This is a genomic window from Clostridium sp. (genome assembly GCF_029258205.1).
Classification (GTDB): domain Bacteria; phylum Bacillota; class Clostridia; order Clostridiales; family Clostridiaceae; genus Sarcina.
The window spans coordinates 1-56,034 of sequence record NZ_JARHZJ010000100.1 but is presented as its reverse complement, the minus strand read 5'-3'; the positions used below and the strand labels follow the sequence as shown (position 1 = coordinate 56,034).

At 28.1% G+C, this 56,034-nt stretch carries 46 protein-coding genes, 3 tRNA genes and 2 riboswitches; of the genes, 43 read left to right on the top strand and 6 right to left on the bottom strand.

Going from position 1 to position 56,034, the window contains the following annotated elements; translation table 11 throughout:
- The first annotated feature begins 40 nt into the window (after positions 1-40).
- Both Q1J60_RS12380 and metK read left to right on the top strand, forming a co-directional pair.
- Positions 41-126: transfer RNA gene (locus tag Q1J60_RS12380), tRNA-Tyr, on the top strand.
- A gap of 75 nt (positions 127-201) precedes the next feature.
- Positions 202-307: riboswitch (SAM riboswitch) on the top strand.
- A 251-nt stretch (positions 308-558) separates the two neighbouring features.
- The gene (metK, locus tag Q1J60_RS12375) at positions 559-1,734 is read left to right on the top strand and encodes a methionine adenosyltransferase (RefSeq protein ID WP_300262818.1); all 1,176 of its coding nucleotides are present in this window, start codon (positions 559-561) and stop codon (positions 1,732-1,734) included.
- 352 nt (positions 1,735-2,086) lie between these two features.
- Here the strand turns inward: metK and nagA are convergent, their stop codons facing one another.
- Positions 2,087-3,223, bottom strand: a complete 1,137-nt coding sequence (gene nagA, locus Q1J60_RS12370) for an N-acetylglucosamine-6-phosphate deacetylase (protein WP_300262816.1) — start codon at positions 3,221-3,223, stop codon at positions 2,087-2,089.
- Between the two features lie 136 nt (positions 3,224-3,359).
- Between nagA and recD2 the strand changes: the two genes are divergently transcribed.
- The 6 genes from recD2 to prfB all read left to right on the top strand — a co-directional run bounded on the left by recD2 (position 3,360) and on the right by prfB (position 12,235).
- Positions 3,360-5,594 carry an SF1B family DNA helicase RecD2 gene (gene recD2, locus Q1J60_RS12365; RefSeq protein WP_300262813.1) on the top strand — a complete coding sequence of 745 codons (2,235 nt, stop codon included), beginning with the start codon at positions 3,360-3,362 and terminating at the stop codon, positions 5,592-5,594.
- A 17-nt stretch (positions 5,595-5,611) separates the two neighbouring features.
- The gene (locus Q1J60_RS12360; protein ID WP_300262810.1) at positions 5,612-6,574 is read left to right on the top strand and encodes a hypothetical protein; all 963 of its coding nucleotides are present in this window, start codon (positions 5,612-5,614) and stop codon (positions 6,572-6,574) included.
- A complete protein-coding gene (locus tag Q1J60_RS12355; protein ID WP_300262808.1) occupies positions 6,550-7,209 on the top strand; it encodes a ComF family protein in 660 nt (219 codons plus the stop codon). The genes Q1J60_RS12360 and Q1J60_RS12355 overlap by 25 nt, the downstream gene beginning before the upstream one ends.
- A gap of 450 nt (positions 7,210-7,659) precedes the next feature.
- Complete coding sequence (hpf, locus tag Q1J60_RS12350; RefSeq protein WP_300262806.1) at positions 7,660-8,199, top strand: ribosome hibernation-promoting factor, HPF/YfiA family; 540 nt, start codon at positions 7,660-7,662, stop codon at positions 8,197-8,199.
- Positions 8,200-8,431: 232 nt separating this feature from the next.
- Positions 8,432-10,954, top strand: a complete 2,523-nt coding sequence (gene secA, locus Q1J60_RS12345) for a preprotein translocase subunit SecA (protein ID WP_300262803.1) — start codon at positions 8,432-8,434, stop codon at positions 10,952-10,954.
- Positions 10,955-11,139: 185 nt separating this feature from the next.
- A protein-coding gene (prfB, locus tag Q1J60_RS12340) for a peptide chain release factor 2 (RefSeq protein WP_300262800.1) occupies positions 11,140-12,235 on the top strand; the annotation gives its coding sequence in 2 pieces (ribosomal slippage) (positions 11,140-11,217 and positions 11,219-12,235; 1,095 coding nt in all).
- A 117-nt stretch (positions 12,236-12,352) separates the two neighbouring features.
- Here prfB and Q1J60_RS12335 read toward each other — a convergent pair.
- Positions 12,353-13,696, bottom strand: a complete 1,344-nt coding sequence (locus Q1J60_RS12335) for a M28 family metallopeptidase (RefSeq protein WP_300262797.1) — start codon at positions 13,694-13,696, stop codon at positions 12,353-12,355.
- A 110-nt stretch (positions 13,697-13,806) separates the two neighbouring features.
- Between Q1J60_RS12335 and tex the strand changes: the two genes are divergently transcribed.
- Positions 13,807-15,969 (top strand): RNA-binding transcriptional accessory protein Tex, encoded by a 2,163-nt coding sequence (tex, locus tag Q1J60_RS12330; protein ID WP_300262795.1) that lies wholly within the window; start codon positions 13,807-13,809, stop codon positions 15,967-15,969.
- A gap of 102 nt (positions 15,970-16,071) precedes the next feature.
- Positions 16,072-16,188, top strand: a riboswitch (FMN riboswitch).
- Positions 16,189-16,312: 124 nt separating this feature from the next.
- Positions 16,313-16,909, top strand: a complete 597-nt coding sequence (locus tag Q1J60_RS12325; protein ID WP_300262792.1) for an ECF transporter S component — start codon at positions 16,313-16,315, stop codon at positions 16,907-16,909.
- A 127-nt stretch (positions 16,910-17,036) separates the two neighbouring features.
- On the opposite strand, the gene rimI is transcribed toward Q1J60_RS12325, so the two are convergent.
- The 3 genes from rimI to tsaE are packed head-to-tail and all read right to left on the bottom strand — an operon-like array spanning position 17,037 to position 18,645.
- Positions 17,037-17,483: a ribosomal protein S18-alanine N-acetyltransferase gene (gene rimI, locus Q1J60_RS12320; RefSeq protein ID WP_300262789.1), complete on the bottom strand. Its 447-nt coding sequence runs from the start codon at positions 17,481-17,483 to the stop codon at positions 17,037-17,039.
- Entirely contained in the window at positions 17,483-18,187 is a 705-nt protein-coding gene (tsaB, locus tag Q1J60_RS12315; RefSeq protein ID WP_300262786.1) for a tRNA (adenosine(37)-N6)-threonylcarbamoyltransferase complex dimerization subunit type 1 TsaB, read from the bottom strand. Before tsaB ends, rimI begins: the two co-directional genes overlap by 1 nt.
- Positions 18,181-18,645 (bottom strand): tRNA (adenosine(37)-N6)-threonylcarbamoyltransferase complex ATPase subunit type 1 TsaE, encoded by a 465-nt coding sequence (gene tsaE / locus Q1J60_RS12310; protein WP_300262783.1) that lies wholly within the window; start codon positions 18,643-18,645, stop codon positions 18,181-18,183. The genes tsaB and tsaE overlap by 7 nt, the downstream gene beginning before the upstream one ends.
- Positions 18,646-18,944: 299 nt before the next feature.
- Between tsaE and Q1J60_RS12305 the strand changes: the two genes are divergently transcribed.
- The 15 genes from Q1J60_RS12305 to rpsA all read left to right on the top strand — a co-directional run bounded on the left by Q1J60_RS12305 (position 18,945) and on the right by rpsA (position 35,402).
- The gene (locus tag Q1J60_RS12305) at positions 18,945-19,565 is read left to right on the top strand and encodes a CBS domain-containing protein (RefSeq protein WP_300262780.1); all 621 of its coding nucleotides are present in this window, start codon (positions 18,945-18,947) and stop codon (positions 19,563-19,565) included.
- A gap of 236 nt (positions 19,566-19,801) precedes the next feature.
- Positions 19,802-19,877: transfer RNA gene (locus tag Q1J60_RS12300), tRNA-Trp, on the top strand.
- A 28-nt stretch (positions 19,878-19,905) separates the two neighbouring features.
- Positions 19,906-19,981 (top strand) — tRNA-Trp (locus tag Q1J60_RS12295).
- A gap of 239 nt (positions 19,982-20,220) precedes the next feature.
- Positions 20,221-20,403: an alpha/beta-type small acid-soluble spore protein gene (locus Q1J60_RS12290; RefSeq protein ID WP_300262777.1), complete on the top strand. Its 183-nt coding sequence runs from the start codon at positions 20,221-20,223 to the stop codon at positions 20,401-20,403.
- Positions 20,404-20,578: 175 nt separating this feature from the next.
- On the top strand, positions 20,579-21,718 hold the full coding sequence (locus tag Q1J60_RS12285) for a metallophosphoesterase family protein (RefSeq protein WP_300262774.1): 1,140 nt from the start codon (positions 20,579-20,581) through the stop codon (positions 21,716-21,718).
- Complete coding sequence (locus tag Q1J60_RS12280) at positions 21,708-24,476, top strand: AAA family ATPase (protein WP_300262771.1); 2,769 nt, start codon at positions 21,708-21,710, stop codon at positions 24,474-24,476. Before Q1J60_RS12285 ends, Q1J60_RS12280 begins: the two co-directional genes overlap by 11 nt.
- Positions 24,477-24,625: 149 nt before the next feature.
- A complete protein-coding gene (locus tag Q1J60_RS12275) occupies positions 24,626-25,522 on the top strand; it encodes a metal ABC transporter substrate-binding protein (RefSeq protein WP_300262768.1) in 897 nt (298 codons plus the stop codon).
- A 167-nt stretch (positions 25,523-25,689) separates the two neighbouring features.
- The gene (ptsG, locus tag Q1J60_RS12270) at positions 25,690-27,219 is read left to right on the top strand and encodes a glucose-specific PTS transporter subunit IIBC (RefSeq protein ID WP_300262764.1); all 1,530 of its coding nucleotides are present in this window, start codon (positions 25,690-25,692) and stop codon (positions 27,217-27,219) included.
- 297 nt (positions 27,220-27,516) lie between these two features.
- Positions 27,517-29,304 carry a MutS family DNA mismatch repair protein gene (locus Q1J60_RS12265; protein WP_300262761.1) on the top strand — a complete coding sequence of 596 codons (1,788 nt, stop codon included), beginning with the start codon at positions 27,517-27,519 and terminating at the stop codon, positions 29,302-29,304.
- Positions 29,305-29,485: 181 nt separating this feature from the next.
- Positions 29,486-31,231: a DUF262 domain-containing protein gene (locus Q1J60_RS12260; protein ID WP_423249132.1), complete on the top strand. Its 1,746-nt coding sequence runs from the start codon at positions 29,486-29,488 to the stop codon at positions 31,229-31,231.
- Between the two features lie 253 nt (positions 31,232-31,484).
- Positions 31,485-32,387 carry a 3'-5' exonuclease gene (locus tag Q1J60_RS12255; RefSeq protein ID WP_300262756.1) on the top strand — a complete coding sequence of 301 codons (903 nt, stop codon included), beginning with the start codon at positions 31,485-31,487 and terminating at the stop codon, positions 32,385-32,387.
- An 85-nt stretch (positions 32,388-32,472) separates the two neighbouring features.
- The gene (locus tag Q1J60_RS12250; protein ID WP_003452437.1) at positions 32,473-32,883 is read left to right on the top strand and encodes a CBS domain-containing protein; all 411 of its coding nucleotides are present in this window, start codon (positions 32,473-32,475) and stop codon (positions 32,881-32,883) included.
- Positions 32,884-33,047: 164 nt separating this feature from the next.
- Entirely contained in the window at positions 33,048-33,812 is a 765-nt protein-coding gene (gene yaaA / locus Q1J60_RS12245) for a peroxide stress protein YaaA (RefSeq protein WP_300262753.1), read from the top strand.
- A 104-nt stretch (positions 33,813-33,916) separates the two neighbouring features.
- A complete protein-coding gene (locus Q1J60_RS12240) occupies positions 33,917-34,120 on the top strand; it encodes a heavy-metal-associated domain-containing protein (RefSeq protein WP_003452305.1) in 204 nt (67 codons plus the stop codon).
- 145 nt (positions 34,121-34,265) lie between these two features.
- Entirely contained in the window at positions 34,266-35,402 is a 1,137-nt protein-coding gene (gene rpsA, locus Q1J60_RS12235; protein WP_300262751.1) for a 30S ribosomal protein S1, read from the top strand.
- Between the two features lie 117 nt (positions 35,403-35,519).
- Here the strand turns inward: rpsA and pyk are convergent, their stop codons facing one another.
- The gene (gene pyk / locus Q1J60_RS12230) at positions 35,520-36,944 is read right to left on the bottom strand and encodes a pyruvate kinase (RefSeq protein WP_300262748.1); all 1,425 of its coding nucleotides are present in this window, start codon (positions 36,942-36,944) and stop codon (positions 35,520-35,522) included.
- A 130-nt stretch (positions 36,945-37,074) separates the two neighbouring features.
- Between pyk and Q1J60_RS12225 the strand changes: the two genes are divergently transcribed.
- From Q1J60_RS12225 to Q1J60_RS12140, 18 genes are all read left to right on the top strand, one after another.
- On the top strand, positions 37,075-38,526 hold the full coding sequence (locus Q1J60_RS12225) for an aminoacyl-histidine dipeptidase (protein ID WP_300262747.1): 1,452 nt from the start codon (positions 37,075-37,077) through the stop codon (positions 38,524-38,526).
- 255 nt (positions 38,527-38,781) lie between these two features.
- Positions 38,782-39,582: an SPOR domain-containing protein gene (locus Q1J60_RS12220; protein ID WP_300262744.1), complete on the top strand. Its 801-nt coding sequence runs from the start codon at positions 38,782-38,784 to the stop codon at positions 39,580-39,582.
- A gap of 224 nt (positions 39,583-39,806) precedes the next feature.
- Positions 39,807-40,385, top strand: a complete 579-nt coding sequence (locus tag Q1J60_RS12215; RefSeq protein ID WP_300262741.1) for a Maf-like protein — start codon at positions 39,807-39,809, stop codon at positions 40,383-40,385.
- A gap of 46 nt (positions 40,386-40,431) precedes the next feature.
- Positions 40,432-41,115, top strand: coding sequence for a RadC family protein (gene radC / locus Q1J60_RS12210; RefSeq protein ID WP_300262738.1), 684 nt, complete (start codon positions 40,432-40,434; stop codon positions 41,113-41,115).
- Between the two features lie 19 nt (positions 41,116-41,134).
- Positions 41,135-42,163 (top strand): rod shape-determining protein, encoded by a 1,029-nt coding sequence (locus tag Q1J60_RS12205; RefSeq protein WP_300262735.1) that lies wholly within the window; start codon positions 41,135-41,137, stop codon positions 42,161-42,163.
- 3 nt (positions 42,164-42,166) lie between these two features.
- Positions 42,167-43,018: a rod shape-determining protein MreC gene (mreC, locus tag Q1J60_RS12200; protein WP_300262732.1), complete on the top strand. Its 852-nt coding sequence runs from the start codon at positions 42,167-42,169 to the stop codon at positions 43,016-43,018.
- 15 nt (positions 43,019-43,033) lie between these two features.
- On the top strand, positions 43,034-43,531 hold the full coding sequence (mreD, locus tag Q1J60_RS12195; RefSeq protein WP_300262729.1) for a rod shape-determining protein MreD: 498 nt from the start codon (positions 43,034-43,036) through the stop codon (positions 43,529-43,531).
- 8 nt (positions 43,532-43,539) lie between these two features.
- The gene (locus tag Q1J60_RS12190; protein WP_300262726.1) at positions 43,540-46,554 is read left to right on the top strand and encodes a penicillin-binding transpeptidase domain-containing protein; all 3,015 of its coding nucleotides are present in this window, start codon (positions 43,540-43,542) and stop codon (positions 46,552-46,554) included.
- A gap of 279 nt (positions 46,555-46,833) precedes the next feature.
- Positions 46,834-47,469, top strand: coding sequence for a septum site-determining protein MinC (minC, locus tag Q1J60_RS12185; protein WP_300262724.1), 636 nt, complete (start codon positions 46,834-46,836; stop codon positions 47,467-47,469).
- Positions 47,470-47,497: 28 nt separating this feature from the next.
- The gene (minD, locus tag Q1J60_RS12180) at positions 47,498-48,295 is read left to right on the top strand and encodes a septum site-determining protein MinD (protein WP_300262722.1); all 798 of its coding nucleotides are present in this window, start codon (positions 47,498-47,500) and stop codon (positions 48,293-48,295) included.
- Positions 48,296-48,305: 10 nt separating this feature from the next.
- Positions 48,306-48,578: a cell division topological specificity factor MinE gene (minE, locus tag Q1J60_RS12175; RefSeq protein WP_300262719.1), complete on the top strand. Its 273-nt coding sequence runs from the start codon at positions 48,306-48,308 to the stop codon at positions 48,576-48,578.
- Between the two features lie 147 nt (positions 48,579-48,725).
- Complete coding sequence (gene rodA / locus Q1J60_RS12170; protein ID WP_300262716.1) at positions 48,726-49,850, top strand: rod shape-determining protein RodA; 1,125 nt, start codon at positions 48,726-48,728, stop codon at positions 49,848-49,850.
- A 147-nt stretch (positions 49,851-49,997) separates the two neighbouring features.
- Positions 49,998-50,840, top strand: coding sequence for a M23 family metallopeptidase (locus Q1J60_RS12165; RefSeq protein ID WP_300262713.1), 843 nt, complete (start codon positions 49,998-50,000; stop codon positions 50,838-50,840).
- Positions 50,837-51,691, top strand: a complete 855-nt coding sequence (locus tag Q1J60_RS12160) for a site-2 protease family protein (RefSeq protein ID WP_300262710.1) — start codon at positions 50,837-50,839, stop codon at positions 51,689-51,691. Before Q1J60_RS12165 ends, Q1J60_RS12160 begins: the two co-directional genes overlap by 4 nt.
- 131 nt (positions 51,692-51,822) lie before the next feature.
- On the top strand, positions 51,823-53,676 hold the full coding sequence (locus Q1J60_RS12155; protein WP_300262708.1) for a TIGR03960 family B12-binding radical SAM protein: 1,854 nt from the start codon (positions 51,823-51,825) through the stop codon (positions 53,674-53,676).
- Entirely contained in the window at positions 53,660-54,361 is a 702-nt protein-coding gene (locus Q1J60_RS12150; protein ID WP_300262705.1) for a TIGR03936 family radical SAM-associated protein, read from the top strand. The genes Q1J60_RS12155 and Q1J60_RS12150 overlap by 17 nt, the downstream gene beginning before the upstream one ends.
- A gap of 16 nt (positions 54,362-54,377) precedes the next feature.
- Positions 54,378-55,820, top strand: a complete 1,443-nt coding sequence (locus tag Q1J60_RS12145) for an Rne/Rng family ribonuclease (protein WP_300262702.1) — start codon at positions 54,378-54,380, stop codon at positions 55,818-55,820.
- A gap of 125 nt (positions 55,821-55,945) precedes the next feature.
- On the top strand, positions 55,946-56,034 hold an 89-nt coding region (locus Q1J60_RS12140; RefSeq protein ID WP_300262819.1), incomplete at its 3' end, for a bL21 family ribosomal protein.

Genomic DNA, 56,034 nt, shown 5'->3' with positions numbered 1-56,034 from the left:
GCAGGTTATCGGTTCAAGTCCGATCATCAGCTCCATAAGTGGTGGAATTCCCGAGTGGCCAAAGGGGGCAGACTGTAAATCTGTTGTCGGACGACTTCGAAGGTTCGAATCCTTCTTCCACCACCAGAAAGAGACACTTTTAATGAGTGTCTCTTTATTAAAATGATATCTTAATAAAATAGAATAATTAGTATTTATATGCTCTTATCCAGAGAGGTGGAGGGAAAAAGGCCCTATGAAACCCGGCAACCAGTGAGAAGTCACTACGGTGCCAATTCCGGTAAAGAAATTCTTTACAAGATGAGAGAAGGTAAATTTAGTGTATAACTAAAATCTCTTCTTAAATCTTTAAAGGTTTGAGAAGAGATTTTTTAATTAACAAAAATATTTTAAAGGCGCGCATTAAAATAAAGTTTTGTTAATTAAAGTTTAAAGATATTATTTTGAATCGTTGGGAAGAGTGATTTAATTATTTATTAAAATAAACATGTTGGAATAAATAAAAATGAAAGGGGTGAATTGGCTATCTTATTAAGATAGTAAGATGGCATTATATACATGAAAAGATTATTTACATCAGAATCAGTTACTGAAGGGCATCCAGATAAAATATGCGACCAAATTTCAGATGCAGTTTTAGATGCTATATTTGAAAAAGATCCAAATGCAAGAGTTGCTTGTGAAACAGCTGTTACTACAGGATTAGTAATGGTAATGGGAGAAATAACAACTAATTGTTATGTTGATATTCCTAAAATAGCTAGAGAAACTATAAAGAATATAGGATATGATAGAGCTAAATATGGTTTCGACTGTGAAACTTGTTCAGTTATGACTACAATAGATGAGCAATCATCAGATATAGCTATGGGGGTTGATGAAGCTTTAGAATCAAGAGCTGGAGAAAAAATTGATATAGATGCAGTTGGAGCTGGAGACCAAGGAATGATGTTTGGTTTTGCTACTAATGAAACTGAAGAATTTATGCCAGCACCAATAGCTATGGCTCATAGATTATCAAGAAGATTAACAGAAGTAAGAAAGAACGGAACTTTATCTTACTTAAGACCAGACGGAAAAACACAAGTTACTGTTGAGTATGAAAATGATAAACCAGTTAGAATAGATGCAATAGTAATTTCAACACAACATGGTCCAGAAGTATCTCAAGAACAAATACAAGCAGATTTAATGGAACATGTTATAAAAGCTGTTATGCCAGCAGAGTTATTAGATGAAAATACTAAGTATTATATAAATCCAACAGGAAGATTTGTTATAGGTGGACCTCAAGGAGATGCTGGATTAACAGGAAGAAAGATAATAGTTGATACTTACGGTGGATATGGAAGACATGGTGGTGGTGCTTTCTCAGGAAAAGACCCAACTAAGGTTGATAGATCAGCTGCATACGCTGCTAGATGGGTAGCTAAAAACTTAGTTGCTGCAGGAGTTGCAGATAAATTAGAAGTTCAAGTTGCATATGCTATAGGTGTTGCTAAACCAGTATCAATTATAGTAGATACTTTTGGAACTGGAAAAATATCAGATGAAGATATAGTTGATATAATAAATAAGGTATTTGATTTAAGACCAGGAGCTATAATAAGAGATTTAGATTTAAGAAGACCTATATATAGACAAACAGCAGCTTACGGACATTTTGGAAGAACAGATTTAGATCTTCCATGGGAAAATTTAAATAAAGTTGAAGAAATAAAGAAGTATCTTTAATATAGAGAAAATTGGCTGTATCAAAATGATGTGGACCAAATAAAGTAGACATAGCTAAAAAATTAAGTCTTTCTAAGCCGCACTTAGGTATTTAACCGGAGTGTGGTTTTTTTAGTTTTGATTAAAATATCTGGGTATTATACCAAGCTATAAATTTTTCTATATCATTAAACAATTCTTCTTTGCAATAATATTTATTATAATAAATAAGCTCTGTTTTAAGTATTTCAAAAAACTTTAGTTATTTGTTTTCTCTCCATAAAAAATCACTCCGTTAAGTAGAATTTACACAGTTTTTTATGCCGTGGTTACTTAACAGAGTGTACTAATTTTGATACAGTAACTTTTTATATTAAGCTTTATGAACTAATTTTCCATTAACTATTACATATTTTATATCTATATTTTCATCAAAAAGAATTAAGTCTGCATCATAACCTTCTTTAATTAAGCCTTTTTTATCATCAACTTTGCAGTGTTTAGCTCCATTATAAGTAGCCATTTTTATAACTTCATTAAGTGGGTAATTAGTGTTATTAAATATATTTTTAACTGCCACATCCAAAGTTAAAATTGATCCTGCTAAAGAACCGGTTAATAATCTTGCAGCTCCATTTTTAACTTCAACTTCTTGTCCTCCTAATGAATACATTCCATCAGGCATACAACAAGCCATCATAGCATCAGTTATTAATAAAACTTTGTCTGTTCCTTTTTGTTTATAGGCAACTCTTAAACTTGGATATGATATGTGAATACCATCTGATATTGTTTCAGTAGTTATTTCACTATCAAAAACAGCACCTACAACCCCGGGTTCTCTATGAGTGAATGGAGTCATTGCATTGAATAAATGAGTGGCGTGAGAACATCCGCATTTTATTCCTTCAATAGCTTCTTCATAAGTAGCTTTAGTATGTCCTATTGAAACAACTATACCTTTTTCACTTAAGAATTTAGTAAGTTCTTTAGCACCATCTACTTCTGGAGCAAGAGTTATTGAAACAACATCATTTTCATTTTCCCCAACTAATTTATAGAAATTTTCTTTTGTTGGAGGTATTAAAAAATCAGGATTTTGGGCTCCTATTGCACTTGGACTTATAAATGGCCCTTCTAAGTGAGCACCTAAAACATTAGCTCCATCTGTTCCTTCAGTTTTTGCTTTATGGATAGCTTCCATTGATTTGCATACGTCTTCAGCAGCTACTGTCATTGTTGTTGGTAAGAATGAAGTAGTACCATGTTTAACTATAACTTTTGATATTTCATTTATAGCTTCATAAGTACCATCCATAGTATCGTAGCCACCAGCGCCGTGTATATGAACATCTATGAATCCTGGAGATAGGAATAATCCTTGTCCATCTATTATTTCACAATCATATTCTTCTTTAGGATTTATAGCCTTTATCTTTCCGTTTTCTATAAGTATATTTCCATTTTCAATCTTGTCTAAATATACTATATTACAGTTTTTTATTAACATACAAATCACCTTCCTTATAATAATCTTAAAATTTTAATTTGCGTAAGTCAACAAAATAAGCACTATGATTTAAATTAAATAATTGTGATATAATTAATAGTAATAACAATTCAAGAGAAACCTTTTAGGAGGTAATATGGAAGCATTAAATGGAATAGTTGAGAGTATAGTATTTAAAAGTTCAGATACAGGGTATACAGTTATAAAGTTTAGAGAAAATAATATTATTCATACAGCAGTGGGAGTTTTACCCCATGTAAAAGAAGGACAAAATTTAAAGATTACAGGAAGTTGGGTTAACCATTCCCAGTTTGGAAAACAATTTAAAGTAGAAGAATGTGAAGAAATATTACCTAATTCAAAGGATGGAATAGAAAGATATTTATCTTCTGGGATAATACAGGGTATAGGTCCTGTTACAGCAAAAAAAATTGTAAATAAATTTGGAGAAGATACCCTTGATATTTTAGATAATAATATTGAAAGATTAAAAGAAATAGAAGGAATTGGTAAAAGGAAGTTAGAGACCATAATTGAGTCTTATAGAGAACAAAGAGAATTAAAAAATATAACTATATTTTTGCAAACTCATGGATTAAGTGTGAATCAGTGTTTGAAAATTTATAAAAAATATGGAGCTAATTCAGTTGATACAGTTAAAAATAATCCATATATACTTTGTGATGAAATTTCAGGAATAGGATTTAAGACTTCTGATAAGATTGCTAAAAGTTTAGGGATAGAAATTGATTCGCCTTTTAGAATTCAAAGTGGAATAAGATACGTAATAAATCAATTTTGTGCTAATGGGCATACTTTTATGCCAAAGGATGAACTTATAAAGGAAGCAAGTAATGTATTAACTGTAGGTGAAGATATAATAGAGGAAAATATTAAAAATGCAGCTTTAGATAGAAAATTAAAGTTAGAGAATGTTAATGACAAAGAAGGAGTTTTCACAATACCTAATTATTATTGTGAGCTTGGAATAACTAATAGGATTTTAACTTTAGCTATAAGTAATTTTCAAGATATAAATGTAGATGTTGATCACCTAATACTTCAATTTGAAAAGAAAAATAATATAAATTTTGCAGAATCACAAAAAGATGCTATAACAAGTGCTTTTCAAAATGGAATAGAGATAATAACTGGAGGTCCAGGAACAGGAAAGACCACCATAATAAAGTGTATAATCGATATTTTTGAAACTTGTGGATTGAAGGTTCTTTTGGGAGCACCTACAGGAAGAGCGGCTAAAAGAATGAGTGAATCTACAGGAAAAGAAGCTACCACAATACATAGGATGCTTGACATGGGGGTTTTTGAAAAGGAAGAAAGTGTTTTCGTAACCAATGCAGAAGAACATTCATTAGAGGCTGATGTGGTGATAATAGATGAGGCATCAATGATTGATATAACTTTAATGAATGCGTTACTTAAATCTATTAATGTAGGTACTAGACTTATAATAGTGGGAGATGTTGATCAACTTCCATCAGTAGGAGCTGGAAATGTATTAAATGATTTTATAGAGAGTGGATTTACAAAGGTTGTACGTCTAAAGGAAATATTTAGACAAGGAAAAGAGAGTATGATTGTAGTAAATGCACATAAAATAAATAAAGGTGAAATGCCTAAGTTAAATGAAAAAGGTACTGATTTCTTCTTTATAAGAAATGATATTCAAGAGGGAATATTAAATACTATCATAGATTTAATAAATACTAGGTTACCTAAGTTTAATTCGAATTGGGATAAATTAAAAAGTATACAGGTTTTAGTTCCTATGAAAAAGGGAGTATTAGGAGTTACAAATTTAAATGAAAAAATTCAAAATGTTTTAAATCCAAAATCTTCATCCAAAAAAGAAAAAGAATTTAGAAGTATGGTATTTAGAGAAGGAGATAAGGTTATGCAGATAAAGAATAACTACTCTCTAAAATGGACTAGAATAGCTGGAAAGGGTGAGCATGAAGGTTCAGGTGTATTTAATGGAGATATGGGATTTATAGAAAATATAGATTTAGAAGGGAAAAAACTATCTATAATCTTTGATGATGAAAGACGAGTTATTTATGATTTTATGTATTTAGATGAATTAGATTTAGCTTATGCTATTACAATACATAAAAGTCAAGGGAGTGAATTTCCAGTAGTAATAATACCTGCATATATGGGATCACCATTACTTATGAATAGAAATTTATTATATACAGGAATAACTAGAGCAAAAGAAATGGTTGTAGTAGTTGGAATACCTAAAGCGTTAAAATATATGGTTGATAATACAAGGAGTATGGAGCGTTATTCGTCTTTAAATTGGAGAATAAAAGAAGTGATATCTAATGATATTTTTGAACAAGATTAAAGTAGGGGGACTTAAAAGTGAGCTTATATGACAATAATTTAAGGACTGAGAATAGATATAGTCATATATTAAAGAAATGGTATGTAAAGAGCAACGACAGGTTTATAAATTTTATATGTGAACCATATCAAAAGTTGAACTTTATTGAAAGTTTAATTAGTGATTGTTTAATAAATAATGAAAAAGTTTTGTATGTAGGCAAGAGTAGAAAAGTTTGTAAAAATGAGCAATTAAATTCTATGAATTTTGATTTTGTAAATTTTAATAATATTTTTAATATAAAAAATAATTTTGATTTAATAATATACGATGATGTAAGTTTATATTCAGATAAGAGTAATATTCAGTGCAATGAGGATTTAATGTATTTAAAACTACTATCTAAGAAGATAGTAATATGTTCAGTAGATAAGATGTTTAACAATATAAAGCACATAGAAATATTAAATAATCAAAGAAAAGAACATTTTTTAGAGCCAAGACTAATAACAACTAGAGTTAATTTAGAATCTGCAATGCCTTATACATTATATGATTATATTGAATGGTTTATAAGGGAAAAGAGAATACTGGTCATATATGTTCCAAATAAATTTAATTTAAATAAAATTTATGAATATTATACTGAGGATTTAAATTTAAAAAATAAGGTTAAAATAGTAAAAGAAGATGAAAAAAATTCATTTTTAAAGATAGTAAATGAAAATAGATTTAAAAAAGAATGTATTATTTTTATAACCGATTCATTACATAAATATTTTGATTGTATTACAGAGTGTGATATGGTGATTTATTCTTTTGAAAATGACCCTATTGATTACAAAAAAATAATATTTGCATGTGGTGCTTTATGTAAAAATAAGTGTAATGGAAGAGAAGTAATATTATTAAGTAATGAAGAGGGAGAAAATATAGAAACTGCTAGGAGGTTAGCAAGAGGCTTTAATGAAACGTTATGGAGAGAGTCAAAGATAAGGTAGATTATTTATTTCAATGTTTTTTAGAAGCTATTTATCCAACCGAAGAAAAATGTTATGTATGCAATACAGAGGGAGAAAAAATAATTTGTGATAAATGCAAATGGAAAATACAAAAGATAAAGGAAAATCTAATTATTGAAGAGTGTGAAATATTAATCTGTTCTTATTATTCTTTTATAGTTAAGGATTTAATATTAAGACTTAAATATAGAGGAGATTTTCATGCTGGTGAAATATTAGTTATGTTACTAGAAGAAAAAATAAAAGAATCAAATTTAGATGTTGATTTTATAACATATGTTCCAGCAGCAAAGGATTCCCTTAAAAAAAAGGAATTTAACCAATGTGAATATTTATCAAGAGAATTAGGAAAACGGTTAGGAATTAAAGCTATAAAAACCTTAAAAAAGAAAAATAAAGTAAAAGAACAAAAATCATTATCTAAAGTAGAAAGAGAAAAAAATGTACAAAATGCTTTTAAACTTAAAAGTTATAAGAATTTAGAAGGAAAGAGTATTATACTTTTAGATGATGTAATGACTACTGGTGCAACATTAAAGGCATGTGTAAGAGAGTTGAAAAAAATTAAAGACATTAAAATTTTTTTGTTGACTATTGCTAAAAGTAATATATAATAGTAGTGTAGTTAGGTTTGTGGTTGAAAGTCGATGCCAGTCGCAGGCGAAACGATCCACGTAAGTTAAACAAAGTTTTAATGAGCATGGTGCGGCTTAGAAGTAAGACCTACCAGCCAATAAAGGCTGAGAGGGTTAGTAGTGAGAGGTTAATTCCGGGTAGCGAAAGCTCCAGTAGGCGAGTGTGGGGTCAAAGACCAGGTCAACTAGCTATAAAAAGGGACTATGATTTTCATGGTTCTTTTTTATTTTATGTCAAGTCTCATTTCACATAAATAAATTAAGTAAAGAGAAGATTTAATTAGACATGTATTCTTTATATTATAAAATTTTCAGTTAATTAAGATAATTAAAACTTGTATAAAAAGCTTTAACAGAGTACAATTATAGTATAATATTTAAACCTTTACATAATTAAGGTTACTTGTTTTTTTGAAAGGGGCTGACGATATGAAAGTAACAGTACATGCTAAAAATATAGAGTTAACAAATGCTTTAAAGGATTGTGTAGAAAAGAAAATATCCAAGTTAAGTAAGTATTTTGAACCAGGAGTTGAAGCAAAAGCCACTTTAAGTGTACAGAAAAATAAACAAATTATAGAAGTTATGATTCCTTTTAATGGGGTATTATTAAGAGGTGAAGAATCTACAGACGATATGTATAAGTCAATAGATTTAGTTGAAGAAAAAATTGAAAGACAAATAAGAAAACAAAAAACTAGATTATCAAAGAAAAATAGATATGATTCATTAAGATTTGCTCATATAGATGAAATGGATGATATTAAAGAAGAAAAGGAAGCAAAAATAGTAAAAACTAAGAGATTTGATGTTAAGCCAATGGGAGCTGAAGAAGCAGTTTTACAAATGGAACTTATAGGACATGATTTCTTTGTTTTCCAAGATCCAGAGACAAATCAATTGAATGTAGTATATAAAAGAAAAGATGGTAATTATGGTTTAATTGAACCAGGACTAGATGAAGAATAATAAAATAAATATAAAAAAGATGTAGGTTTTTACTTACATCTTTTTATTTTTATGTGAAAGTTTTATCTAAATTATTACATTTATTGAAAATAGGTTACTATAAATGGTATAATCGAATGAGAATTATTTTAAATATTTTTTTGGAAAATTTAGAATGTTAGATATATATGTTATAATTAGATAATTATTAGAATATTACGCATATAAGAAAATAGAATTGAGGGATAGTATAATGGGATTATTTGATAAAATATTTGGAAGTTATAGCGATAGAGAAGTTAAAAGAATAACACCTATTGTAGATAAAATAGACTCGCTTGGACCTGAAATGGAAAAACTATCTGATGAAGAATTAAAGCAAAAAACATTTGAATTTAAGGATAGATATGCTAAAGGAGAAAGCTTAGATGATATGCTTCCAGAAGCTTTTGCTGTTTGTAGAGAAGCATCAACAAGAGTTTTAGGAATGAAACACTATAGAGAGCAATTAATTGGTGGTACAGTATTACATCAAGGAAGAATAGCTGAAATGAAAACTGGTGAAGGTAAAACATTAGTTGCTACTTTACCTGTTTATTTAAATGCTATATCTGGTAAAGGTGTTCATGTAGTTACGGTCAATGATTATCTTGCAACAAGAGATAAAGAGTGGATGAGTCAATTATATGAATTTTTAGGATTAACTACTGGGGTTATAGTTCATGGATTAACTAATGATCAAAGAAGAGAAGCATATAATTCAGACATAACTTATGGAACAAATAATGAGTTTGGATTCGATTATCTAAGAGATAACATGGTTATTTATAAGGAAGAAAGAGTTCAAAGACCATTAAACTACTGTATAGTGGATGAGGTTGACTCAATTCTTATAGATGAAGCAAGAACTCCTCTTATAATTTCAGGAGCGGGAAGTAAGTCAACAGATCTTTATAAAATAGCTGATTTCTTCGTTAAGAAATTAAGAGAAGAAGAAGATTATACAATAGACGAAAAAGCACATGCTGCAATGCTTACTGATAAAGGGGTTGCAGAGGCAGAAAAAGCTTTTGGAATAGAAAACTATGCAGATGCTAATAATATGGAGTTACAACACCATATTACTCAAGCGTTAAAAGCTAACTATGTAATGAAGAGAGATAAAGATTACATGGTTAAAGGTGATGAAATAGCTATAGTTGATGAATTTACAGGAAGACTTATGGAAGGTAGAAGATATTCAGATGGTCTTCACCAAGCTATTGAAGCTAAGGAAGGTGTTAAAGTTCAAAGAGAATCTAAAACTTTAGCAACTATAACATTCCAAAATTATTTCAGAATGTACACTAAATTAGCAGGTATGACAGGTACTGCTCTTACTGAGGAAACTGAGTTTAGAGAAATATATGGATTAGATGTTGTGGTTATTCCAACTCATAGACCAGTTCAAAGGGAAGATCATTCAGATTTAGTATTTAAAACTGCTAAAGGAAAATATGATGCAATAGTAGAAGAAATAATAGAAACTCATAAGACAGGTCAACCAGTCTTAGTTGGTACAACTAGTATAGAAAAATCAGAATATCTTTCATCTTTATTAAAAAGAAAAGGAATTTCACATAAGGTTTTAAATGCTAGATATCATGAGCAAGAAGCTGAAATTGTATCTCATGCAGGTGAGTTAGGTAATATAACAATTGCAACTAACATGGCTGGTAGAGGTACTGATATTAAACTTGGAGAAGGTGTTTTAGAAGTTGGCGGTTTAAAAATCATAGGTACTGAAAGACATGAGTCAAGAAGAATAGATAATCAGCTTAGAGGACGTTCTGGTCGTCAAGGAGATAAAGGTCATTCAAGATTCTATATCTCTTTAGAGGATGATTTAATGAGAATATTTGGATCAGAAAAACTTCAAGCCGTTGTTGATAGATTAGGATTAGAAGAAACAGAGGCTATTGAAAGTAAAATGGTTACTAAATCAATAGAAAATGCTCAAAAGAAAGTAGAGGGTAACAACTTTGATATAAGAAAAACATTATTAGGATACGATGATGTTATGAATAAGCAAAGAGAAGTTATCTATAAACAAAGATCACAAGTTTTAGAAGGTGAAAACTTAGAGGACAGTGTTCAAGCTATGATTGAAGATGTTATAACTAATGCTGTTCAAGCTCATTTAGGAAATATTGATGAAGATGATTTTGAAAAAGAACTTGGAGACTTAATAAAATATTTAGAAGATATAATGCTACCACATGGTAAATTTACTGTAGAAGAATTGAAAAATTCTTCAAATGAAGAAATTACTAGAAAGTTCATTGAATGTGCTAGGGAAATCTATAAGGAAAAAGAAGATTTCGTTGGATCAGAACAAATGAGAGAAATTGAAAGAGTTATAATCTTAAGAGTTGTTGATACTAAGTGGATGGATCACATAGATGATATGGATCACTTAAAGCAAGGTATTGGATTAAGAGCTTATAAACAACAAGATCCAACTCAAGCTTACCAAATGGAAGGTAGTGCTATGTTTGATGAAATGATAAATAATATCAAAATAGACACAGTAAGATACTTATTCCATGTAAAAGTTGAAGCTGAAAAGCCACAAAGAGAAAGAGTTGTTCAAGAAACAGGAGCAAGTCATGGTGGAGACTCTTTAGAAGTAAAGAAAAAACCAGTTAAAAAAGAGCCTAAAGTAGGTAGAAATGATTTATGTCCGTGTGGAAGTGGAAAAAAATATAAATCATGTTGTGGAAGAGAAGTAGTTTAATATAATAAAAAAGCCTTTGCATTACTTGCAAAGGCTTTTTTACATAACTTTATTAATTTAAATATTTTTATAATCTTTAAGATTATATTTAAATTTTTTACTAAATATGATGTTATTGTTTTAAATAGCTATAAAGTGATATACTTTATAATATGAAAATAATTAAAGCTAGGGGTGAAGTTTTTATGATTATGGAACTTGAAAATCAATTATCAAAGTTACATGAACTAAAAAATAATTTAAAGGAAATGGGGGCTTCACTTTGACTTAGCATCTTTAGAGAAGAAGAGTGCAGAATTAGAGCTTAAGATGCAAGAATCGGGATTTTGGGATGATGTCCAAAAAGCCCAAGAAGTAACCCAAGAAGCAAAAAGAGCAAAAGATAAAATTGATAAATTTAAAAGTTTAAATGAAAGAATAGATGATGTAGAAGTATTAAAAGAGCTTATGGAAGAAAATGATGAAGAAACAGCACAGGAGATAATAAGTGAGGTTAAGTCTTTAAGTAAAGAGATAGATTCATTGAAAATAGAGACAATTCTTTCTGGTGAATATGATAGAAATGATGCTATATTAACATTGCATACAGGTGTTGGTGGAAGTGATGCTAATGACTGGACAGAGATGCTCCTTAGAATGTACACAAGATGGTGTGAAAAGAAAGGCTATTCCTTAGAAACTATTGATTATTTACCTGGAGATGAAGCGGGAGTAAAAAGTGTTACTTTAAAAGTTAAAGGTGAATTTGCTTATGGATATTTAAAGGCAGAAAAGGGTATTCATAGATTAGTTAGAATATCACCTTTTAATGCTAATGGTAAAAGACAAACTTCCTTTGCTTCAGTAGAAGTTTTACCAGAGTTAACTTCAGATCAAGATATAGAAATAAATCCAGTTGATTTAAGAATAGATACTTATAGAGCGGGTGGAGCTGGGGGTCAGCATGTAAATAAAACTGAGTCAGCAGTAAGAATTACTCATATTCCAACTGGAATAGTAGTTCAATGCCAAAATGAGAGAAGTCAGTTTTCTAATAGAGATACTGCTATGGGAATGTTAAAGTCTAAACTTATAGAACTTAAGGAAAGGGCACATAAGGAAAAAATAGAGGATTTAACAGGTGAATTAAAAGATATGGGATGGGGAAGTCAGATAAGAAGTTATGTTTTCCATCCGTATTCAATGGTTAAGGATCATAGAACTAATGTTGAGACATCTAATGTAAACGGAGTAATGGATGGAGATATAGATAATTTTATAATTGCATATTTAAATTCATAAAAAGGTGACTATATCAAAGTTTGAATATAAAACTTATAAATATATATTCTTTAAATTATTTATAAGTTTTATTTTAAAGTTATTTTGGTATAGTCACTTTTGCATTAATTTTATAATTTAAATTTTTAACTTTAATATTAAACAAACTAAAGCTGATAATATTAGTAGTATAAGAACTCTTGAGTCTAATAAGAATAATCCAGAGGATGAGTAAGCTGAGTCAAATATTTCACTCCACACAACAGAGAAGCTTCTATCTATGGCTGTAGGACTTATATATTCAATTTTATCTTCTGGTGTGTGAATTCTTGTTACATCACCATCATTTATTGTTATTGAGTCAAAACCTTCTTTAATAAAGCTTGCATGGTCAGAAGAATCTTTATTTTCTATAATATTAGTTATTTTCTTTTTGTTACAAATTTCACAAAGTTTATCTAGTAAATTACTATGGAAACAAGGATCTTCTCCTGCCATAAATGTAAGTGGAATATTATTATCGCTTCCAATCATATCAAAGTTAATAATTGTAGCATCTTTTAATAAGTCTTTATTTTCTTTAGCAAAATTTTTAGAACCTAGTAATCCAAATTCTTCAGCATTTAAAGATACTATTACTATATCTCTTGATGGTTGAGGTAGTGATGCTAGGAAAGAGCTTAATTCTAATAAAAATGAAGTTCCAGAAGCATTATCTAAAGCACCTCTATAAATTTCTCCTGAAATTCCTTTACCCATATGATCAAAATGAGCTGTTAAGACCAAAGGAGGTAAAAATGGATTTTTACCTTTTATAATTCCAGTAACATTGTTAACAACTTTCTCTTTAACTTCATAAGGGATAAAACAGTCTATTTTGCAACCTTTATTTAAATATGTTTCTAATTCTTTTATAAGATTTGGAGTTACTAATACATATAAATCACAAGGGGTATCCTCAATAAAAGAACTTCTAAAATTAAAAGACTCTACTGGAGATGAAAGAAATACAACACTGTTGTTAGATGAGGAGGTTCCTTTTATTATTGTAGAAAGAACCTTGAATTCATTTGTATTATTAAAGGCTATATGATTTACTCTAAAATTTATAAAGGCTTCTTTAAAATCTACTCCATATTTATATGAAGATACTAGTTTATTATTTTTATCGTAAATTTTTAAATATGGCTCTCCTTCAACTAAAATAGGTGCTTTTACATTGAAATCTTGAAGATAACTAGAATTAAGTTTTTTTATGTTTGATTTAATAAAAGAATTTTCAATAAACTCTTGAGCTAAGTAATTACCTTCATTTCCACAAAGTCTTCCTTCTAGTTTATCAGAGGTTAAGTATTCTATATTCTTTAAAACATCTTCTCGTTCAAAGATATCAAGTCTATTTTTATAAATTAAAGAGAGTTGTATAAGCAAAATAAATGTACAAAGAAGTATATTTATTATGGTTATATATAATTTTTTCATATTCTCCTCCATAAATATTAGGTTATAATTAAAAGTATGAGATTTAAATTATGTTTATTCAAAAAATTACTATTAATATTAAGTTAATAGATAAAAAATAGGAGGACATTATGGACAATATAAATAATATTTTATCAAAGGAACTTGGTATTTCATTAAAACAGGTAACAAGTGTTATAGATATGTTAGATGAAGGAAATACAGTACCTTTTATAGCTAGATATAGAAAAGAAAGGACTGGTGGATTAACAGATGAGGTTCTAAGAAAGTTTAATGAGAGATTAACATATCTAAGAAATTTAGAAAGTAGAAAAGAAGATGTTTTAAGGATAATAGAGGAGCAGGAAAAATTAACTCCAGAATTAAAATTAAAAATTGAGAAAGCTATTACTCTTACTGAGGTTGAAGATATATATAGACCTTTTAAAGCAAAAAAGAGAACAAGAGCTACTATGGCTGTTGAAAAAGGATTAAAGCCATTAGCAGAGATTATTTTATCAGGAGCGTTTAATGGTGATATAGTAGAAGAGGTTAATAAATATATTAATGAGGAAAAAGGGATTCAAAATGAAGAAGAAGCTATTCAGGGGGCTATGGATATTATAAGTGAAATAATATCTGATAATGCCGATTATAGAAAATGGATTAGAAGTTTTGTTCAAAATGATGGAATAATTCAGATAAAAGGAAGTAGCGAGGAACAAACACCTTATGAAATGTATTATGATTATCAAGAACCTGTTAGAACTATTCCATCTCATAGAATATTAGCTGTAAATAGAGGAGAAAAAGAAAAAATTCTTTCTGTTAAAGTAACTTGCAATGATGAAAGAATTATAGATTATTTAAATAAGAAAGTTTTAAAGGGAAATAAAATTACTGATAAATATTTAGAAGAAAGTATAAAGGATTCTTTTAAAAGACTTATATATCCTTCAATAGAAAGAGAAATAAGAAGTGAATTAACTGCTAAGGGAGAAGAGGGAGCTATTGATATATTTAAAGCTAACTTAAAAGCTCTTTTAATGCAAGCTCCTATAAAGGGAAAAGTTGTAATGGGATTTGACCCTGGGTTTAGAACTGGATGTAAGGTTGCAGTATTAGATGAAACAGGAAAGTTTGTGGAAAATACAACTGTTTATCCAACAGCTCCACAAAATAGAATTGATGAAACAATAAGTATATTAAAACAACTTATTAAAAAACATGGGGTTGATGTTATTTCTTTAGGAAATGGAACAGCTTCAAGAGAATCAGAAGAAGTAATTGCAAAAATGATTAAAGAAATAAAAGATGAAACTGGAAAAGAGTTATTCTATGTTATAGTTTCTGAGGCAGGAGCTTCTGTTTATTCAGCATCAGAACTTGCAAATAAAGAATATCCAGACTTAGATGTAACTGTAAGAGGAGCAATTTCTATAGGAAGAAGACTTCAAGATCCATTAGCTGAGCTTGTTAAAATAGACCCTAAGGCTATAGGCGTAGGACAATATCAACATGATGTAACTCAAAAAAAACTTGATGAATCATTAGCTGGTATAGTTGAAGATTGTGTTAATAATGTAGGTGTGGATTTAAACATAGCAACTCCTTCACTATTAAGTTATATTTCAGGAATAAATTCTTCAATAGCTAAAAATATTGTTGATTATAGAGAAGAAAATGGTAAGTTTAAAAGCAGAAAAGAACTTTTAAAAGTTAAAAGATTAGGACAAAAAGCTTATGAACAATGTGCAGGATTCTTAAGAGTTATGGAAAGCAAAGAAGCTTTAGATAATACTTCAGTGCATCCAGAGTCATATGGAGTAGCAAAGGAACTTATAAAGATTTTAGGATATACAGAAGAAGATTTAAAAAATGGTAAATTAGTAGATATAGATGAAAGAGTAAAACAAAAGGGAATTTCTAACTTAGCAAAAGAATTAGAAATTGGAGAACCAACACTTAATGATATTATAAAGGAAATTAAAAAGCCTGGAAGAGATCCAAGGGAGGAACTACCTAAGCCAATATTTAAGTCTGGTGTAATAGAAATGAAAGATTTAAAACCAGGTATGATTTTAATGGGGACAGTTAGAAATGTATCTGACTTTGGTGCTTTTGTAGATATTGGAGTTCATCAAGATGGATTAGTTCATAAAAGTCAAATGTCAGATAGATTTGTTAAACATCCACTTGATATAGTTAAGGTTGGAGATGTAGTAGAAGTTAGAATATTAGATGTTGATTTAAAAAGGAAGAGAATTTCATTATCAATGAAAAAAGAAGGTTAAGTTAAAAAATTAATTAAAATAAGTGAAAATTTTAGTATATAAAAATATTTAATATATTGAAAATTATATAAAAAAGAGTTAAAATTATAACAAATGAAATAAAAAAGTCTTCAGGGCGGGGTGTAAGTCCCCACCGGCGGTAAAGCCCGCGAGCTAGTTTTAGCATGATTCGGTGAAATTCCGAAGCCGACAGTATAGTCTGGATGAAAGAAGAGCAGTGTTTAATGATTTAAATTCTGAATTTATATGCCCTGATATAAGTATGTATCAGGGATTTTTTATTTGAATAAAATCATTAAAGACTTAATAGCCCCAGAGGAAGTAGCTTTTGGGAGGGGACAAAATGAAAACAAAAACCTTAAACACAAACAGATTCATTAAATTATCACTTTTATCTGCAATTGCAGTAATACTTATGTATATTGACTTTCCAGTAATACCTATGTTTCCATGGCTTAAGATTGACTTAAGTGATGTGCCTGCACTTATGGGAGCATTTGCTTTTGGGCCGTTATCAGGAATAATAGTAGAACTTATGAAAAATTTATTAATATTAATAGTGAAGGGAACTTCAACAGGATTTGTAGGTGAGGTTGCTAATTTCTTAGTTGGAGTAGCCTTAGTATGGCCAGCAGCGATAATTTATAAGAGAAATAAAACTAAGAAAACTGCTATTTTAGGAATGGTATTAGGAATTCTATGTATACAAGTGGTAGGAATATTAGCTAATGTTTATTTGTTGATTCCAGTATTTGGTATAAATATGTCAAAAGCAGAGTTAATGAAATATGTAACTGTTGGGTTAATTCCGTTTAATGGAATTAAATCTCTGTTGGTTTGTGGAATAACATATGCTTTATATAAAAAGGTTTCTGTATCAATATTTAAGGTTGAACCTATGCTAGATAAACCAAAACAAATGAAAGAAAATTTAGGATAATAAAAATGGACTATATCATCTTGATATGGTCCATTTTATTTTATAGTAGGATTATTTTAAACTGATATTGAACTAAACATTAGTTATAAATATCTAGCTGAAAATCAGTAATAATCTAAAATATAGTCTAAATATTATGCCTCCACATTATTATGGCATTTTCTTTTGGATTATTATAAAAGTTTTTTCTTATACCTTCTTCATTAAATTCATGTTTTTTATAAAGAGATTGAGCAGGAATATTAGATTCTCTAACTTCTAAGGTAAGAGAATTTATATTATTTTCTTTACATAAAGTAATTAGATTATCGATTAAAAGATTTCCAACTCCTTGTTTTCTATAATCAGGATGTACTGCTACGTTGGTTATATCTCCCTCATCAAATACAATCCACATTCCAACAAAACCAATAACCTTGTCTCTATCTAAAGCAACAAGATATTTTGCTAGTTTATTAGAAAGCTCTTTTTCTATAGAATCTATATTCCAAGATTCTGCAAGACTAAGGTTACTTACTTCAAAAACACCTTTTACATGAGAAGAATTCATAAGTTCTATTTTATATGAATTCATTATTTTAATCTCATTCTTTCTTCATATTCTCTTTCAGCTTGAGATTTTCTTAAGTATATAGGAGAATATGTATTTAAATCATGAGAAATTCCAGCATCTAATAATTTTAATCCTAATTCTCCAACTGACGCTGCTCTTGGATAGGATGAATGACTAGGTGCAAAAGAGCAATTAGGAAGAGTTTCTTTTAAAGCTTCTTTGTGTTTGCTTATTCCATCTCCAACAAAAATAACATCTTCATTTTTTTCTTTTATTTTTTCAATTAAGTCAGTTAAGGAAATACATTCTTTTTCACTAAGAGATATTAGTTCATCCCCTTCTTTTTTATATAAAGAAGTATAAACATTTCCTCTAAGAGCATCTATAATAGGGCAAATTATTCCATTGAATCCTGAGATATTATAAGCTAAAGAATCAAGTGAAGAGACACAAACAGAAGGTTTCTTACTTCCAAAACTTAACCCTTTAACAGTTGCCATACCAATTCTAAGTCCAGTAAATGAGCCAGGACCTTCACTAATAGCAAATCCGTCTAAATCTTTAATCTTTAGATTATTATACTTAAGTAAATCATCTATCAAGTCCATTAATAAAACGGAATGTTGTTTTTTATCATTTAAGTTTATTTCTCCTAGAATGCCTTTTTCACTAACAAGTGCACAAGTAGCAGTGCTAGAAGATGAATCAATAGCTAATACTAACATTCTTTTATCTCCTTTATGTAGTTATATCTATCACCATAACCATTAATAGTTATTTTTCTAAAGTTTTCACCCATATCAGGTAATTTTTCTATTTTTATATGTATATACTCTTCAGGAATAAGTTCTTCTATGTAATTAGCCCATTCAATTAAGCTTACTCCATCACCAAAGATATATTCATCAAAACCAATTGCTTCGATTTCATCTGGATCATTAACTCTATAAACATCAAAATGATAAAGAGTTAATCTCCCGCTATGATATTCATTAACTATATTAAAAGTTGGACTAGTTATGTGATCGTCAATTCCTAATCCTTCTGCAATTCCTTTACTTATATGAGTTTTACCAGTTCCTAAGTCTCCAGTTAAACAAAGAATATCTCCTTTGTTTACAAGAGAAGCAAGTTGTCTCCCAATATGCATGGTTTTATCTACACTATCTACTATAAATTCCATAAAGAACTCCTTTCAAATTAACACTCTTTAATCATTCTATCCAAATTTAAAGAAAAAGAAAAGAGAGAGTAAATTTAATAAGGCATTTAAAGTTTTATTATATTTCTTAAATATCTAAAAAATTTCGTAATATTTAATAAAACATACACCTATAAAATTATTATAATATTAACAATAAAAAGGCAAAAGTATCTTTAATTAATACTTTGATAAATTTAATATAATTGGATAACTATGTAATAATATAATAGTATAATATTAATATATATTATGTAAATTTAGGTGTTGGGGGGATTTTTATGTTAGTAAAAGCTATTATGACAAAGAAAGAAAATTTAGATTTAGTTAATTCTAATACTAAACTTAAAGATGCACTAAAAATCATGGAGGATAATAAGTTTTTATCAGTTCCTGTAGTAGATGGAGATATGTTTAAGGGTGCAGTAGCTAAAAGCTCTATATATAAATATTACTTTGAAAGCAATTTAAGTAAAGATGAAGTGTTAAATAATATTACTGTAGGTAAAATATTAAAAACAGAGGTTCCTATAATAAATAAATCAGAGAATATAGAAAAAGCAGTAGCTATGTTAGAAAAAATGAGAATTTCTTTTGTGGCTGTTGTGGATGAATTTGATAATTTTAAGGGAATATTAACTCATAAAGCTGTTTTTAGAGAGTTTAACAATGCTTTTGGACTTAATAAAGGGGAAAGAATAGTAATAAGATCTTATGATGTTCCGGGGCAGTTATCAAAAATAACCAAGATAATATCTGAAGAAAATGGGGATATATTAAGCATAGTTATTATAGATACAAAAAGTTTAACTGATGTTAAAGAAGTTATAGTTAGGGTTAAAAGTATAGATGTTGAAAATATTAAAAGGAAATTAAAAGAATCAGGATTCAAATTAGTATAGTAAACTATTATAAACATATAAGTATAGGGCATATTAATATAGATTTAAAAATCAACATTAGATATGCTCTATTTTAATTGGTAAATATAAAGTTTGATAAGTATATAGTTTGTTTTAATTAGTAAATATTATATTGTTTTATTAGAGTATTAATATTGTTTTTTATTAAAAATAAAAAATTACATAAAAAACTCTTGCGTTAAGTTTGTTTTTAATATATAATAAATTCTGTGTTCAGGGGTATGGCTCAATTGGTAGAGTAGTGGTCTCCAAAACCATTGGTTGTGGGTTCGAGTCCTACTGCCCCTGCCAATTAACACAATAAATAACAAAATATTATAGGGGTATGGCTCAATTGGTAGAGTAGTGGTCTCCAAAACCATTGGTTGTGGGTTCAAGTCCTACTGCCCCTGCCAAAAATCAGTGAATTAATTCACTGATTTTTTTTTTTTGATTAAATTTAAAAAAATAATTTTTTAATAATGTACATACTAATAAAATGAAGAGAATTTAATGATTTTTTTGGAATTATATAGATAAAAATCCTTCTATTTCATAGGTTTATAATCTGAATTATGGTTAATATAATAGTGTAAGCAAGAGATAAACAAAATTTAAAGCTTACAAATTACCAAAGCCAAAGGAGGAATTAGAAATGTCAAAATCATTAGTTCCAGAAGCAAAAAATGGATTAAGTAAATTCAAAAATGAGGTAGCTAAAGAATTAGGTGTACCATTCTCAGATTACAATGGAGATCTAAGTTCAAGACAATGTGGTTCCGTAGGAGGCGAAATGGTAAAAAGAATGGTAGAAGCTTACGAAAGTCAAATAAAATAATAAACCTTTCGCTGTATCGGAGAAAGTATTATGAAGGGTAAACTGCCAAAACATGATGCTTAAACTTCTACCGCAAAAAGCTACATAGAGGATGTATATCCTTTATGTAGTCTTTTTTTTTGACAATCTCTATGATAAAATTAGAATAAATTGGAATAAGAGAGGTGTCATATAGGTGAAAAAGGTAAAAATATTACATTGTAGTGATATTCATTTTGATACTCCTTTTAAAGAGTTACCAAAAGAAATTAGTGCAATGAGGAGAGCTGAGTTAAGAGAGAGTTTTAGTAAGATAATAAATAAAGGAATTGATAAAGAAGTTGATTTAGTTCTTTTAGCAGGAGACCTTTTTGACAATGATACTATAGAAAAGAGTACTCTTACTTTTATAAGGAATCAAATGGATAAACTTGAAAAACATAATATAAGAGTATTTATTTCAGCGGGAAATCATGATCCATATAATAAAAAATCTTTCTATAATATGATTAATTTTGGGAAAAATGTTTATATATTTAAGGATGAAATTGAAAGAATAGAGATACCTGAATTAAATACTGTTATTTATGGAGCATCCTTTAAGGAAAAATATATGAGAGAGTCTAAACTTAAGCATTTTAATACAAAAGAAGAGGACAAGTATTTAATAAAAATAATGGTTATGCATGGAGATTTAGGGAACAATGAAACAGGAGAGTATAATCCCTTATTATTTAAAGAAATAGAAGCAAGTAAGATTGATTATATTGCTTTGGGACATATTCATAAATTTTCAGGAATAAAGAGAATTGGTAAGACTTATTATGCCTATTCAGGGTGTCCAGAGGGAAGAGGCTTTGATGAAGAGGGAGATAAAGGAATAATATTAGGCGATATATCTCTTGGAGCTGTAGACTTGGATTTTATAAAGATTAATAAAAGAGAGTATTTTGTTAAGGAAATTGATATATCAAACTGTGGGACTAATGAAGAAATTATAGATAAAATACTTAATACTATTTCAAAAGAATCAAGAGAAAAAAATCTATTTAAAATTATCTTAAAAGGGGATATAGAAGAGTCTTTTAAAATAGATAGTGACTTAATAGAAAACTTAATTAGAGAGGAATTCTTTTATTGTAAGATTGTAAATTCTACTAGAATGAAAATAGATATTGATGAAATGAGCAACGAGTATTCGATTAAAGGTATTTTTTGCTCTTTAATCAAGGATTCTTTAGAATCTAATGAAGAGAATGAAGAAATACTAGATATAGCTTTTAGAATTGGGATGGAAAGTATTTTAGATGGAGAAGTGAATTTAAATGATAATTAAGAAAATAAATGTGAAGTCCTTTGGAAAATTAAAAAATAAAGAAATAGAATTAAAAGATGGATTTAACATAATATATGGTGAAAATGAAAGTGGAAAAAGCACATTACAATCTTTCATAAGAGTCATGCTATACGGAGTTGACAATAAAAGAGGTAAGAAAACTTTGTCAGATAGAGCAAAGTTTGCACCATTAGGCGAAGGAAGTTTTTCAGGAGAGTTACTTATAGATGATAATGGTGAGGAAATCTTAATAGATAGAAACTTTGGGAAAACTAAAAAATATGATGATGGAAATATATTAAATAATATAACTGGAGAAAAGATAAATAACTACTCATGGCAAGAGCTAGGTAAGGATATATTGAATCTTTCTAGTGAGGGTTTTAAGAATACTTTATTTATAAGTCAAATGGGATGTACTGTAGAGAGTTCCAAGCAAGATGAGGTATTAAATAAAATTATTAACATCTTAGAATGTGGAGCTGATGAGGTCTCTTATAAAAAAATAAAAAATAATTTAGATGAAAATAAAAAGAAATTAACTAATTCAAGAAAAACAGGAAAACTTGATTTATTAAGAATTAAAGAGAGTGAGCTTTTAGAAGAAAGATATAAAAGAGTAAAAATTCATGAGGAAAATATAGAAAATGAGGTTTACTTAAAGGAATTAAAAGAAAAAAGAGATCATTTAAATTTAAAAATAGAAGAATTAGAATTACATAAGAAAAATTTAAAAAAATCAGAATTAAAAAATGAATATGAAAATATAAATGAGTATTTAAATAAAAAAGAAAAATTAGAAGAGAAATTAAAAGTTTTCTTAGAAGAGATAAAAGATGTACAGGCTATATGTAATTTAGAAAAATTAAATAAATTAAGGAATGAGTTTAAAAATTATGAGTTTTTAAAAGAATCACTAAAAGAAAAGGAAAATAAAATAAATAAATTAAAAGAATCTATATATGAGTATAATGAAAAATTAAAGAGTTATGGAATTTTAAATGAAATATCAAATAATTTAGAAACTAAATTAATAGAGTTAAGAATTGAAGACGATAGATTAAGGGAAAATTATGAAGTTATTCAAAAGGTAAAAGAAGAACTTTATCAGTTGAATGAAAAGAAAGACGATTTTTTAAGCCATTTAAATGTCTTAAAATTAAATGATAATTTGGTGTTACAAATAGAAAAGGATTTGGAAAAATATAATAATGATAAAATAGATTCTTTAATAAATGTAAACTTAAAAGATGAGCAAAATAGTATTCAAGAAGAAGGTAAAAGTTTCTCGAGAAAAATTTTTGTATTTAGAGTTGGAGAAGTGATAAGTATTTTATTATGTGCTTTTTTATTTACATCATATTTAAAAAGCGAAAATATAATAACTTTAGGACTTTCAATTTTAGGAATGCTATTATTTATATTCTTATTGGCTAAAAGTAGTTTAAATAAAAAAGAAAAAAATGATATAAGTAGAAGAATAACAGAGATAGATGAGTTAATAAATGAAAAAGAAGAAATAGAAGTATTAAAAAATAAAATTGATGAATATAAAAAGTTTTTTAAGGTAAAAGATGATTATTCTATTAAAGAAACTTTAGAGGATTATAGATTTATTAAAAAAGAGTTAGATATTCTTTATGTAGAAATTAAGGAAAAAGAGAAAAGTTTGATTTTATTAAAAGAAGATGAAACTAAGGAAAAAATATTAAGTAATGAAGTCTTTATAGAGAAGCTATTAAGAGTTACAGGGGTAGCTTCTATAGATGAAATATTAAAACTTTCAAGGGAGAAAAAAAGCCAAGAAGATTTATTAATTAGAAAAAAATCAGAGTTTAATGAGGTTAAGGAAGACTTAAATCAATTAAATAATAGAAGGTTAGAAATAGAAAGAAAAATAAAAACTTATTTAGAAAATACATCACTACAAAGTATTGCTTTAGATGAAGTATATTCTAGATTAGAAGAAATAGAAGCTAAAATAGAATATAAGGAGATCTTAAAAAATAAGTTAAATAGTGTAGAAGAAAATTGTAATTTATTACTTAAGGGAAGAGATATTCTGGAAGTTAAAAACGCACTTTTATATGAAGAATCAGATGTTAAAAATGAAGTTTATAATAGTGAAGAAGAAATCTTAAATGAAATAAAATTTAAAAATAATGACTTATTAAATATTGAAAAAGAAATAAAGGATGTAGAATATTTAATTAGTAGCAAGGAGTTAACCTGTAGAAGTTTATTTTTAATAGATGAAGATTTAGCTGAAGTTAAGGAAGGGATTAAGTCCTTAGAGAAAAAACTTAAAGGTATAGAGATTGCAACAAGCTACATGGAAAAAGCTTTTAAGGAGCTTCAAAAAAGTTTTGGACCTGTCATAAATAAAAAGGTAGAAGATATATTTAAAAATGTAACTAAGGGTACTTACAAAGATTTAAGAGTATCTGAAGATTATAATTTAGTTGTTAAAGATACAAAAAGTAATAAAATTATGGATGCCTCTTATCTAAGTAGTGGAACATACGACCAAATATACTTAGCATTGAGGCTTGGTATAATTGACATAATATTTGAAGATAAAAAAGTTCCAATAATATTGGATGAAAGTTTTACTCAATATGATGATAATAGGTTAAAAACTGTGTTAGATATAATATATAAAAGAGTTTATAAAAATCAAATAATTTTATTTACATGCCAAAAAAGAGAAATAAATATTCTTAAAGATAAGGAAAATGTTAATATAATAGAGCTTTAATTTAAAGTGAAGGGGCTTATATCAAGATAAATTTTGATAAGGTCTCTTTTTATTTTTATGATAGTTTTCTTATAAATATTGACAATAATAGAAAAGTAATATAAAGTTTATATTATAATAATGCAAATCATTTGCAAACGGGAGGAAGTATGAGGAAGAAATTAGTATCAATTTTTTTAGGATTAACAATGGCTGCTTTTTTTGTTGGGTGTCAAAGCACTAAGACAGCAGAAAATAAAAATGATAATGGTAAGATTGATGTTACTGTAAGTATTGAACCTTTAAGAGAGTTTACTGAAATAGTTGGTGGAGATAAGGTTAATGTTAAGACTATGGTTCCAAATGGAACAGAACCACATGATTTTGAACCTAAAACTCAAGATTTATTAGGGTTAAATAAGGCGAATATTTTTGTTTATAATGGATTAGGTATGGAACATTGGAAAGAGCAAGTTCTTAATACAATAGAAAATAAAGAAGTGAAAGTAGTTGAAGCTTCTAAAGGTGCTGAAGTATTAAAAGAGGGAGATAAGATAGATCCTCATCTTTGGTTAAGTTTAGATGGAGCTAAAATAGAAGCGCAAAACATAAAAGATGCTTTAGTTGAAGTTGATTCAGATAATAAAGGTTATTACGAAGAAAACTTTAAAAAGTTTTCAGAGAAATTAGATTCTTTATCAAATGAGTACAAGGAAAAGTTTAATGGATTAGCTAATAAAGATTTTGTTACTGGTCATGCAGCTTTTGGATACTTATGTAGAGAATTTGGATTAAAGCAAATTAGTGTAGAAAACTTATTTGGAGAGGGAGAAATAACGCCTCAAAAAATGCAAGAGATAGTTGAGTTCTGTAAAAAGAATGATATAAAAACAATTTTTATGCCTGAGTTAGCAAGTGAAAAAATATCTAAAACTTTAGCTAATGAAGTTGGTGGTAAAATTGAGAAAATATATACTCTAGAAAGCAATGAAGAAGGTATAAGTTATATAGATGCTATGAAAGAAAATCTTTCAAAAATATATGATGCATTATCATCACAAAAATAAAAGTGAATAGTTAGGATTGTTAATTATAAGGCAAGACTTAGATTTATTATTCTAATACCTATTAATAATAAAATAGGTGTTTTATAGGAATAATAAATTTAAGTCTTTATTTTTTATATATTTTAGAAATTATAAAGAAAGAAATCATTTAAAAGGAGGAGATTAAGATGAAGAAAGCTTTTGGAGTTTTACAAAGAATAGGTAAGGCTTTAATGTTACCAGTTGCTTTATTACCAGCGGCAGGTTTATTACTAGGGTTTGGCTCAATGTTTCAAGATCCACAGTTTTTAAACTTAGTGCCAGTATTAAATTCAGATTGGTTTCAATTAATAGCTACAATAATGTCTGATGCAGGTAATATAATATTTTCAAACTTAGCATTATTATTCGCAGTTGGAGTAGCTGTAGGATTATCTGAAGGAGACGGTGTTGCAGGGCTTGCAGCAATAGTTGGTTTTTTAATACTTAATGTAACTATAGGAATAGGAGGAAGAATAACTACTGATATGGTTGCTAATACTAAAAATGGTATGTATGCAACGGTTCTTGGAATACCAACACTTCAAACTGGAGTATTTGGTGGGATTATTATGGGAGTTTTAGCCGCAGTTTTATATAAAAAGTTCTATAAGATAGAATTACCTTCATACTTAGGTTTTTTTGCAGGTAAAAGATTTGTTCCAATAGTGACTGCTGTTTCAGCTTTAGTAATTGGAGGAATAATGGTATTTGTATGGCCTCCAATACAAGGTGCCTTATTATATTTTTCACAAAATATGATAGATGCTAATCCAACTATAGCATCTTTATTATTTGGAATAATAGAAAGAGCATTAATTCCATTTGGATTACATCATATTTGGTATAATCCATTCTGGTTCCAATTTGGAGAATACATAAACAAATCTGGTCAATTAGTAATGGGAGATAATCAGATATTTTTTGCTCAGTTAAGAGATGGAGTTCCATTCACAGCAGGTACATTTATGACTGGTAAATTCCCATTTATGATGTTTGGATTACCAGCAGCAGCCTTAGCAATGTATCATGAAGCTAAACCAGGTAAAAAGAAAATAGCTTCAGGTATTTTATTCTCAGCTGCATTAACTTCCTTTTTAACAGGAATTACTGAGCCTTTAGAGTTTGCGTTCTTATTTGTTGCGCCAGTATTATTCGCAATTCACTGTGTATTAGCTGGTTTATCCTTTATGATAATGCAATTATTAAATGTTAAGATAGGTATGACTTTCTCAGGTGGACTTTTAGATTTTATATTATTAGGAGTAATTCCAAATAGAACTAGATGGTGGTTAGTAATAATTGTAGGATTATGCTTTGCTGTAGTTTACTACTTCTTATTTAGATTTTTTATTAGAAAGTTTAATCTTAAGACTCCAGGTAGAGAAGATGATGATATATTTGATGATATAGATAATGAAACTGTAAATGATGATTTAGCTGCTGAAATATTAATAGCTTTAGGTGGTGCAGGTAACATAAACAAGTTAGATGCTTGTATAACTAGATTAAGAGTTACAGTTAATGATTCAAGTAAAGTTGATAAAGAAAGATTGAAAGAACTTGGAGCAGCTGGAGTAATGCAAGTTGGAGAAAATATTCAAGCCATATTTGGTGGAAAATCAGATATACTTAAAACTCAAATTAGAGAAATTATGAATGGTATGGGAGAAAAGTAGCAAAATCAAATTTAAGAGGAAAATGAATTAAGATTTGGAGATAAACTTTTAGAAATACACAAAAGGTAAGAAAAATGCTATATCAAAATAAATTTTATTATTAGATTTTGATATAGCATTTTTTACTTTTAAAGATTAATTATGTATTTCTTTTAATTTATTTATAGGCTTTATTTACAAGAGATTTAAGTATTTTTTTATATACATCTAGAAAGTATAATAGTTTAAAGAAATGGACTTGCATTAAAATATGTTAACTATGGTATAATATTAAAAAAGTGTTTTGAGAGGATAAATATGGAGAATAGAAAAGATATTTATGAAAAAAGAATAGAAGAACATTCAAGTGCTTTAAAGAGATTAAAGAGAGATTATAATATAATTAGTGCATTAAGACTAGTAGTTTCTTTAAGTATTTTATTTTTTATTTACTATGCTTATAGTATAGGTTCAATAAGTTTTGGTATTATCTTATTTTTGCTAAATTCTATATTGTTTTTGTATTTAGCAAAGGTTCATGAAGGTATAGTTAATAAAATAAGCAAAAGAGAAGCTCTTATAGATGTAAACAAAAAAGAGATTCTTAGGTTAGAGGGAAAGTGGAGAGAATTTAATGATTTAGGAGAAGAATATTTAGATAATAAGCATCCTTTTATAAATGATTTAGATATATTCGGAAAAAACTCTTTATTTCAATGGATAAATGAAACTGGTACTGTCTATGGAAGAGAAAAATTAAGTCGTTTATTAAAGTTAGAAGAACTTCCAAGTAAAGAAGAAATTTTATTAAGACAGGAGGCTTTAAAGGAGCTTTCTAAAAAAGTCGATTTTAGGCATGTATTTATAGCTTCATTAAAAGATAAAAAGGGAAAGAAAGAGAAGTATTTAGGGGAATGGTTAAAGGAGGACAATAAATCAATATCACCATTATTAAATATTCTTAGAATAATAATGCCAATAATAAACATTGGAATTACTATTTTAGTTGGCATGAATATTATTTTGTGGCAAATTTTGTTAATTTCTCTTGTTATAAGTTATGGTATTTTGAAGCTTGGTAATAAGGAAGTTATTAAAGGATTAAATATATTTGAAGATTTAAAATATAGAATAAAAACATATGTAGAGGCTTTAGAATTAATAGAAAAAGAAAATTTTGAGTCTAATATAATACAAAGTATAAAAAAATGTTTGTATATAAATGGTAAAAGTGCTAGTAAGGAGCTTAAAAGCTTAGAAAAGGCAACTAACTGGCTTTATGATAGGGGAAATGCTTTTTATCTTTTATTAAATTGTTATTTACTTTGGGATTATCAAATTCTATCAAAGCTTGAAAAGTGGAAGAATTCTAATAAAGATGAGTTTGAAAAATGGATGATTTCTTTGGGAGATTTTGAGGCTTTAGTTTCTTTAGCTGGATTTACTTATAATAATCATGGATGGGCTATACCAAAAATAAATGAGGGTTACACTTTAAAGGGAAAAAATCTTAGTCATCCTATGCTAGGAGAAAAAGGTGTTGGAAATAACTTTGATATCAATAAGGATAAGAGAGTAATATTAATAACAGGATCTAATATGTCTGGGAAGAGTACATTTTTAAGAACTGTTGGATTTAATTGTATATTAGCTTATTTAGGACTTCCTGTAAAAGGAGAAAGTTTTGAAGTTCCAATATTAAAAGTTTATACTTGTATGAGAACTGGAGATAATCTTGAAGAAAGTATATCTTCATTTTATGCAGAGATACTTAGGATAAAGATTATTGTTGAAGGTGTAAAAAGAGGAGAAAAGATTTTATTCTTGCTAGATGAAATATTTAAAGGAACAAATTCTTTGGATAGACATGAGGGAGCAGAGATATTAATAAATCAGCTTTTAGAAGGAAATACATTAGGATTAGTTTCAACTCATGATTTTGAACTTTGTGATATGGAGAAAAAGGATTCTACTATACAAAATTATAATTTTAGAGAATATTATGAAAATAATAAATTAAAGTTTGACTATATTTTAAGGAAAGGTGTTTCACAAACAAGAAATGCTAGATATTTAATGAAGATGGCTGGAATAGATATTGAATAAAAGTACACTTCTATATATAAATAGTAAAATAACTTAATTTTAGACAAATTAAATTAATTTTGATATAATAAACAAATGATGTATTTAGTGAAAAAGCCTTAAATGGCTTTTTTTCATGAGTAGAGTTATTAATAAAAGAGGACTTAGAATAAATAGCAAAAATTTAGGAGGCATGTATATTTTGTTTACAGAAAAGGTAAAAGCAAAAGAATATTACATAAAGGATTTATTAAGTAATAAGTTCTTATTTGAAATCCCAGATTACCAGAGAGCATATTCTTGGACTAAAGAAAATTTAAAGCAATTAGTTGAAGATATTTGGGAATCAGTAGAACTAAATAAAGCAAGAGGAAATAAAGAGTTTGATCAATATGAGCCATATTTCTTAGGGAGTATTGTTTTATGTTCTAAGGAATATAAGGATGATGGGTGTGGAATATATGATGTAATAGATGGACAACAAAGACTTACATCTATAATTATGTTAATTGCTACAATAAGAGATTTGATAGATAATGAAGAGTATAAAAAAGTATTATCTGATTTAATATATCAAAAACCAAATGTTCTTATGGGAATTAAAGAGAGCATAAGAGTTAAGGCTAGAGGAAAAGAAGAAGAGTTCTTTAAAAAGTATATATTAACTGATGGTGGAACAGAATTAGTAAAAGATTTAGATATGGAAGAACTTTCAGAAGCTAAACAAAATATGGTTAATGCAATAGAAGTATTTAGAGATAGTTTCTTTAATGAAGAAGGAGAACTTTTAGAGGAAAAGTTAAATGAATTTATAGTTTACTTACTTCAAAAAGTTGTACTAGTTGTAATAACAACAGAATCATTTACTTCAGCATTTAGATTATTTAATGTAATAAATGCAAGAGGATTACCATTAACAGATTCAGATCTTTTAAAGAGTGAAAACTTAAGAGTTATGAATCCTGAAATAAGAAAAGAGTACACTGATATTTGGGAAAGTCATGAACAAGATTTAGGTAAGGAAAAACTAGATCAGATAATAGGTTTCATGAGAACAATGAAGCTTAAAAACAAAGTTGAAGAAAGTGTATATGAAGAGTTTAGCAAAAAGATATTTAGAAGTGAACCAGAATATCTAGGTGTTAACTTTGTAAATCATTTAACTTCTGTAAAAGCTTTATATGATAAGTATATAATAGATGGTAATCTTGAAGGTGTATCAGATGAAGAAAAATCCTATTATAAAAATTTAATAAACATAATGAGAGAATTTTTACCATATGATGATTGGATGGCAGCAGTTATTAGATTTGCTGAGAAATTCAATGATGATAAGTTAATTTTAGAATTTGTTAAGGTATTAGAAAAAAGACTTGTTATTGATTGGGTAAATGGAAATTCATTTGCTGATAGATTAAATAGAGTTTATGGAATTTTAGAAGTTATAGAAGAAAAAGATTCTTTAGAAGAAATAAAAGAAGCTCCAGTATTCTTATATGATTTAGAGAGAACAACTGCATACTTTGAAAATGCTTTAAATGATATAGATTTCTATAGTAAGGGTAGAATGATGATACCTAAGTATATCTTCGTAAGACTTGATATGGAAAAGAGAGCTAATGAAGTTTTAGATTATAGCGATAAGATTATGATAGAGCATGTTCTTCCTAGAAATGCTAAAGAAACTTATTGGAAAGATAACTTCTCAGCTGATCAAAGAAGAAACTGGGCTAATAAATTTGGTAACTTAGTTATAATAACAGGAGCTAAAAATACTAGAGCTAATAATAAGCCATTTGCTGAAAAAGTTGAACAATACTTAAGTAAGAAAAGTGACTTCGCTATAACTAGAGAAGTTTTAGAATTATCTGATTGGAATATGGATTCATTAGAAGATAGACATGAAAGCTTAGTTAATAGAGCCTTAGAACTTTGGACTAAGTTTTAAAAATTAAAAAGGGCATGTATCAAAATAACTTTTGTTGTTATATTTTGATACTGCCCTTTTTTATTTAAATAAAAGTTAAGTTTTGTGTATTGAAATTTAGGAATTAACTCAATAAAATAAAAATTATTAGATAGGATAATTAATATTTATTCTTAGAAAAACTAGTAGATAAATAATAAATCAATTTTAATGAAAAAATCCAAAATTCATGGCATAATTATATATGGATATAGATAGTGAGAGGATGTAGAGAATGGGGTATGTAATAATAGACCTAGAATTTAATAATATGCAAAATATTACAAAATTTTATCCTAATATTTATAATGAGCAGAAAGAATTAAAGGAATTAGATTCCTATAATGAAATAATAGAGATTGGGGCTATAAAATTAAATAAGTTCATGCAAGAAGTAGATGAGTTTAAAACATATATTAAACCATCAGTATTTAAGGTTTTAAATCCAAAGATAATAGATATAACAGGAATAACTGAAGATCATTTAAAAGATGGAGTTAAATTCGAAGATGCTATGGACAACCTTAAAGATTTTATTGGGGAAGATGATATACTTTGTTCATGGGCTACTGATGACATTGTTCACATAGTTAATAATGCTAAGTATCATTCATATAAAAATATAAGTTGGATAAAAAAATATATTGATATACAAAAATATTGTACAAAGATATTAGCACATAAAAAATCTTTGAGCTTAAAACATGCTTTAGAAGAGTTAAAAATAAAAATGGATAAAAGTAAACTACATGATGCACTAAATGATGCTGTTTATACGGCAGAGGTTTTTAAAAGATTATATAATGGTAAAAAAGTAAAAGAGTATATAGTAGAAGATGTTTACAATATGCCTTCTATAAGAGTTAAAGATTTAAAGAATTATAATTTAGAGTGTGATGATGTAGAATTCAAATGCCCTAAATGCAATATTAAGGTTGAAATGGATTATCCTTTTAGATTATTTAGTTGGAGATTTGTATCAATAGGCAAATGTCCAAAATGCAATAGAAATGTTATACAAGAAGTTGTATTAAAGAAGACCTTATCAGGTAATTTAGTTTATGAATCTACAAACTCTTTAATAAATGACACAGAATACATTGATCTTGACTATAAATTTAAAAAGTTAGCTAAATGACAATAGATTGTTACTTAAAAAACAATATATATGATAAAATAAAAATATAACAATTACTATAAAAAATTAGGGGAACTGATATATTATGAATATTGCTTTTTTTCTAACACCAAAAAGTGAAGTAGCATATGAATATACTGATGCAACAATGAGACAAGTTATTGAAAGAATGGAGCATCATGGCTACACAGCTATTCCACTTATAGATAAAACAGGAAAATATGTAGGTACATTAACAGAAGGGGACTTACTTTGGACTTTAAAAAGAAATCCAGAGCTTAATTTTAAAAATACTAACACAGTTAGTGTAAAGGAAATACCAAGAAGAGTTAAACATAAAAGTGTTTGTATTAATGAAAATATGGAAAGTTTAATATCATTAGCAATCTCTCAAAACTTTGTACCAGTTGTTGATGATAATGGTATATTTATAGGAATAATAAAAAGAAGTGATATAATAAATCACTGCTATAATAGTCTATATAAAAATAATTAAGGTCTTTTGGCCTTAATTTTTTTATAAATATATTGATTGAATCTTCTGAAAGTATTATTATTAAGTATATTTAAATAATTCTATAATAATATGTTTAGAGTAGTTTTAAATAAAATTATTTTATTATATAATATTTTTAATCAAATTAGAAAGAGGTGATACTTGTGATAGCTTTATTATCACCTGCAAAAACTTTAGATTTAACAAGACCAAATTTAGATATAGAAACAAGCAAACCTATTTTTATTAGTGAGGCTGAAGTAATCATGAATAATTTAAAGGAATTAGAAATTCAAGATTTATGTCCACTTATGAAAATAAGTGAAGATTTAGGAGTACAAACATTCACTAAAATTCAAGATTGGAATACAATTTACTATGGTGATGAAAAACCATTTGTATTATCATTTAAAGGGGAAGCCTATAGAGGGCTAGATGCAGATGACTTTACTAAAGAAGATTTAGAATTTTGTAATGACTCTTTAAGAATATTATCAGGACTTTATGGGGCATTAAAGCCTTTAGATGGAACAAAGGCATATAGATTAGAAATGGGAACAAAAATTTCAATTGAGGGATCTAAAAATCTTTATGACTTTTGGGGAAATAAAATAATGGAAGCTGTTTTGAAAGATTTAGAAAGTCATAAGGAAAAAGTTATTATAAATTTAGCTTCTAATGAGTATTATAAGTCTATAAAGAAAATTGAGAAAAAAGTTAGAGTTATAACTCCTGTATTTAAAGAAAGAAAAGGTATTGAATATAAGGTTGTTACAGTGTATGCTAAGAAAGCAAGGGGACAAATGGTTAGATACATAACGAAGAATAGGATTACTGAATCAGAGGACATAAAAAACTTTGATTTAGATGGATATGAGTTTAATGAGAGGCTTTCTGAAGGAGATACATGGGTATTTACTAGAGATTAGATAAAAATCATAGATATTAAAAACTTAAGGGTCAATATTTATGAATTATTATATAAAATTAAAATAAATAATATAAATTAAAATTTTAAGGAGAGATTTTTTTTATGAGCAAACTTATTTTAGAGATTGATGGAATGTCATGTTCAAATTGTGTTAGACATGTTGAAGCAGCTTTATTAGATGTTGATGGAGTAGATGTTTTAGAAGTAGAAGTTGGAAGAGCTGTTGTTGATACTGAAGTTGATGAAGATACTTTAAGAGATGCTTTGGAAGAAGTTGGTTATGAATTAGTTTCAATTGAAGATTAAGTAATTTTATTACCTAATAGCAATATGTTATTAGGTAATTTTTTATTTATATAAAACTATAATAAGATATATGTATACTTGTTTTATAACATATAGTTATGTAAAATATTTTATAAAGTAAACCTTAAATAAAGGAGATGTAAACATGAGTGAAAATCTTACAATGTCAGAATTAATGGATAGCTTTGAGTTAAAGCATTTTCATAAAGGTGAAATAGTTAAAGGAAAAGTTATAAGTGTAAAAAATGATGAAATAATAGTTAATATTGGTCATTTTGCAGATGGTGTGGTGCCAAGAAATGAAATTTCAAATGATAAGAATTTTGATATAAATTCAATAAATGTAGATGATGATATATTTGTAATGGTATTAAGTGGAGATGATGGAGAAGGAAATGTTCTTCTATCAAAGAAAAGAGCAGATGCAATAAAGGTTTGGGATGATTTAAAAGAAGCATTTGAGAAAGAAAAATCAATAAAAGTTTCTTTAAAAGAAGTTGTTAAAGGTGGAATAGTAGGAGATTTTAATGGTCTTAGAGTATTCATGCCAGCTTCTCAATGTGCAGGAAGAAGAATAGAAAACTTAGAAGAATTAGTAGGAAAAACTTTAGAAGTTAGAGTTATAGAATTTAATAAAGATAATAGAAAAGTTGTTGTTTCAAGAAGAGTAATAGATGAAGAAATAAGAAACAATGAAAAAAAAGCTCTTTGGTCTTCAATTAAAGAAGGAGAAAAAAGAAAGGGAAAAGTAACTAGATTAGCTAAGTTTGGTGCTTTTGTTGATATTGGTGGAGTGGAAGGATTAGTTCACTTAAGTGATATGTCATGGTCAAGAGTTCATAAGCCAGAAGAGGTTGTATCAGTTGGAGATGAAGTAGAAGTATTTGTATCAGAAGTTGATATGGACAGAGAGAGAATAGCACTTTCATTAAAGGATGTTATTAAAAATCCATGGGAAACATTAGAAGGATTAAAAGTTGGTGATGTTGTTTCAGGAAAAGTAACTAATTTTATAAAGGTTGGAGCTTTTGTTGAAGTATTACCAGGAATAGAAGGATTAGTTCATATTTCAGAAATTACTGATGAAAATATAGCTAAGCCATCAGATATTTTATCATTAGGTCAAGAAGTTAAGGTTAAAATTTTAAATATAGATGATAAAAATAAGAAAATGAGCTTAAGTATAAAAGATGCTGTAGAAACTTCAAATGAATATATGAAATATAATGATGAAGAAGAAGGTTATTCATTAGCTGAATTATTCAAAGGTTTAAATCTATAATTCTTAAAAATAAAACCTATAAATAATTTAGATAATTAATGGATTTAATTAAGAATTTATAAGTTTTATAGAATTAGAAAAGGATAGTATTAAAAGTACTATCCTTTTTATATTAAATTATATTTTTTCGATTTTTAGCATGTTTGTTCCACCAGTTATTGATGTTGGGAATCCAGCAGCTACCATTATATTATCGCCAGTTTCAGCTATTTCAAACTCTTTAGCTACTTTTCTAGCTTCTTCTATAATTTCATCTGTACTATTAAAATAAGCACATTTTTTAGAAATTATTCCAAAGTTTAAAGCTAAGCTTCTTCTAACTTTTTCATATGGAGTAATAGCTATTATTGGACAACTAGGTTTATATTTTGATAATATCTTAGCAGTTGAGCCAGTCTGAGTGGCTGCTACTATAGCTTTTGTAGGGAATTTACTAGCTGTTTTGGATGCTGAATAACTTATAGCATCTGCAAAGGCATCTGGATTTGGATTTGGATCCTTTAATCTTCTTAAAAGATAATTATAGTCTAAGTTAGCTTCTGCTTTTTTTGCTATTTTAGACATTGTCATTGCCGCCTCTATAGGAAAGCTACCAGAAGCACTTTCTCCACTAAGCATTATGGCATCTGTACCATCAAATATAGCATTACATACATCGGAAGCTTCAGCTCTAGTAGGCCTTGGATTTCTTATCATAGAATCTAACATTTGAGTTGCTGTTATAACTATTTTTCCTGCCTGATTACATTTCTTAATTATATTTTTTTGGATTATAGGTACATTTTCTATAGGAATTTCTACTCCCATATCACCTCTAGCAACCATTACACCATCAGTAACTTTAATTATTTCATCTATATTATCTACACCTTCTTGGCTTTCTATCTTTGATATTATTTTTATATCTTTTCCACAATGAGAGTCTAAAATTTCTCTAACTTCAAGTACATCCTCTGGTTTTCTTATGAAAGAAGCAGCTACAAAGTCTACTTCCATTTCACAACCAAATATTAAGTCGGATTTATCCTTTTCAGTTACAGCAGGGAGTTTGATTGGCACATTAGGTACATTGACACCTTTATGGTCTTTTATAGTGCCTCCTTCAATAACTTCACATATTATATCAGTTCCACGGACTTCTTTTACTTTAAATTCTAAAAGTCCATCATCAACAAGTATTGATCCACCAGGTTTTATGTCTTCATATAATTTTTTATAAGAGATTGAACATCTAGTATTATCACCTAATATCTCATCTCCGCAAGAGAATGTGAATTCATCACCATTTCTTAATTGAGCTTCGCCATTTTTAAAATTATGTGTTCTTATTTTAGGACCTTTAATGTCTAATAAGATAGCTGTAGCTGATTTTTCCTCTTTTCTAAGTCTCTTAATAAGTTCTATTTTTTCTTTATGACTTGCATGGTCTCCGTGTGAGAAGTTTAATCTAGCTGCATTCATACCAATTTTTATGAAGTTTCTTAAAATTTCTTCTGAATCACTTGCAGGACCAATTGTAAATATCATTTTTGTTTTTTGCATAAAAACCACCTCGTTTTTTAAAACTAAAATAGTCTAGTGATTGCTTTAAAAGTTTGATATATTTGATATAATAGAATAAATTATTAAATTAATTATATTTTACCACAATAATAGGAAGGGATGGGTAAAAATGAATGTATTAAAAGGTTTAGAACCACAAATCGTTTTAAAATATTTTGAGGAAATATCACAAATTCCAAGAGGATCAGGTAATGAAAAGGCAATAAGTGATTTCCTAGTCAACTTTGGAAAAAGTTTAGGTCTTGAAACAATACAAGATGAATCATTAAATGTAATAATAAGAAAACCTGCAACTCCAGGTTATGAAAATGCACCAGGAGTAATAATACAAGGTCATATGGATATGGTATGTGAAAAAAATAAAGATACTATACATGATTTTGAAAAAGATCCTATTGAAATTAGAGTAGATGGAGATTATATATATGCTACAGGAACTACATTAGGAGCAGATAATGGTATAGCAGTAGCTTATGGAATGGCTGTTTTAGCTTCAAATGATATAGAACATCCTGCTATAGAACTTTTAGTTACAACTGATGAAGAAGTTGGAATGGGTGGAGCAATTGCTTTAGATGGAACTTTATTAAAAGGTAAATATCTTTTAAACATAGATTCAGAGGAAGAAGGAAAACTTTTAGTAAGCTGTGCAGGTGGAGCAAGAAGTGATGTTACTTTACCAATAAACTTTGAAGAAATGGAAAAAGATTTTGAAGTTTATGAAATCATGTTAAGAGGACTAAAAGGTGGTCACTCTGGAATGGAAATAGATAAACAAAGAGGAAACTCTAATAAGTTAATGGGAAGAGTGTTAAATGATATTAATGCTAACTGTGATATTAGATTAATATCAATTAATGGTGGATCTAAGGTAAATGCTATTCCAAGAGAATGTGATACTTTACTAGCTGTTAAAAAAGATGATGTTAAAAAATTAGAAGAATTAATTAAAAAATGGGATTCAATATTAAAAGACGAATACCATGTTAACGATAATGGAGTTAATTTAACTTTAGTTAAAAAAGAAGAAAGTCATAAAGTATTTTCTAAAGATACTACATTTAAGGCAATAAAAATAATGAACTTAATTCCTGATGGAGTTGATACTTATAGTATAGAAATGAAAGGATTAGTTCAAAGTTCAACAAACCTAGGTGTTGTTATTACAGAAGCAGATAAAATTATTTTTGCTAGTTCAACAAGAAGTTCAGTTGAAACTTTAAAAATTAAACTTTTAGATGAAATAGCTGACATTGCAGAAGTATTAGGTGGAGAATTTGAAATACAAGCACCATATCCAGCTTGGCAATACAATCCTGATTCAAAAATAAGAGAACTTTGTAGCAAGGTATATAAAAATATGACAGGAAAAGATCCTGAAATAATAGCTATACATGCTGGATTAGAATGTGGATTATTAGGAGAGAAAATAGAAGGATTAGATATGATTTCATTTGGTCCTAATATGTATGATGTTCATACTCCAAATGAGCATGTTAGCATATCTTCAGTAAAAAATGTTTGGGATTTCTTAGTTGAAATATTAAAGTCTATAAAATAATTAAAAATAAATTTAGATAATATATTATATTGAGTAGTAAGCTTTATTGAAAGTAAGCTTTATAGAATTTATTAATTTAAATTCTAAAAGTAACTTTCAATAAAGCTTTTTATTTATTATTAAAATGTAAAATTTAAGAAAAATAAAATTAAAAGAAGGAATTTTACATATTATGTAAAATAACTATATAAAGAAGTAGTTTTACATAATTTGTAAAATAAATAAAGTTAAATTGAAAGAAAGGTTGGGGGAAGGGTGAAGTACACTAGAATTGATGTAAAGAATAAAAAAAGGACTAATGGACATAACAATAATAATAATGATGGTAAAAGTTTTATATTACTTTTTATTGGAGTAATTGTTGTAGCACTTGTAATATCAACTGCAATGTCTAAGTTTATATGGCCTGAGGGAAAGAAAACAGCAGAAAAGGAAAAAATAGAAGCAACTTCTGTAGAAAATAAAGATACAAGTGAGAATAATAAAGAAAATAATAAAGTAGCAAAAGATGATGAAAAACCAAAAGCTAATAAAGTAATGGCTGAAAGTGTAGGAGGACAAGAGTATGTAATGGTTCAGTGTGGTTTTTACTCAAATAAAGAGAATGCAAATAATGTAAAAGCTCAGTTAGAAGATGATTATATTGCAGTATCATTAAGTGAAGCAGAAAATTATAGAGTAATAGTTCATATTGGGAATGAAGAAGAAGCTACTAAACTTTCTAATGAGTTAAACGAAAAAGGTGTTAGTAACACAAAAGGACGGTTTATTATTCCAAAAACTGATGTGTGTAGCAATGAGATTATAGAAATAACAAATGGATATGTAAACATAATAAATAAATTAAAAGAGGATTCTGTTAAGGGGGTTAAGACAACACAGTTTAAAGAGTGGGTTAATGGATTAGAAGAACATAGTGATTCTGAATATTTTAAAGCATTTAAAGAATTAAAAGATGGTATAAATAAAATTCCTGATGAAATAACTAAAAAAAATATAGAGGAAAGTTACCAAATAGTATTTAATACTTTAAATAATTTTAAAGTAAACAAATAATTGTAATTTATTTTTAATTTATAGTAATATATTTTTAAATTATAATAAAAATGAAAGAGTTAAATTCTCTTTCATTTTTTCTTTATAATTTGCTATACACGTACATTTATACTTGTTTATAAAAATAATAAATGATAAACTATATAAGATAAAGAATACAAGACCTTATTTAAGGAAAAATAAGATTATTTAAAAGTTTTTTAGATATAAGGTAAGGTGGAAAAATGAAGGTTATTTTAGCATCAAAATCTCCAAGAAGAGTTGAGATTCTTGAAAAAATAGTTAAAGAATTTGAAGTGGTTGAGTCAAATTTTGATGAAAAAACTATAGAGTTTCAAGGAGATATTGAAAAGTATGTTAAAGATTTGTCTAGAAATAAAGCTATAGAGGTTTCAAAAAAACTTAATGAACCATCTATAGTTATTGCTGCGGATACAGTTGTTTTTCTAGATGGAAAAGTTTTAGAAAAACCTAAAAATGAAGAGGATGCTTTTAGTATGTTATCTTCATTAAGTGGTAATACTCATAAGGTATATTCAGGTATTTGTTTAATAAATACTGTGAATGACACTGTAATGACTGATTGTGACTGTACAGAAGTAAGATTTTCAGAATTAAATCCTAGACAAATAAGAAATTACATAAATTCTGGTGAGCCTATGGATAAAGCAGGAGCTTATGGAATTCAAGGTTTAGGTGGTGCTTTTGTAGAAGGAATAAAGGGATGTTATTACAATGTCATGGGATTGCCCTTGAATAAACTATATAAAGCATTAGAAAATTATGACATAACAATACTTTAAAATCACTTTCAATGGGCATGTTAATTTCTAAATAAGGAGCTACAATATGTCTAAAAATATAAGAATTAATGAAATTCCATCTGGTGAGAGACCAAGAGAAAAACTTCTTTTTTATGGAGCACAGTTTTTATCTAATGAGGAACTTTTGGCCATAATTCTTAGAACTGGAAATAAGGATTTAAACGTAGTTGAATTGTCTTATAGAATAATACATAGTGTTGGTGGATTGAATGGACTTTTCAAAGCTTCGGCAAAGGAGCTTATGGAAGTTAAAGGTGTTAAGGAAGCTAAGGCAACTCAAATCTTGGCAATGTGTGAATTATATAAGAGATTTAAGGTTTCTGAGTTAATACAGGTTAAGATTTCAAAGCCATCAGATGTAGCAGAATTAGTTTTAGACGAACTTAGAATGCTACGGCAGGAGGTATTGCTCCTAATAACTCTTGATACTAAAAATAAAGTAATATCTAAAAAAGAAATTTTTAAAGGTGGGCTAAATTCTTCTTTAGTACACCCAAGAGAGATATTTAGAGAGGCTGTTAAGGATAGTGCAGCATCTATAATTATATGTCACAATCATCCTTCGGGAGATCCAACACCTAGTAAAGATGATATAAACATAACAACAAGACTAAAAGAATGTGGAAAAATGATGGGTATTGAGCTTTTAGATCATTTAATAATAGGAGATAACAGATTCATAAGTCTTAAAGAAAAAGACATATTGTGATTAGGAAAGGGGATTAAAAATGGGTTTATTTAATTTTGGAATGACAAAAGACATGGGTATAGATTTAGGAACTGCAAATACTCTAGTGTTTGTTAAAGGAAAGGGTATAGTATTAAGAGAACCTTCAGTTGTTGCTATAAACAATTTAACAAAAAAATCATTAGCTGTTGGTACTGAGGCTAAGCAAATGATAGGTAGAACACCAGGAAATATAGTGGCTATAAGACCATTAAAAGATGGAGTTATTGCTGATTTCGATGTTACTCAAACAATGCTTAAGAGATTTATAGAAAAGATAACAAATAAAAGTGCATTCACAAGCCCAAGAATAATAGTGTGTTTCCCTTCAGGAGTAACTGAAGTTGAGAGAAGAGCAATAGAAGAAGCTACTAAGCAAGCAGGAGCAAGAGAAGTAATATTAATGGAAGAGCCAATGGCTGCTGCAATTGGAGCAGGACTTCCAGTTGATGAGCCTACAGGAAGTATGATAGTTGATATTGGTGGAGGTACTACTGAGGTTGCTATAATATCATTAGGTGGAATAGTTACTAGTAAATCATTAAGAGTTGCTGGAGATGAATTAGATCAATCAATCATAAATTACATTAAGAGAGAATTTAACTTAATGATAGGTGAGAGAACTGCTGAACAAATAAAAATGGAAATTGGATCAGCTTACAAAGTTGATGAAGATGAAGAAGAACAAACAATGGACATAAAAGGAAGAGATTTAATATCAGGACTTCCTAAGGTTGTTGTGGTTGATGCAGGACAAATAAGAAACGCTTTAAAAGAGCCGGTTTCATCAATAATAGAATCAATCAAAACTACTTTAGAAAAAACACCGCCAGAATTAGCAGCTGATATCATGGATAAAGGAATAATGCTTGCTGGAGGAGGAGCTTTCCTAAAAGGACTAGATGAACTTATATATAAAGAAACAGGAATGCCTGTTCATATAGCAGAATCACCTCTTGACTGTGTTGCACTAGGTACAGGAAAAGCTTTAGATAAGTTTGATTTAATAGTTAAGCAACAAAGAGGGTAGAATATGAAATTTTTCAAGAATAAACTGGCAGTAACTGTTATAGTACTGTCAGTTGCCTTTTTAGGAATAATTATATTTACTGTTAAGAGTGATTCTAAAAACCCAATTTCAGGTGGAGTTGGTACTGTTTTAAACCCTGTGCAGAAAGTAGTATACACAATAAGTGATAAAGTTCATGATGTCTTTGATTTCTTCTATAACTTTTCAGATATTAAGAATGAAAATAATGATTTAAAAAAGAAAAATTTAGAGTTAGAGAATAAATTAGTTGAGTACAATGAGTTAAAACGTCAAAATGATGTTTTAAGAGGAATAGTTGATTTTTCTAAGGAAAATAATCAATATAAATATATTGGTACAAATATAATAGGAAAAAGTGGAAGTAGTTTTGTAGAAGGCTATACTATTGATAAAGGATCAAGTGAAGGTATTAAAAAAGATTACGTAGTAATTTCTCCAGAAGGACTAGTGGGAGTGGTAACAGAAGTTCATTCTAAATGGTCAAAAATACAGACTTTATTAAATGAAAATGTAGCTGTTGCAGCTACTATTGAAGGAGATAGTAATTCAGGAGACGGAATAGTTAAAGGATATAGAAATGGCAGTGATATGCAAGCAGAAATAACTAATTTACCTATGAATTCTACAATAAAAGAAGGTGAAACGGTAGTTACTTCAGGTCTTGGAGGATATTATCCTAAAGGAATAAGAATTGGTGAAGTAACATCAGTGCAATCAGATGATGTTAAAGTTATGAAAACTGCGATACTAAAAACATATGTTGACTTCAATAATTTACAAGAATTATTTGTAGTTGTACCACCATCAGAGAGAGATGATATAGTTAAGTATTAGAAAAGAGGGAGTAAAGTGAAAAGATTAATACTAATATTAATATGTCTTTTACTATTTATAGTAGATAATACTCTGGTACCTTTTTTCTCTATAAAAGGTGTTTATCCTAGTTTATTATTCACCTTTGCTGTACTATATGCTCTTATGAGTGGGTATTGGGAAGCGGTATTTATAGGAGTTTTATCAGGTTTCCTTCAAGATGTTTATTTTGTAAATGTCTTTGGGGTAAATATGTTAGTAAATATGTTAGTGTGCTTAATAGCTGCGTATATTGGTGAGAGCGTATTTAAGCATAAAAAAACAATTCCAGTACTATCAGTAGGTTTGCTTACCATAATAAAGTTTTTTGTAGTGGCATTTATATTAAGATTAGTGAATATAAGAATAAACTTATTAAGCTTTTGGATTATGGTGCTTTATAACGTAGTTGTAGGATTCTTTATGTATAATTGGGTTTATAAATTATGCAACAGAAATCTTATGAAGAGAGAATGGAAAATAAGTGAAAAATAGGTGGTTACATGAGAAGTTCAATAAATGGAAAAACGCCTATAGATAGATATAAAATTCTCATAGGAATAATGATAATAGTATTTGTATCTATAGTAGCAAGATTAGTTTATCTTCAAGTATTTAATTATGAAGAATTTAAACAAAGAGCTGATACTAGATCTATGAGATTTCTATCAGAACAGGCTCCAAGAGGTAAAATTTATGATTCAAATGGGGACATTTTAGCTACTAATAGACAAACATACACATTAACATTTACTGAAACAGATGAATCTAAGAAAAACTTTTATACTACTATAGATAAAGTTTATTCTATTTTAAAAGAAAATAATCAAAGTATATTAGATAATTTTAAGCTTAGAATTAATGAAAATGGAGAACTTTATTTTGATGTTTCAGGCGAAACTGAAAAACTAAGATTTTTAAAAGATATAGGAATGGGAGATAAAGTTAAAAATATTATTTTTAAGAATAAAGAGGGAGATTTAACTGCTGAGGAAGAAGATCAAATAGATCAAGAACTTGTAAAGGTTACTCCAGATGAGGCTTTTAATTTCTTAGTAAAAGAATATCAGTTATATTACGTATTAAATCCTACAGAGGATGAAATTACAGCATATAAAAAGATGGAACCAAAAGAGATAACAGATATATTGTTAAAGAAATATTCTCTTCAAGATATAAGAGGATATATGCTTGTTAAAAATGCTATAAAAATGCAAAGTTTCTCAGGATATAAGCCAGTTACAATAGCTAAGGATATAAACAAAGAAACTGCATTTATATTCTATCAAAGACTTAATGATTTACCAGGAATAGATGTAAGTATAGAGCCTATGAGATATTATCCTTATAATGAGTTAGGTTCTTCATTCTTAGGATATGTAGCTTCTATAAATGGAGATCAAAAGTCTAAGTATGAAGCAAGAGGATATGATGTTTCTACTGATTTAATAGGAAAAGCTGGTATAGAAGCAGCCTTTGAAAATGAACTAAAAGGTGTTAAGGGAGGAACTACAGTTAAGGTAAACTCTTCTGGTAGAAAAAAAGAGGAACTTTATGATTTAGAATCTCATCCAGGAAATAATGTACATTTAACTGTAGATAAGGATATTCAATATTCAGCAGAAACTTCAATGAAGTATATTTTAGATTTTCTTCAAACAAGAAATACAAGGGACTATAACGTAAATACTAAAAATGCAACAAGAGGAGCAGCTGTTGCTATAGAAGTAGATACAGGAAAGGTTTTAGCGTTAGTAAGTTATCCAGGGTTTAATCCAAATGAATTTTCTAAAGGAGAATTAGATCCAGCAGTGGCAAAGGAATATTTCCAACCAGACTATGAAGCTTTTGCACAGCAGTTTATAGCGAGAAATGCTTTAAATAAGACAGTAGATGATCTTTTCCCTAAAAATTCAAAAACTGGATTAAGAGAAGATTTATATGATCTTTATCCAAAAAGATTTTATAATTATGCTACTTTAGGTATGATTCCACCAGGATCTACTTTTAAACCTGTTACTAGTGTTGCTGCATTAGAAGAGGGCGTTATAACTCCAAGTTCAACAGTTTATGCTAATGGGCAAAACTTTGGACAGACATATCCAGAGATATTTGGTAAAAATCCTGCAAACTGGCCAAGAGATAAAAACTATATAGGAAATCCAGATTTATATACTGCATTGCAGCATTCATCAAATTCATATTATTTTGATTCTGCTGTAAAGATGTATTATAAAAATGGTGGAGATCCATATGGAGATGGGAGATACAAGAAGAGTAGTACAGAAGCTTTAGATTCTATTGCAAAATATGCATGGCAATTTGGATTAGGAGTAGATCCAAATTCAGATAAAAAGGCTTCAACAGGAATTGAAATATCTGAAAATTTTGGTCAGGTTTATAATTTTAAGTCATTTAAAAACCAAACAATAGCACTTATGAGATTTACTTTAGTTGATTCGCTTGAGAAAGGAACCTTTGTCAATTCTTCTTCTCCAGATTTTCCGCAGGTAAATATAGGGGTTAATGATAGAGATTCCAAAGAGTTAGCAGCGGCTAAGGAAGCTATAAAGAAAGATGTAGAAAGTTCCTTAAATAAGCTTGGTGATGGAAATACAATTGATGAAAAAGCTTTAAGTGAAGCTTTAAAAAAGGATTTTAAAACTTTATATAATATAGATCCTTCATATCAAGAAAGTATTAAAAACTTTAGTGGAATAAAAGCTAAGGATGAAGAAGAAAAAGTTGATAAAGGAATAAGTCTAACAGTTCAAAAAACAGTTGCTTGGGTTGTAGGAGACATTGCTTACCAAATAGTTTCACCAAGAAACTTTACTGACTCTGCTATAGGACAGAGTATAAGTAACTTTACTCCTGTTCAGCTAGCAAGTTATGTTGCAACCTTAGCAAATGGAGGAACAAGATACAAGACACACTTAGTTGATAAAATAACAGATGCTCAAGGAAATTTAGTAGAAGAATTTAAACCAGAAGTTTTAAATAAAGTTAATATGTCAAAAGCTACTTTAGATGCTGTTAAAGAAGGTATGAGAAGAGTTAATGCTACTGGTTCAGCACAGTCTATAATGTCAAATTTACCTATGGTGACAGGTGGTAAAACTGGTACTGCTACTTTCAGAAACGACCAATCGGATTTTGGAAGAACAGATTATGGTGTTTATATTTCCTTTGCTCCACTAGATAATCCTAAGATTGCTGTGGCAACAGTTCTTTATGATGGTGGTCATGGATATTATGGATCATTTATAGCAAGAACTATCTATGAAACTTATTTTAGAGAACAATTAAAGAAGGATCATCCATATTATAAACCAACAAATCTTGATGGAGCTACTTATGATTATTCATTGAATCCACCTTTAGAAGCTATAAAGGATTCAAATATAAATAGTAAGGTTGAAAATGCAGAATTAGATTCTTCAGGAAAACTAGTTGAAAAATCAGAAGGTAATAATTCTGAAAATAAAAAAGATGATAATAAATCTAAAGTAGATTAAAATAAATATCATTAATAAAAAATTACAGAATTGATTAAAATGTACTCTATAGAATAGACCGTTTAAAAAGTCTATTTTGTAGGGTACTTTTGTGTATAATTAAATAAATTATATATAGTTTTTTTATATGATTTGTTTTTTGAAAATTTTACTACTTTATTTCATAAAATCCTTTTATAAATTAAAAATAATTTATATAATATAAAGTGAGAATTAATTTATTGTATAATTTACCTTAAGAATAAAAGGGGTTGGATACTTGGAGGATAGTAATTTACTATGCGTGATGATAGAATTTTTATAAAAGGAAATAAACTAGGAATAAATGCCATAATTAATATGGACAAGTTTGGAAATTTTGATGAAATGCTTGATTCTTTAGTAGAGAAGTTAAGTAGAGGAAAAAAGTTTTATAAAGGAGCTACTTTAACTATAACTACTGATTTAAAATATATAAATGAGAGGCAAATATCAAAGTTAAAAGATGTACTTTTTGATGAGATACTTATAAAAGATTGTATATTTGAAGAACGATTAGAAAAGCAAAGTAGTGTTTTTTCGGGAGTATATGAGGGAAGAACGAAATTTGTAAGAAAAACTGTTAGAAGTGGTCAATGTTTGAATTACGCAGGTAATTTAATAATAATTGGTGATGTTAATAATGGCGGAGAAGTTAGAGCACATGGAAATGTAATTGTGTTAGGTGACTTAAAGGGAAAGGTTTTTGCAGGAGATAATGGAAATGAAAATGCCATAATAGCAGCTTATTCTTTAGAACCAGAATTAATTTCTATATCAGGCAAAATAACAATATCACCGGATGATTTTGAGAAAACAGGATATCCAGAAGTGGCTAGATTGAATGGAAATAATATAATTGTAGAGCCGTATTTACCGGATAAATATTCTTATTAATATTACATAATTTAATGGAGGGAAAGTAATGGGAGTATCGATAGTAATAACATCAGGAAAAGGTGGAGTTGGAAAAACAACTACTACAGCTAACATAGGAACAGCCTTAGCAGCACAAGGTAAAAAGGTAGTGGTTGTTGATGGAGATACAGGTCTAAGAAACTTAGATGTGTTAATGGGATTGGAAAATAGAATAGTTTATACAATAATTGATGTAATTGAAAATAGATGTAGAACTAAGCAAGCTTTAATAAGAGATAAGAGATTTAATAATCTATACTTATTACCTACAGCTCAAACTAAGGATAAAAATGATATAAGTCCTGAGCAAATGTTAAGATTAGTAAATGAATTAAAAGAAGAGTTTGATTATGTAATTTTGGATTGTCCAGCTGGTATAGAGCAAGGATTTGAAAATGCTATAGTTGGAGCAGATAGAGCTATCGTAGTAGTTAATCCAGAAATAACTTCTGTAAGAGATGCTGATAGAGTTATTGGAAAACTTGATGCTAAAGGATTAGAGAATCATGAAGTTATAGTAAATAGATTAAATTATGAAATGACTAAAAAAGGTGATATGCTAGACATTTCAGATATTATAGAAACTCTTTCTGTAAAACTTTTAGGAGTTGTACCAGATGATAGAAATATAACAGTTTCTACTAATAAGGGAGAGCCTATAGTATTAGATGAAAAAGCAAGTGCCGGACAAGCATTTAGAAATATAGGTAAAAGAATAATAGGAGAAGATGTTCCAATAATGGATTTAAACACAGAACATCAAGGAATATTTAGTTCAATACTAAAATTGTTTAGAAGAGGGTAGGTGAGAGAAAATGAGTTTTTTAAATGTTTTTTCTAGTAGACTTACACCAAAACAAGTTGCTAAAGATAGACTAAAGGTTATTTTAATTCATGATAGAGGTGAACTATCAGATGAAGTTTTAGATAAAATAAGACTTGAAATATTAGATGTACTTTCTAAATATGTAGAGATTGAAAATGAGGATGTTGATATAACTGTTACAAAGTCAAATGCAATAGAAGGCGAATCACCATCTTTAGTAGCAAATATACCTATAAAAAATATAAAGGGGAAAGCTAGATAATTTAAAAATATAAGCTATTTCAAATTTTTTGAGATAGCTTTTTATTAGTTTTTTTAAAAGTTCAGAATTTTGTAATTGAAAATAGGTGAAAATAAAGTATTATATAAATAGTTGTGTTAAATAAATAAAATTTATGGAGGTAATATAATGCTTAGTAGACTAAAATTAGATAGTAAACTAAGAAGAGAAATTGATTATAAGCTTTTAGTATCTATGATATTAATAGTGCTGTTTGGAATATTAAACATATACTTAGGAACAAAGTCTCAACGAGGATTCTTTTTCGCTAAGAAACAGTTAATATGGTTTATAATATCAATGATTGCATTGTACATAATATTACTTTGGAATTATAACATAATTTATAATTATGTTGAAATATTCTATTGGGGATCCATAGTTCTACTTATAATAACCAGATTTGCAGGAAGTGTAATAAATGGTGCTAGAGGATGGATTGTATTAGGTCCTGTAAGTATTCAGCCCTCGGAACTGGCCAAAACAGCCATGATACTTATGCTGGCCAAAAAGATGGAACAAGTCGATTTAAGAATAAATGACTTTAGAAATTTTATAAAGGTTGCCATGTATGCAATAATACCAATGATATTTATAGTTGTACAACCTGATATGGGGATGACTATGGTTTCATTTTTTATAGCACTTGGTATATTCTTTGCAGCTGGATTAGATATAAAAGTAATAGGTGCAGGGCTCTTATCAATAATAGTGGCAATAGCCTTAGTTTGGAATTCAGGTCTTATAAAAGATTATCAAAAGGGTAGGCTTGTTGGATTCTTAAATCCTGATGGAGATGAATTAGGTATAAATCTGCAATTAACTCAATCAAAAATAGGAATTGGATCTGGTGGGTTCTTTGGAACAGGATTAGATTTAAATGGAGAAGTTGGTGGATATTCATCAGAATTCGTACCAGAAAGGCAAACAGACTTCATATTCGCTGTAATAGGTGAGCATTGGGGAACAGTAGGAGGAATAATATTATTATTACTATATGGAATAATGATATATAGAATAATAATGACGGCTAAAACAGCTAAAGATACATTTGGTTCTATGATATGTGTAGGATTTGCCTCCTATTTTATATTTGCTATATTACAAAATATAGGGATGACAATAGGTATAATGCCTATAACAGGAATAACTTTACCATTAGTAAGTTATGGAGGAAGTTCGTTGCTTACAACTATAGTGAGTATAGCCTTAGTTTTAAATATATCTATGAGAAAGAAAAAATTAAAATTCTAATAAAAATAAAAGTATTAAGATCAATAATGGTTTTAATACTTTTATTTTTTTATATATTATGTTTCAGTTTGTAATAAAAGTTCTATAATATGCATAAAAAATATATATATTAAGTATAATTAGAAATTTTTAGAGGGGAGAAGAAAAATGGGTAGCTATAACAAAGAATATGAGAAGTATTATAGAAAAATAAATAAGGTAAGAAAAACTTCTCCTAATAATGAGGTTAATTTCAAAATTAAGGGAACCTATAAGAGCAAAGATAAAGATAGTTTGAGGAAATACGTGATTAAGGAAGTTACTTTTTCATCAATTTTAAGCTTTTTTATTTTTTCTAGCTTTTTTTTTATGGGAAAAGTGGACAATGAATTTTTAGTAGATTTAAGTAGTAAATTTAAAGAGGTGATATCAACTGATAGATATTATAAAAACTTGAATTTGAATGAAAGTAAAATAGTAGCTACTATTAGTAATGGAATAAAATATGGATTTAAGTTAGAAAATTCTAGCTTTAAAAAAGAATCTAAACAAATTAATGAAGAAAAAGTATTTGAAAATAATGAGGAAGTAAGTGTTTTTAATAACTTTGATGTCATTGAGAAAGAATCTATAGATTTTTTGAAGGAAAGTAAAGTTGTTCCTTTTAATGGAGAGGTCAAAATTTTAGAAAATAATAATTTAAAAGGAAAAAAACTTTATTTAAGTGGTTCAAAAGGTGATGTGAAAAGTCTATTAAAAGGAACTATAAGTGAAATGAAAAATGAAAATGGAACATATAGTGTTAAGGTAAAATATGATGAAAATTTAGAAGTTTTATATCACAATTTAGAAGAGGTATCAAAAAAAGAAGGAGATAAGGTGGAGGAAGGAGAGAAAATAGGGAGTTCATCTGAAAATGAAAAAGCAAAGGGTATAATAATTCAGGTATTATTTAAAAATGAGTATGTTAACCCAGAAGAAAGCATGAAGTTTTTAGGAGATAAGCAGTGAAAATCCATAAAAAAATAATTGCACAGCTTATTATATTTTTTATTTTAGGATTTATATTTGATTTAGCCCTAGCTTTTTTCTGGATTATAATACATGAATTAGCTCATTATTTTGTTTTATTAAAACTTAATATAGAGTCAGAGAAATTTAAGCTTCATATTTTAGGAGCTAGATTAGAAATCAAAGATTATGAAGATTTAAGTTCAAGAGAAAAGTTAATAGTATGTTTAGCAGGTCCTGTTTTAAATGGAGTTGTGGCTATAATTTTTTTCTTTATTTACAAATTAATTTCAAAAAACCAATATATTTATTCTGCTTATGAAATAAATTTAGTCTTATTTATTTTTAATTTGCTACCTACCTATCCTTTAGATGGAGGAAAAATATTAGGTGCAATTTTAGAAGAGAAGATGATTTTTAAGGATGTAAACAATGTATTGATTAAGATAAGCTATTCATTTGGAATAGCATTTCTTTTGTTATCTATATTAGGAATTGTGATTTTAGGAGAAGTAAATATAACAAGCATATTAGCTGGAATATTTATAATCTATTTAAGCTATAATGAGAGAAGAAAGGTAATGTATATAATTATGGGTGATATAACTAAAAAGAGAGAACGATTAATTAATAAGAAATACATAGACAGTAGAGTAACTTCTGTATATTGTGAACAAGATATTGTTAATCTTCTTAAAATTATTGATAAAAATAGATTTAATATATTTTATGTTTTAGATGAAGAAATGAATTTGCTTTATGTCTTAAGAGAAAATGAAATAATAGAGATATTAAAGACAATTGGAAACATGAATTTAAGAGAATATTACATTAAGTATAGAAAAGAATAAATATATTGGTTATAATTATTCTTTGTGATAGAATAGAAATTGTTAATATGAGAGGAGTATAAAGAGGTATACTTCTCTTTTTATTATAGATAGTGGCTTTAATATTTTATAAAAATGTAGGAGGAAACTAAATGGTAAGAATAACTGAGGATATTTTATATAGAGTTGAGAAACCATCTAGATATGTAGGTGGAGAGCTTAATGAAGCGATAAAAGATCCAAAAGAAGTTGATATAAGATTTGGATTTTGCTTCCCAGATGTTTATGAAGTAGGGATGTCTCACTTAGGATCAAGAATTTTATATCATGTTTTAAATCAAAGAAAAGATACATATTGTGAAAGAGTATATGCTCCATGGCCAGACATGGAAAAGCTTATGAGAGAAAATAATATTCCTTTATATGCTTTAGAAACTAAAGATCCTATAAATGAATTTAACTTTTTAGCATTTACTCTTCAGTATGAAATGAGTTATACAAACATATTAAATATGCTAAACATGGGAGGAATTCCGCTTAGAGCATCAGAAAGAACAGAGAAGGATCCTTTAGTAATAGCTGGTGGTCCTTGTGCATATAATCCAGAGCCCTTATATGATATAGTTGACATATTCCAATTAGGTGAAGGTGAAGAAGGATTAAATGATCTTTTAGATCTTTATCAAAAACATAAAGACAACTTTAACAAGGAAGCTTATTTAAGAGAAGCTAGTCATATTCCAAGTGTTTATATTCCATCATTATATGATGTTACATACAACGAAGACGGAACAATAAAAGAATTTAAACCTAAGTATGATGATGTACCTAAAAAGATTAAAAAGAGAATCATAAATAATTTTGACCAGGTTGATTTCCCAGAAAGTTTAATAGTGCCTTATAGTGAAATAGTTCATGACAGGGTTGTTTTAGAATTATTTAGAGGATGTACTAATGGATGTAGATTTTGTCAAGCTGGAATGATATATAGACCAGTTAGAGAAAAGAGTAGAAAGACTTTATTAGATCAAGCTAGAAAAATGCTTAAAGCTACAGGATATGATGAGGTTTCACTAGTTTCACTAAGTACTTGTGATTATTCTGATATTCAAGGCTTAGTAAAAGATCTTGTAGAAGAACACGGAAAGAATAATGTAAGTGTTGCTTTACCATCAATAAGAGTAGATGCTTTCTCAGTTGACCTATTAAAGGAGATTCAAAAGGTTAGAAAAACTGGTTTAACTTTTGCACCTGAGGCTGGCTCTCAAAGAATGAGAGATGTTATAAATAAAGGATTAACAGAGGAAAGAATCTTAGAAGCAGCTAAAAATGCTTTTGAATCAGGTTGGAGTACAATAAAATTATACTTTATACTTGGAGTTCCTTATGAAACAATTGAGGATGCTGCAGAAATAGGATTACTAGCAGAGAAAATAGCTGATCAATACTTTGCTGTACCTAAACATATAAGAAATAAAGGACTTAGAATAACTGTAAGTACTTCTATTTTTGTACCAAAACCATTTACACCATTCCAATGGGCACCAATGGAAAGAATGGACATTGTAACTGAAAAAATTCGTGCTGTTAAAGGTGCTATAAAATCAAGAAGTATAGTCTACAATTATCATGAGCAAAAAACATCATATATGGAAGGTGTTTTAGCTAGAGGAGATAGAAAACTTTGTGATGTATTAATAAAAGCTTATGAAAAAGGTGCTAAATTTGACGGATGGTCAGAGTACTTTGATTTTGAATTATGGAAAGAAGCTTTATCAGAGTGTAATGTAGATGGAGATTTCTATGTTTATAGACAAAGAAGCTATGATGAAATTTTACCATGGGATTTCATAGATATTGGAGTAACAAGAAAATATCTTGAAAGAGAAAATGAAAAAGCCAAAACTGGCGAGCCTACTCAAAACTGTAGAGTAGGATGTACAGGTTGTGGAGTAAATGTAAACTTTAAAGATGGGGAGTGTTTTGAAGGTGCGATACTTAATTAAATTTACTAAAGATGCAGATATAAAATTTGTTTCTCACTTAGATTTAATGAGAACAATTCAAAGAATAGTAAGAAGAGCTTGTCTTCCAGTTGAATATTCAAAAGGATTTAATCCTCATATGGCATTAGCAATAGCACAACCTTTATCAGTTGGTGTATATTCTGAAGGCGATTATTTAGATTTAAATTTAACTGAAGATATGAATGAAGAGGCAGTAAAAGAGCAATTAAATAAATTCTCAGCAAATGGAATTAGATTTTTAGAAGTTTCAAAGAGTCCAGTTATACACAATGTTAAGAGATTACCAGCAGCTATGGCTCTTTTAGATGCTGCCAATTATACAATAAAGATAAGATATAATGATATTTCTAAGGCTGAAGAAGAAGTTAATGCTTTAATGGCTAAAAAAGAAATAATAACAATAAAAAGAACTAAAAAAGGTGAAAAAGAAGCAGATATAAAACCATTTATAAAAGATTTTAAATGCTCTACTAAGGATAATTATTTAATTGTAAATACAACTATAAGCTGTGGAAGTAGAGAAAATCTTTCAGCAGATCTTTTAGCAAATGTTATAAAACAAAATACATCAAATGTTAATGAAGAAGCTTTCGTAGAAATAAAAAGAGTTGAGATGTATGCATACAAAGGGAATACATTAGTTCCTCTATATAAATATATCTAAATTAGGAAGTGAATTCATGAGAGATATATACGTAGAAAGAAGAGAAAATTTATTAAGGGTTGCTATAAAGAAAAATAATCTTTTAAGTGAGTGCTATATAGAAGAGGAGAGTCTAGAACCTGTTCAAGGAGAAATATATAAAGGTATAGTCAAAAGAGTGGTTCCAGGAATAAAGAGTGCCTTTATAGATATTGGCTATAGTAAACAGGCCTATATGATACTTGGGGAAGATGAAAAAGAGCTAAAACAAGGAGATGGAGTAATTGTTGAAGTATTAAAAGAACAACTTGGAAGTAAAGGAGCAAAAGTTACTTCCAAGATATCTTTAGCAGGAAGATATTGTGTTTTAGAGACTTCAAGAAATGATATTTCAATTTCAAAAAAGATAGAAGATTTAGAGTTTAAGAAAGAACTTGAAAATTCATTGATAAAACCAAATGAATTAGGAGTTACTGTTAGAACAAAAGCTCAATCAGTTAGTATTCATGAGATTCAAGAGGAAATAGATGAACTATATAGAAACTATATAGAGATTATTAGACAAGGTAAATTTTCCTTAAATCCAAAAAGATTGTTTGGTAAAGGAGACCTTATTAATAAGATAATTAGAGATGACATTGATGAGTATACTTCTTCAATAATTGTTGATTCTATAGAAGACTATGAAAGAATAAAAGATAGTATTTCTAATTTTAAATATTTAAAAGTAATTCTTTATGATGATGCTAGAAGTCTTTTTGATTATTATGGTATTGAAAAAGAAATTCTTAGTCTTAGAAATAATAGAGTTAATTTAAATTGTGGTGGAAACATAGTTATAGAAAAAACAGAGGCTATGTATGTTATAGATGTTAATTCAGGTAAGAATACAAATCATAAAAACAAAGAAAAAACTGCTTATGAAACTAATAAAAATGCAGCAATAGAAATTGCTAGACAGATTAAAATTAGGAATTTAGGTGGAATAATATTAGTTGATTTTATAGATATGCATTCACAAGAAAATAAGAAAAAAATATTAGAAATATTAAAAGATGAATTTAAAAGTGATAGCCAAAGAGCTAAAATTTTCCCTTTTACAGAACTTGGATTAGTACAAATAACAAGATATAGAAAAGGAAAAAGTATTTATGACTATATAGAAGAGAATTGTTTTTCTTGTAATGGTCATGGAAAGAGATTAAAGTTATCTTATATAAATCTTCTTTTAAGAAATGAGATTTTGAAGAAAAATGGAGATGGAAAGATAAAAGATTTTCATATAGAAATAAACTCTATTTATGAAAAAGATATTAGAGGAAATATTTTTGAGTTTTTAAAAGAAATTGGGGCATTAGATTTAAATATTTACTTGAATTTTCAAGAATCTAAAGATTTTTACAAAGTAGAACCATTGATCTTTAAAAATCAAATAGAAAGCGTAAAAGAGTATTTGGTGAAGAATATCGAAAAATATTAAATTTAGCTTTACAAAAGGCTTTAGCTATGATAGAATGGCTTTTGTAAACCGCTCACGAATAGGTTTTAAAAATAACTTTAATTAGTTTACCTTAAGTGGCGAGACCGTTATGAGGAGGTGTTTTAATGTACGCAGTATTAACTACAGGAGGAAAACAATACAGAGTTCAAGAAGGAGACGTATTATTCGTTGAAAAACTTAACGCTGAAGTTGA

Coding starts and splice junctions, on each gene's coding strand:
- radC (WP_300262738.1), top strand. CDS start 40,432: ATGTCTAAAAATATAAGAATTAATGAAATTCCATCTGGTGAGAGACCA.
- Q1J60_RS12290 (WP_300262777.1), top strand. CDS start 20,221: ATGTCAAAATCATTAGTTCCAGAAGCAAAAAATGGATTAAGTAAATTC.
- Q1J60_RS12190 (WP_300262726.1), top strand. CDS start 43,540: ATGAGAAGTTCAATAAATGGAAAAACGCCTATAGATAGATATAAAATT.
- minE (WP_300262719.1), top strand. CDS start 48,306: ATGAGTTTTTTAAATGTTTTTTCTAGTAGACTTACACCAAAACAAGTT.
- Q1J60_RS12355 (WP_300262808.1), top strand. CDS start 6,550: ATGGAGAGAGTCAAAGATAAGGTAGATTATTTATTTCAATGTTTTTTA.
- Q1J60_RS12280 (WP_300262771.1), top strand. CDS start 21,708: ATGATAATTAAGAAAATAAATGTGAAGTCCTTTGGAAAATTAAAAAAT.
- rodA (WP_300262716.1), top strand. CDS start 48,726: ATGCTTAGTAGACTAAAATTAGATAGTAAACTAAGAAGAGAAATTGAT.
- metK (WP_300262818.1), top strand. CDS start 559: ATGAAAAGATTATTTACATCAGAATCAGTTACTGAAGGGCATCCAGAT.
- Q1J60_RS12165 (WP_300262713.1), top strand. CDS start 49,998: ATGGGTAGCTATAACAAAGAATATGAGAAGTATTATAGAAAAATAAAT.
- tex (WP_300262795.1), top strand. CDS start 13,807: ATGGACAATATAAATAATATTTTATCAAAGGAACTTGGTATTTCATTA.
- minD (WP_300262722.1), top strand. CDS start 47,498: ATGGGAGTATCGATAGTAATAACATCAGGAAAAGGTGGAGTTGGAAAA.
- Q1J60_RS12145 (WP_300262702.1), top strand. CDS start 54,378: ATGAGAGATATATACGTAGAAAGAAGAGAAAATTTATTAAGGGTTGCT.
- recD2 (WP_300262813.1), top strand. CDS start 3,360: ATGGAAGCATTAAATGGAATAGTTGAGAGTATAGTATTTAAAAGTTCA.
- tsaB (WP_300262786.1), bottom strand. CDS start 18,187: ATGTTAGTATTAGCTATTGATTCATCTTCTAGCACTGCTACTTGTGCA.
- Q1J60_RS12325 (WP_300262792.1), top strand. CDS start 16,313: ATGAAAACAAAAACCTTAAACACAAACAGATTCATTAAATTATCACTT.
- Q1J60_RS12305 (WP_300262780.1), top strand. CDS start 18,945: ATGTTAGTAAAAGCTATTATGACAAAGAAAGAAAATTTAGATTTAGTT.
- Q1J60_RS12240 (WP_003452305.1), top strand. CDS start 33,917: ATGAGCAAACTTATTTTAGAGATTGATGGAATGTCATGTTCAAATTGT.
- Q1J60_RS12255 (WP_300262756.1), top strand. CDS start 31,485: ATGGGGTATGTAATAATAGACCTAGAATTTAATAATATGCAAAATATT.
- Q1J60_RS12250 (WP_003452437.1), top strand. CDS start 32,473: ATGAATATTGCTTTTTTTCTAACACCAAAAAGTGAAGTAGCATATGAA.
- hpf (WP_300262806.1), top strand. CDS start 7,660: ATGAAAGTAACAGTACATGCTAAAAATATAGAGTTAACAAATGCTTTA.
- Q1J60_RS12265 (WP_300262761.1), top strand. CDS start 27,517: ATGGAGAATAGAAAAGATATTTATGAAAAAAGAATAGAAGAACATTCA.
- ptsG (WP_300262764.1), top strand. CDS start 25,690: ATGAAGAAAGCTTTTGGAGTTTTACAAAGAATAGGTAAGGCTTTAATG.
- secA (WP_300262803.1), top strand. CDS start 8,432: ATGGGATTATTTGATAAAATATTTGGAAGTTATAGCGATAGAGAAGTT.
- mreC (WP_300262732.1), top strand. CDS start 42,167: ATGAAATTTTTCAAGAATAAACTGGCAGTAACTGTTATAGTACTGTCA.
- Q1J60_RS12215 (WP_300262741.1), top strand. CDS start 39,807: ATGAAGGTTATTTTAGCATCAAAATCTCCAAGAAGAGTTGAGATTCTT.
- pyk (WP_300262748.1), bottom strand. CDS start 36,944: ATGCAAAAAACAAAAATGATATTTACAATTGGTCCTGCAAGTGATTCA.
- rimI (WP_300262789.1), bottom strand. CDS start 17,483: ATGAATTCATATAAAATAGAACTTATGAATTCTTCTCATGTAAAAGGT.
- Q1J60_RS12225 (WP_300262747.1), top strand. CDS start 37,075: ATGAATGTATTAAAAGGTTTAGAACCACAAATCGTTTTAAAATATTTT.
- minC (WP_300262724.1), top strand. CDS start 46,834: ATGCGTGATGATAGAATTTTTATAAAAGGAAATAAACTAGGAATAAAT.
- Q1J60_RS12335 (WP_300262797.1), bottom strand. CDS start 13,696: ATGAAAAAATTATATATAACCATAATAAATATACTTCTTTGTACATTT.
- tsaE (WP_300262783.1), bottom strand. CDS start 18,645: ATGGAATTTATAGTAGATAGTGTAGATAAAACCATGCATATTGGGAGA.
- Q1J60_RS12275 (WP_300262768.1), top strand. CDS start 24,626: ATGAGGAAGAAATTAGTATCAATTTTTTTAGGATTAACAATGGCTGCT.
- Q1J60_RS12155 (WP_300262708.1), top strand. CDS start 51,823: ATGGTAAGAATAACTGAGGATATTTTATATAGAGTTGAGAAACCATCT.
- Q1J60_RS12205 (WP_300262735.1), top strand. CDS start 41,135: ATGGGTTTATTTAATTTTGGAATGACAAAAGACATGGGTATAGATTTA.
- rpsA (WP_300262751.1), top strand. CDS start 34,266: ATGAGTGAAAATCTTACAATGTCAGAATTAATGGATAGCTTTGAGTTA.
- nagA (WP_300262816.1), bottom strand. CDS start 3,223: ATGTTAATAAAAAACTGTAATATAGTATATTTAGACAAGATTGAAAAT.